The following is a 57,525-nucleotide window of genomic DNA, read 5'->3' on the forward strand; positions in this document are numbered from 1 at the left end:
TTAAGCTCGGTGCGCACAAAGTTTATCGCGGGGTGGAGCAGCCCGGTAGCTCGTCAGGCTCATAACCTGAAGGCCGCAGGTTCAAATCCTGCCCCCGCAACCAAGACTTTCAAACCCCGCAGAAAAACTGCGGGGTTTTTGCGTTTTAAAAGGGATTTTCTTACCCTGCACGGGCTTGAGTCAATACTATAAGCTTGGACGGTCAAACCTGACCCGAAACCCAAGCGCTATATCCGCGCGGAATTGATGAACGATCGATTATTCTGCCTGCCCGGTCCTTGCGTACGGCCATTTCCAATCGCGGATTTCCGGCATGTCTTCACCATGTTCGCGTACGTAGTTTTTGTGCAGCGCTAGTTTCTCCTCGAAACGGGCAATCAGGGGCACAGCAGCATCATTGCTGAGCGGCAGCCGTTTTATTGCACCGATTGCGAGATGAAAGCGGTCCAGCTCGTTCAAAACGGTCATATCAAATGGCGTTGTCGTCGTGCCTTGCTCAATGAAGCCATGTACGTGGAAATTGGGGTGGTTGGTACGCTTATAGACAAGCCGGTGAATGAGGTAGGGATAGCCGTGATAGGCGAAAATCACCGGGCGGTTGGTTGTGAAAATGCGGTCGAATTGGTCGTCGGCAATACCATGTGGGTGATGTTGCTGTGACTGGAGGACCATCAGGTCCACGACATTGACTACCCGGATACGCAGGTGCGGCAACGATTGACGCAGAAGATCGACCGCAGCAAGCGTTTCCATCGTCGGAACGTCGCCAGCGCAGGCCATGACGATGTCGGGTTCAAGACCGTCCTCGGTTCCGGCCCAGTCCCATATGCCGAGGCCGGCTTCGCAATGGTCCACGGCTTCGTCCATCGATAGCCACTGTGGTTCCGGCTGTTTTCCCGCAACAATAACGTTGATGCGGTTCCAGGTTTTCAGGCAATGATCACCGACCCAAAGCAATGTATTGGCATCAGGCGGGAAATAGACGCGGATGATATCGGCGCTCTTATTGGCGACAAGGTCGACAAAGCCGGGGTCCTGATGGGAAAAGCCGTTGTGATCCTGACGCCATACGTGAGAAGTCAGGAGATAGTTGAGAGATGAGATGGGCTTTCGCCATTTCAGCTCGCGCGCGACTTGCAGCCATTTTGCATGCTGGTTGAACATGGAATCTACGATATGAATGAATGCTTCATAGCAGGAGAAAAATCCATGTCTGCCGGTCAGCAGATAGCCCTCAAGCCAGCCCTGACACAGATTCTCGCTCAATACTTCCATAACTCGCCCGTCGGACGAAAGATGGTCGTCTATGTCGAGAGTTTCGGCCATCCATACCCGGTCACTGGCTTCGAAAACAGCGCTGAGACGGTTCGAGGCGGTTTCATCCGGGCCAAAAACGCGAAAGTTCTTCTCCAGCGCGTTCAGCTTGAGTATGTCACGCAGATACTCGCCAAGTATTTTGGTAGACTGTGCGTCAATCGCTCCCCGTTTAGTCACGTCAACGGCATATTGGCGGAAGTCGGGCGTGTGCAATTCCTTGCGCAGTAATCCTCCATTTGCGTGCGGATTGGCACCCATGCGCGCTGCGCCTTTCGGGGCAAGTGCGCGCAGTTCAGGCTTCAATGCACCTTTCTCGTCAAATAGATCTTCGGGGTCATAGCTTTTCATCCAGTCTTCGAGAATTTTGCGGTGCGCATCATTTTCGCGGCAATTGGCAACCGGCACCTGATGCGAGCGCCAGTAATTCTCGACGATGAGGCCGTCGACTTCCTTGGGGCCGGTCCAGCCTTTCGGGCTGCGAAGGATGATCATTGGCCAGCGGGGACGTTCCGACGATTTGACGTCGGCGTTTTTCTTGATCTTTTCGATCTGCGTGAAGATCATATCGAGTGTCGTCGCCATTTTCTGATGCATGGCTTCAGGTTCGCTGCCCTCGACGAAGAATGGTTCATAGCCGTAGCCTTTGAACAGGCTGGCCAGATCATCGTCGGAAAGACGGGCAAGGACAGTGGGATTTGCGATCTTATAGCCGTTCAGATGAAGGATCGGCAGCACGGCGCCGTCGCGCGCAGGATTGAGAAACTTGTTGGAATGCCACGAAGTCGCCAGCGTTCCCGTTTCCGCTTCGCCGTCGCCAACCACGCAAGCGACCACCAGGTCTGGATTGTCGAAAGCCGCACCATAGGCGTGGACCAGCGCATAGCCGAGCTCGCCGCCTTCATGGATAGAGCCCGGCGTTTCCGGTGCGACATGGCTTGGTATGCCGCCGGGGAAGGAAAACTGCCGAAACAGTTTGCACATGCCCGCTTCGTCCTCGCTGATGGGCGGGTAAATCTCCGAATAGGATCCTTCAAGATAGGTGTTCGCCACCATGCCGGGACCGCCGTGACCCGGCCCGCATATGTAGATCACGTTGGCGTTTCTTTCGTGAATGATGCGATTGAGATGCGCATAGATGAAGTTGAGGCCAGGCGTCGTGCCCCAATGGCCGAGCAATCTCGGCTTGATATGCTCTGGCCTCAGCGGTTTGCGCAGCAAGGGATTTTCCATCAGGTAAATCTGCCCGACGGAGAGATAGTTCGCCGCTCTCCAGTAACGGTCGATCAGCGCAAGTTGCCGTGGCGACAAAGGACCCTTAGCGTTTTCGTTGTTCATGCTCTGTCTCCTTCGCTGATTGTTACGCTGTCACGGCGCGCGTAGCTGACAGCAGCGTTTTGAATGGCTTCCAGTGTTTCGGAGGCGATGATCTGTTCTTCGTCCGTGGCCAGCACAAATGCTGCTGCCGGACAGGATCGGTTCGTGATCCGGAAAGCATTGTCTTCGTTGGCGGTTGCGTCGACTTCAAAGCCGAGCCAGCAGAGCCGCCCGCAGACCGCTTCACGGATTGTAGGTTGGTGTTCACCGATGCCTGCTGTGAAGATAAGCGCATCGAGGCCGCCGAGCGTTGCGGCAAGTCGGCAGATTTCGCCGGCTATGCGCGCGGTAAAGATGTCGAGGGCGTCCCGAGCCCTGTGGTCCTTGCTGCTGAGCAGATCACGCGTATCGCCGCTCAATCCGGACAGGCCGAGAAGGCCGGAACGATGATAAAGCAGATCGGAAAGCTCATCGGCTCGCATGTCTTCCTGTTGCAACAGGTGAAGAAGAACACCCGGATCAAGGGCTCCGCAACGGGTCGCCATAGGAATGCCGTCAAGCGTTGAAAAGCTCATGCTGGTGTCGACGCTTTTGCCACCGTCCATGGCGCACAGGCTGGCCCCACTTCCCAGATGAGCCGCAATGATCTTTCCGCGGGCAAGCTCGGGCTCCCGTCGGGAAAAATTTGCGACGATGGATTTGTAGGACAAGCCGTGAAAGCCATACCGCTTTATCCCGCGCTCGTGGAGATCGCGTGGAATTGCGAAGCGCCGGACATTATCCGGTATGGTTTGATGAAAGGCAGTGTCGAAGGAAGCTGTTTGGGCGAGGTGTGGAAAGAGTTTTCGGACCGCCTTTATCAACGCCACACTTTTAGGCTGGTGAAGCGGAGCGAAAATGGACAAGCGGTCGATGGCATCGATATGTTTGCCGTCTAATAATATTGGCCCGGCGAACTGATCGCCACCAAAGACAACGCGATGGCCGACGGCAAGAATGTTTGCGGGATTGATCTGTGCAGCCAATTTCGCGAACAGCTCATCCAGAATGCTAACAATATTGTCGGTGCCCTTGGATACCAAGGCAATGTCCAGCTTTTCGTTCTCGCCGCGCAACCGAAACGTCAGAGGCGATCCGTTCAGATCGATCTCACCCCGCGATAGTTTCCGGATGTCCTGCCCATCATAAGCGAACACGCCGATCTTCACAGTTGAGGAACCGGCATTGAACGTAACAAGCTGCTTCTCCACGCGACAGCTCCCCTTGGTCGTGGCTGATGCAGTACAAGATAGGGGAATATTTCGGGTTGACGATATGTCCTGTCGAGATGTTCGAACTTATCTTTGTAACCGTTTTTTTGGCTCCGAGTGCCCGGCAATGACGCGCCCAGTTTGGCAGAAACTCCTAATCTGCATCTTTATCGGGAACAAAATGGCTTTGGATTCATTTAGTTCGAGCGTTTGTCCGGGAATCACCGGATGATTTGCTGTGTCCAGGTTTCCGGTCGTCACAAATCGGGAGTTTGGGGGCATATCGGTTTTCAACGATTGGAGTTCATTATGGGGATTTTCGATAAGATTAAGAACGCCATTTGGGGAGAGGCACAAGCGGCAACTCCTGGGACGGAAACGGCTGCACAGCCTGCGCCGACACCGACCGCTTCATCTACTGCCGCCGCTCCGGCGCCATCTGCATCCGCACCCGCTTCTGCGGGCGCTGTCGATGTAGGCGCCATTCTGGACGCTGCTGTTGCCAAAAGCGGCCAGAAGCTCAACTGGAAGACTTCGATCGTCGATCTTATGAAAGCTCTCGGCCTCGACAGCAGCCTGGAACACCGCAAGGAGCTCGCCAAGGAGCTGGGTTATACCGGCGACACGGGCGATTCCGCGACCATGAATGTCTGGCTGCACAAGCAGGTGATCCAGAAACTCAAGGATAATGGCGGCAAAGTACCCGCCGGATTGTAATCAGGAGGGTTCCCGATGGGAAGCGCAGGAATAGGCTGGATTGCGGCAATCATCATCGGCGGTTTGGCCGGCTGGATTGCCTCCAATTTCATGAACAGCAATACCGGGATATTCATGAATGTCATCCTCGGTATTATCGGCGCAGCCGTAGCGAGTTTTATCTTCGGATTTCTCGGTGTTTCGTTCGGCGGCTGGCTGGGCTATCTGATCGCGGGCTTTATCGGCGCTTGCATATTGATATGGTTGGGCCGATTGGTAAGTTAGTAAAAAGGCGCCGCAAGGCGCCTTTTTCTTTTGCCGGATTGGAGCACATCCCAAAAAGTGGAAACCGGTTCCCACTTTCGGGAGACATGCTCTAATTCCGAGCCCGATGCTCTGCGAGGAAAATGCGGTCATCGCGGTTGGAGCAGATGACTGCGAAGATGATCGCCAGAACGGCACCCAGAAACGTATCGAGGATACGTTCGGAAATCATGCCGTCGTGCGGTACTCCCGGTGTTGCCAGATAGGTCATCAAAAGCGCCATCGGCGTCACCAGAATCTGTCCCAGCGCATAATTGCTGCCGATAATGACCTCGGTGGCGAATTGCAGTCCAGCCAGAATTGCAATGACGGACCAGAGGCTGGGGCCTTGCGCAAGTACCAGCCATGTAATCAAAGCGCCCAGAAGCGTGCCCGCCATGCGCTGCAAGGCCCGGTTCATGCTGATGTGCAGATGCGCGCCCTGCATCACGGCGACAGCGCCCATGGCCGCCCAGGCTGGATGTGTTGCGCCAAGAGCATAGGCAGCCAGCGCGGCAATCGCTGCGCCAAGCGAAATCCGGCTGGCGGCAATAAGCCTGTGAGCGGTCGGGCGTGACGGCTCGGACGGAAACGGCTTTTCCGCCGATGCCTGATGACGAAACTTCTCGGTCAGGGCGCAGATCAGGCAGGCGAGAGCCGAGACAATTGCTGTCGCGGCAGTACGCTCGAAGACATCATACAGCGACCCGACCGGCGCCATGGAGGCACCGGCTGCAAAGATGAATATGAGTGCGCCGGGCGGTCCGAATTTTCCGGTAACGGTTATGAAAGAGAATATGCCCGCAGACAGTGCCAACAGCAAAAGCTGGCCGGGCAAGGGCAGGCCAGCCCATGCGGCGAGCGACATGAAAAACACGGCGAGCGTCTGGCAGATCGCACACAGGAAAACGATCCATTCGCGTTTTGCCTGCGGAGCGAACCGGCCAAACAATGCGACAAGCGAGCCAAGCGAAGCAAAGCCGATCAGATGCGACCACGAGGACAGGCTGACCAGCGGAAGCGCGATAGCGACCGTGGCGGCGGCCTGAAGCCCGGCAAGCGACGAGTTTCTAAGCGAAGGCTGGCCAGCAAGGGCGACGCTTTCCCGAAACTGCTGCGGCGTCAAAAGGTTATAGGCGGCATGACGCCGCCCGGAAAGAAATCCGTCCGCTCTCATTGTTCCGGGTCCTGCTCGCGGTCGGATTTTATCTGCGACAGCCGGTGCTCAATGCTGTCGAAGCTTCGAAGCATGCTTGCAATGTCATCGTCCGACAGATCGGCGAGCATTTCCTTCTCGCCCTTCGCCAGCTCCTGACGAATTTCGGCGACCCGCTTTTCCCCTTGCGCCGTCAGATGCACCAGCCTCGCGCGGCTGTCCCTTTCATCGACGCGGCGTTCGGCCAGACCTTGACGGCATAGAATGTCGAGAAGGCGCACGAGGCTGGAGCCGTCTATGCCAACCAGAGCGGCCAGTTCCTTTTGCGTCACGCCGCCACCGGTCTGGTGAAGATGGACAAGGGGAACCCAGGTCGCATCGGTCAGTCCGGCTTCGGCAAGCCGGATGTCGAGTGCGCGCCGCCAGCGCCGCGCCAGCAGTGAAAAGCGAATACCGAATTGAGAACGGGGAGTGTCTGAAATCATGCGATGATTAGGACATAAAATAGTTTGAATTGCAAATCAAATTATAATTGATGGCATGCGAGGGGCCGCTGAACAGTGTTCGAGCGACGACCTGATTGAACCAGATCGACGCTCCAAATGCTTGTTTCGTCGCATTATCCTCACGCAAAACCGCTTCGCACTTTTGTTGGAAATGCTTTAATTGTTCCGCTTTTATTGATTGAGTATATTGGTAAATCAAAGCAAACCGATCCCGACACGGAGACCATATGGCGACTGAAGGACTTGGACAGACATTGGGGCCTGCTGTGGTTCTGCTCGCGGCTGGGGTTGTGGCGGTGCCGCTGTTTCGCAAGCTCGGTCTCGGTTCGGTGCTGGGATATTTCGCTGCCGGTGCTCTGGTCGGGCCGTCGGTTTTCGGCTTTTTCACCGACCCTGCAACGATCCTGCATTTTTCCGAACTTGGCGTGGTCATGTTCCTGTTCGTCATCGGACTTGAAATGCGCCCCGGCAAGCTCTGGACGATGCGGCAGCAGATATTCGGTCTGGGTCTTGCGCAGGTTCTAAGCTGCATCGCCCTTCTCACCGGCGCGGGCGTTCTTCTGGGCTTGTCGCCGATAACGGCTCTGATTGCCGGCTCCGGTTTTGTGTTATCTTCCACAGCCGTCATCATGTCGATGTTGCAGGAGCGGGGAGAAATAGCCACGTCAGACGGCCAGAAGGCTGTCTCCATCCTCCTGCTCGAAGATCTGATGATTGTGCCGCTGCTGGCACTCGTCGCCTTCCTTTCTCCCTCTCAGCATGAAACCGGTGGAATCCTGGGCATTGCGACAGCCATCGGCGCGATTTTGCTGCTGATTGTTGTCGGGCGCTGGCTGCTCGATCCCTTCTTCTCCTTGCTTGCCCGTGCGAGAGCGCGCGAAGTCCTGACGGCTGGCGCCCTGATTGTCGTGCTTGGCGCTGCCCTGCTGATGGAAGCGAGCGGCCTTTCGATGGCTATGGGCGCCTTCCTGGCCGGTGTCATGCTGTCCGGGTCCAGCTACCGGCATCAGATCGAGAGCGACATCGAGCCGTTCAAGGGGCTTTTGATGGGGCTGTTCTTTCTGGCTGTGGGCATGTCGCTCGATCTTGGCGTGGTCGCATCGGACTGGCCCTCGGTTCTCATCTTCCTCATTGCCTATGTGATTACAAAGGCAATCGGTATCTATGCTGTCGCCCGCATTTTCGGTTCCAGCCACCGATCGGCGCTCGAACGGACACTGCTTTTTGCGCAGGGCGGAGAATTCGCCTTCGTGCTCTATACATCGGCATTCGGGAACGGTTTGATTTCGGCGCGCGACAATGCGCTGTTTTCAACCGTCATCATTCTGTCGATGGCTGTTACGCCATTCGTTCTTATTCTGGGGTCCCGGCTTCTGCGCGAGGAAGCGCCGTCTCTCGAAGGCATTGAAGCCGCGCACAATCTCAAAGGCCGGGTGCTGATGATCGGCTTCGGGCGCTTCGGGCAGATCGCATCGCAATTACTGCTCGCACAAAGATCGGATGTTTCGATTATCGAAGCCGATCCCAACCGTATCCGTGAAGCCGGGCGGTTCGGTTTCAAGATATTTTACGGCGATGGATCGCGGCTCGACATCCTGCATCATTCGGGTGCCGACGAGGCGGAAATCATCATGGTGTGCGTGGACGACCGGAAGACGGCCAATCGTATCGTCGAGCTGGTCAAGTCGCATTTCCCGGCAGCAAAGCTGATGGTGCGTTCCTATGATCGCACGCACTCCATCGAGCTGTTGAAGGCGGGGGTGGATTTCGAATTGCGCGAAACATTCGAATCCGCACTGCTGTTCGGAAAGGAAGCGCTTTGCGAGCTTGGGCTGGACGAGGTGGTCGCAGAGGACACTCTACGCGATATTCGCATGCGCGATGCCGAGCGGCTGACCGCGCAGGTGCAGGGCGACATCTATTCCGGTGCCGATCAGTTGCTGACCGGCGTGCCCGTTCCTGAACCTTTGACACCGCCCGGCAAGATTACCAAACTCGCCGGGGAAGAGGGCTTAAACTGAGCAATACAAGGCCAAACAATCAGGTCGGGCTTCACTCACCATAGCATTGCAGAAGCGGCGTGCCCGGGTCGGACGCTAGCCGAACTCGCGGCTCTTGGCTGTCTTCTGGGTATGGGCAGTTTCACTTGTGCGCAGGATCAAGTTTGCCCCAACGAGAATCTTTACCGGCGGTTGCGGTTCGGCGGTGTTGATTAAATCGTCGAGCACGGTGACTGCCAGATTTCCGATTTTCCGCTTGGACACGTCAACCGTTGTGAGACCCGGTTCCATGGTGGCGCTTTGCGGCAGATTATCGAAGCCAATCACCGAAACATCGTCAGGAATACGAAGTCCCTTGCCCTTCAGTGCCCGGATGAAGCCATAGGCGATGATATCGTTCGTGCAGAAATAGCACTCGGCGAGATCGAGCCCCGAATGCAGCATTGCGCAAGTGTCGCGATGGGCGCCTTCATAAGTCGATTCAACCGAGAGAACGTCACGCTCCTGAACCTTCAGGTCCAGACGCTGCATGTTCTTGAAAAATGCATCGCGGCGAAGGCGGAAGTTCGTCGTCTCGGTATGGCTGGCGACAAAACCGATCCGCGAAAAGCCAAGCTGCTTGAAGCGCGACAGAACCTTGAAGACGGCGTCCTCATTGTTCATATCGACGAAATTGGCTTCAATGACCTCATAAAACGTATCGATAAAGACGGTGGGCAGGCCAAGGCCCTGTATCATATGGATATCTGCCGCCGAAAGCTCGGTTCCAAGCGCGATCACGCCGCGCACCGGCGCGCCGGCCAGCGATTCCGCCACCGCACTGATCGGCTGTCCGTCGAAACTCACCACTTCCAGCGTATAGTTCCTGCGTGTCGCTTCCGAGGACATGCCGTCAATATAGTCCGAGACAAAAACACTGTGATCGCGATTGACCGTCTCACCATGCTTGGCAATCTTCAGAAAGCGGATCGTTTCTCCGCTGCTTGGCGCAGTCTTTGATGCGCGCGGAACATAATTCAGTCTGGAAACAGCTTCGAGGACGCGCGCGCGCGTTTCGCCCGAAATTTCGCCCTTGCCGTTGAGCACAAGAGAAACCGTTGCCGGAGAAACGCCCGCAGTCTCTGCGATGTCTCTGATCGTAAAAGACTTTTTCTTTTTCATATGCTCCGCACGATTACAGGAATTCGGTTAAGGACGCAGGCTCCGGGAACGAGAACATCTGCCATTTGTATGGCATTTGCTCTCAGGAACTTCAAATCCGCAAATTGCACCAGATTCAATATGTTGCCGGTTTGCTTCTCAAATCAAGAACGAACAGGCTTCATCTTTTTCAACGGCAAAAGGCTCGATTTTACATCCTGATATGAATCATATGTTTAGTAAACAATATGAGCGACTTTTAAACCGATTAAGGTAAAAACGATCCACAGGCAACGGAAATTTGCCGATAATGCGCTTGACAGCGGCATTGCTTCTCGTCATTTATTTAGTGAATAATAGTTTTGTTTACTAAACATGGTAGGAGGAGACCATGCAGAAGCCAAGCAATCAGCTTGCTATGCTTGTTGTCATCAATCTCGGATTGCTCGCACTTGGCGCGTATATCTCGGGCGGGTCTTTCCTTTCCCTGTTCAACCTGCAGTCCATGGCAGGCCAGGTGCCTGAAATCGGACTTCTGGCAATCGGCGTGATGCTGGCCATGTGCGCTGGCAATGGCGGGATCGATCTTTCGGGTATCGCGCTGGCCAATCTGGCGGGTGTGCTCTCCGCCGTTATTGTTTCGATGTTCATCTCCAGCGCTGAAAACCAGCTTGGCTTCAGCCTTGCCTTCATCGGTCTGGCGCTGCTGATCGGCCTTGCGGGCGGCATCATAAACGGCGTGCTGATTGCGCGTTTCAACATCACCCCGATCCTCTGCACGCTTGGCACGCAGATGGCATTTACGGGACTTGCGGTTGTTGTTTCCGGCGGACGCGCGGTCATGGTCGGCAGCCCCGATCTTCTGTCGCGCATCGGCAACGACATGTTTCTGGCTGTTCCGATCAGCTTCCTCATCTTCATCGCGATGGCGGTGCTTATTGCTGCGGTCGTGCGCTTCACGCCCTACGGTTACTGGCTGATGCTGATGGGAACCAATCCGAAAGCCGCTGTTTTTGCCGGCTTCCCGCGCAATGGCGTTCTGGTTGCCACCTATGCAACCAGCGGCCTGCTGGCAGGATTGGCAGGGATCATCATCGCTGCACGCAACGTCAACGTGAAGTTCGACTATGGCAGCTCATATCTTCTGGTCGCCATTCTCATCGCCGTCATGGCGGGCGTTAAGCCGGAAGGCGGCTATGGCCGCGTGATCTGCGTGGTGCTGAGCGCTGTTGCGCTGCAACTCATGTCCAGCCTGCTCAACTTCGGCGGCCTTTCCAATTTTGTCCGCGACTTCGCCTGGGGCCTGCTGCTGCTCGCCTTCCTCGCAGTCGGAAAATACGACATCGCGGGATTCTTTACCCTTGGCAATCGCCAGAAGGGAAACATCGGTGCGCACCCCTCAGGCACCCGAGCATAGATACTGGGGGATTGTAAGTGTGGAGGAAATAATGAAAGCAAAAACGAAAAAACTGCTCGCTGGCACAATCATTGGCGCGGCTGTTGTCGCAGGCAGCGCGGGCACGCTCGTCGCACAGGAAAAGCCGGTTATTGCAACGGTCGTCAAGATCAGCGGTATTCCGTGGTTCGACCGCATGAACACCGGTGTGGAAGCCTATCAGAAGGCAAATCCTGATGTGGTTGCAACCCAGAGCGGCCCTGCGACGTCCGACGCCGCGCAGCAGCTCCAGATCGTTCAGGACCTCGTTGCCAAGGGCGTAAACGCTCTCGCCGTCGTTCCGATGGACCCGGCTGTTCTCGAAGGCACCTTCAAGCGCGCCATGGAACGCGGCATCGTTGTTGTGACCCACGAGGCCGACAACCAGGTCAACACCATGGCCGACGTCGAAGCCTTCGATAATGCGGATTACGGAACGGCGCTCAACGAACGTCTGGCGGAATGCATGGGCAAGAGCGGCAAGTGGACCACTTTCGTTGGCTCGCTCGGCAGCCGCACGCATATGCAGTGGGTTGGCGCAGCGGAAGAAAACGCCAAGAAGTATGCCGACATGCAGCTCGTCGATCCGAACAATGAATCCTTCGACGATGCCAACGGCACCTACGAAAAGGCCAAGGAAATCCTGCGCAAGCATCCTGACCTGAAGGGCTTCCAGACTTCTGCCGGTAATGACGTTCTCGGCGTTGGCCGTGCAATCGATGAAGCTGGCCTGAGCGGCAAGGTCTGCCTGGTTGGCACCGGTCTGCCAAATCCGTCGGCTGATCTTCTGGAATCCGGCGCAATCACCGCAATCGGCTTCTGGGATCCGCAGAAGGCCGGTATGGCCATGAACGCGCTTGCTCGCATGTTCCTTGAAAAGAAGGAAGTGAAGGACGGCACCGATCTTGGCGTTGAAGGCTACAACAGCGTTCGCGTGAAGAAGGGTGCAGGCGAAGGCCTCCTCGTCATCGGCAACGGCATGGTTCTCGCTGACAAGGCCACCTACAAGGAACACCTGTTCTAAGAGCACCACGACAGGCTGACTGACCATCGCATGCGGACATCGTTCAGCCGCATGCGAATGGTGTCAAAAGCCCGGATGCAGCCCCCGCTGCATCCGGGCGCCTGGACCGAATGAACCATCAAAAATCAAGACATTAGCGGGCGGCAGTTACAGCCAACCCGGTCCTACAGCCAGCGCGGTCGCCTTTGCGAACGGCGCGGCGACAAAGGAATTCAACGTGTCAACTAAGACGACGAATGGGACGAGCACCGACCGGTCTCCGGATCGCTATCTCGAACTGCGCAATATCCATAAGCGGTTTGGCGGCGTTCACGCGCTGCGCGGCATCAATCTGACAATCGATCTTGGCCAGGCCTATCACCTGTTGGGTGAAAATGGTTGCGGCAAGAGCACCATCATCAAGATCATGTCCGGCGCACATGCACCCAGCGAAGGCGAGATTATTCTGGATGGCAAAACCTATACCGCGCTGAACCCGATCCAGTCGCTGGCAGCCGGTATCGAGACCGTTTATCAGGATCTGTCGCTTATTCCCAATCTGACCGTTGCCGAAAACGTAGCGCTGAATGAGCAGCTCGTTGAAGGCAATGGCCGACTGTTTCGCAGCGTCAAGTTTTCGCAGCTTCGTGAGACCGCAGAACGAGCTTTGAGCACGGTTGGCCTGCCGACCGACAAAGCCTTTCTGAATACAATCGTTTCCGAGCTGCCGCTTGCCATGCGCCAGCTCGTCGCGATTTCGCGCGCCATTGCAACGCACGCCAAGCTCGTCATCATGGACGAGCCGACCACATCGCTGACCCGTCGCGAAGTGGACAATCTGATTGAAGTGGTCGAGCGTCTGCGCGCAGAGCGCGTCGCCGTGCTTTTCGTGACCCACAAGCTTGATGAATGCTATCGCATCGGCGGCAATGCGGTTGTCTTCCGCGATGGCCAGTGCGTGGCACAGGGGCCAATCGAAAATTATACCAAGAAGCAGCTTTCCGAGCTGATGATCGGCAGGGAAATCGACGCCGAGCGCTACCGCACGGGGCAACCGGGTGAAGCAGAACTGCTGAAACTCGATAAGTTGTCGGCGTCTGGTTTCAAGGGCATCGGCTTTAGCTTACGCAAAGGCGAAATCCTCGGCATTACCGGTCTTGCGGATTCGGGCCGTAACGAGCTTGCCATGGCAATCACCGGCGTTGTGCCTGCACATTCCGGCTCAATCCGCCTCGAAGGAACTGTAACCGAGGTCAAAAGCCCTGCGGAAGCCATTGAGCGCGGCATAGGCTATGTGCCGGAAGACCGGCTTGCAGAAGGCTTGTTCCTTGATAAATCGATCTTTGAAAACGAGATCGCGCTGATCTTCAAAAAGCTCTGCAACAGCCTTGGCATCGTTGATCAGAAAGAGGGCCGGACTATTGCCGCCTCGCTAATGAAAGAGATGCGGCTGAACACCACCAATCTCGACCTGCCGGTTGGTGCGCTTTCGGGCGGCAATCAGCAGCGCGTTTTGATCGGCCGCTGGTTGAGCATCGGCCCCAAGCTTCTGGTGCTGCACGGTCCGACTGTTGGCGTCGATGTGGGATCGAAAGACACGATTTATCGCGCAATTCAGGCGCTGGCCGAAGCTGGCATGGGTCTCATCATCGTCAGCGATGATCTGCCGGAGCTTCTGCAGAATGCAGACCGCATTCTTGTCATGAACGCAGGCAGCATTGTTGCCGAATTCGATGCGGCACAGGCCACCGAAGATGAGCTCTATCAAGCCATGATGTCGTCGCAGAAGGAAGTTGCCTAATGAGTGCGTCGCAGTATCAACAGGATTTAGGTCGGACCCAATCCTTCAAGCCGGGTGAGTTCATTCGCAGGCGCCCGGAATCGATCACTTTCTTCCTGCTTGTGGCAATCTGCATGATTGTTTCGGTCATCAACCCTGCATTCCTGCAAGCCTCGACACTGATCGATATCGGTCGCGCCAGTGTGGTGATGGGCTTGTTTGCGCTTGGCGTCTTCATCATCCTCGCCGCTGGCGGCATCGATGTTTCCTTTACGGCGATTGCTGCCACGACAGTCTATTCGCTGACGCTTCTGGTGCAGTCCTACATGCCGGAACTGCCGATCATCTTCATCATTTTGATGGCGATTGCAGGCGGTATTTTCCTTGGCGTTCTCAACGGTCTTCTGGTGCATTACCTCAATGTACCGTCGCTGATCGTCACCATCGGCACGCAATATCTCTTCCGCGGCTTCCTGCTGGCTTTTGTCGGCACGGTCTGGATCATGTCCCTGCCTCCGACAATGGGTGCTTTTGGTCGCCTTCCGCTGTTCCAGTTTGAATCGGCAACCGGCGCCACCATCACCATGCCATTCTATTTTCTGGTGCTGCCTGCGGCTGCAATCCTGACCTGGTGGATATTGAACCGCACCTTGATGGGCCGTGCGATTTTCGCAATGGGCGGCAACAGCCAGATTGCTGCCCGCCTTGGCTATAATCTGCGCACCATCCGTATCTTCCTGTTCGGCTATGCAGGTGGTCTGGCAGGGCTTGCCGGTATCATCCATGTCTGCGCCAACCGCCAGTCGAGCCCATTCGACTTCGTGGGAACCGAAATCAGCGTTATCGCGGCTGTGGTTCTCGGTGGCGCGCGCATCACCGGCGGCACCGGCACCGTCGTCGGCACTCTTCTCGGTGTGCTGCTCATCACCGTCATCAACAGTGTTCTGGTGCTCGTGGGCATCCCCAGCACGTGGCAGCGTCTCGTCGTGGGCTGCTTCATCCTGCTGGCTGCCGCCTTCTTCGTCACCCGCCAACGCAAGAAATAACCCGATACTCTCAAGAGGAAATCATGAAGAAATTCCTGAACGATCCCGTCAATTTCGTGGATGAGATGCTTGAAGGCATCTATCGGGCGCATCCCGAGCTTACCTTTGTCGACAACGACAAGCGTTGCATGGTCACAGCCAATACCAAATCCGGCAAGGTCGGCATCGCAACGGGCGGCGGCTCTGGCCATCTGCCACTGTTCCTTGGCTATATCGGCGAAGGCATGATCGACGGCGCGGCTGTCGGTGGCGTGTTCCAGTCGCCGAGCTCGGAACAGATGTATCAGGTCACCAAGGCAATCGATCAGGGCGCTGGTGTTCTCTACATTTACGGCAATTACAGCGGCGACATCATCAATTTCGATATGGCTGCAGAACTTGCCGATCTCGATGGCATCACCGTCAAGCAGGTCGTCGGCAATGATGATGTGGCGTCCTCCATTGTCGGTGAAGAACACAAGCGTCGCGGCGTCGCCGGTATCTTCTTTGTCTATAAGGCTGCCGGTGCCGCCGCCGCCAACGGCCTGTCGCTCGATGAAGTGACGCGCCTTGCCGATAAGGCACGCCTGCGCACCCGCACGATGGGCGTTGCTCTCTCGAGCTGCGTTGTACCGGAAATCGGTCACGCCACCTTCTCGATTGGCGAAGACGAAATGGAAATCGGCATGGGCATCCATGGCGAGCCGGGCATCAGCCGCAAGAAGCTTGCCAGTGCAGATGCGGTTATCGACGAGCTGATGGAACGCATTTTTGCCGAGCAGGCCTATGCCAAGGGCGATGAAGTTGCCGTACTGGTCAACGGTCTTGGCGGCACGCCGCTTGAAGAACTCTACATCATGTTCCGCCGGGTTTCGCAGCTCTTTGACGAGCGTGGCGTCAAGGTCAAGCATGTCTGGATCGGCGAGTTTGCCACGTCCATGGAAATGGCTGGTGCATCAGTCTCCGTGCTGCATCTGGATGAAGAACTGGAGCCACTGGTTGCCGCTTCCGCTAATACCCCATTCTTCAAGCATTTTGCGGGTTGAGGTCAGATTATGAACGTCATTACAGCATCTGATCTGATCAACCTCTTCGACAGATGGAAACAGCTTTTTGCAGAACAGCGCGAATTCCTTATCGCGCTGGACGGCAAAGTTGGCGATAGCGATCTCGGCATCACCATGAGCAAGGCCTTTACGGCAGCCGCTGAAGCTGCCCATACGGAAGGTGAGGCCGCAGGCATTGCCAAGCTCCTGCGCACGGCTGGCGCCACCATGGCGCGTGTTGCGCCATCGACCATGGGTACGCTGACCGCAACCGGCTTCCTGCGTGCAAGCAAGGCCTGCGACGGGATCGACGCGCTGGGCACGCCAGAGATAGCCGCTTTCTGGCGCGCTTATCGCGATGGCATTGCCGAGCGTGGCAAGGCCAAGGTCGGTGACAAGACGCTGCTCGATGTGCTGGACCCGATTGCAGTCACGCTTGAGGCACAAGCCGCAGCAGGTGCTTCATTGACAGATGCGCTTGCAGCCGCCGCCAAAGCTGCCGAAGATGCGCTTGAAGCGACCAAGACCATGGTTGCCCAGCATGGCAAGGCCGCAGCCTTTCAGGAAAAGACGATCGGTCTTCAGGATGCAGGCGCAACGGTGGGAATGCTGCTGATTACCAGCATGTCGGCTTTCGTTTCCGCAGGCTGATATAAGCAGGCCAATATTCACATGACAGATAGACGAAAGCCCCGAGCTACAGGCTCGGGGCTTTTGCAATTATGGGCTTAGGCTGGTCGAAATATGTCTTAGTGCGACTTGGCCGCTGGATCAGGGAGTTCCGACAGGAATCTGGTTCAACAATGCAAACAGAATGGCTGAGAGGATTGCTGCTGCCGGGACGGTGACTACCCAGGCGGCGGCAATCGTCAGTGCGTGCGAGCGACGGACCAGCTTGCGACGGCGACGCTCCTCAACCGGAATAGATTCCAGTGGCAGGGCCTGGCGGGCTTTCTTCAACCGACGCTCTGTGTCCCATTCCCGGAAGAACCCAACGCCAAAGATTGCACCAATGGCAATATGGGTCGAACTGACCGGCAGTCCCAGCCAGCTCGCCAGAATGACGGTGATCGCAGCGGAAAGTGACACGCAATAGGCTCGCATCGGGTTCAGTTTGGTGATCTGGTTTCCAACCATCCGAATGAGCTTGGGGCCAAACAGGCACAAGCCGAATGAAATGCCACACGCGCCGATCAGCATAACCCAGAGCGGAATCACAACACCGTCGTTTAGCGCGCCGGTCTGCGATGTCTGGACAATTGCCGCGAGCGGCCCGACAGCATTTGCCACATCATTTGCACCATGGGCAAAGCTGAGCAATGCCGCCGAAACAACGAGAGGAATGCTGAACAGGACCTTGAGTGACTTGTTACGATTTTCAAGGCCGTGTGACTGGCGGCGGATGACCGGGATCAAAATCAACCAACTTCCGACGCCGACAGCCACCCCACAGATCAGGGCTACCTCAATTGATACATCGATCAACTGTTTCAGCCCCTTCATGATCAGATATGTCGCAAAGGTTCCCGCCATAAAACCAACAAGGATTGGCACCCATACGCGAGCAGCGGCAATCTTGTCTGTACGATAGACAATACGGGCTTTGATCAACCAGAGAAAACCAGCCGCTATGATCGCACCCAGCACTGGGGAAATAACCCAGCTTGCCGCGATAGCCGTCATTTGAGACCAGTTCACCGCTCCGAAGCCAGCTGCGACGATGCCTGCGCCCACGACACCTCCGACAACCGCATGCGTGGTCGAAACAGGAGCGCCGATCCATGTTGCCAGGTTGACCCAAAGCGCAGAGGCAAGCAACGCTGCCATCATTGCCCAGATGAACATGATCGGTGTTGCAAGCGTGTCTGGCGCAATGATGCCGGTTGCGACCGTCGATACAACATCAGCACCGGCAATGAGCGCGCCAGCACTTTCAAACACTGCGGCAATCGCAATCGCGCCACCCATGCTCAGCGCATTGGCGCCGACAGCCGGTCCCATATTGTTGGCTACGTCGTTGGCGCCAATGTTCAAAGCCATGTAGGCGCCAAAAACGGCTGCGGCTACAACGATAAGCGTCTGACTGGTCTGGCCCAGCAGCATGGCAGCGCCAAGTCCGGCAAGTATGATGAAAACAAGGGCGATGCCCGGCGCCACAAGCGGACGCGAGACGTAGCTCGCCGCCGTTTCCAGCTTGACGAAGCGGCTCAAGTCTCGATCCAGAGTCTCCAGATGACGAGCTTCGAGATCTTCGTTTGCCATGATTTACTCTTGATTTCTAACGCAGCGCACCGGCTCAATACGGTCGCTTGGGAATGACCCATTTCAGGAATTTGACCGGTGTTTAAATGCTGCCATTTTGAAAAGTCAATGATTCGAGTCTGCTCAGATCAGTAAGAGCCGCGACGAAAGACACTATACAGTAGTTGGCTAATGATTGAGCCTATTTAATAGAATAATAAAATCAATATATTATGAGAATATTTTTGCTGCCGAGCTCTTCGTGTATCCCGGTCGGGAGTACCTCGGTTTCTAACGGGCAATCATTCGGCTGCCCGGCGGGGCAGATAAGGTACGCGTTGTGCAGGAAGAAGAATGCAGTTCCCAACTGGCTTACCTCACTTGCAGCGCGGAGGTATGACTTATTCCACTTTATGCCGACGGCCTGCATCCCCTTGCAGGATGGGGGCCATAAACATCGTCTAAGGCGCGCTTGTGTTTTGGAATGGTCTGAGTCACAAATACTTCACGAATGTTACTGCGCATTTTGGGAAGGAAATCCGCCTTTATTGTATGTCGTAACATTCTAATAATTATAATAAGGGGAACCTGGAAAATGAAAACTGGTTTTAAGACGCATTCTATCGCGAAGTGCTTGATTGTCTCGACCGCACTGCTGGGAGCGAGCTTGTCTGCCCAGGCTGAGAAGATAGGCAATTGCGAGGTCACCGGCACCAAGGGTTCAGACCCGATCAAGCCGGTTGTTCCGGGACAGCTCACGGTGCAGACCACATTGCCTGCACCAGCGTGGTGGAATGGCGATTCACCTGATGCCATGAAAGACGGCTACGAATACTGCATGGCTGTCGACATGGCTTACCGCGCGGGTCTCGACAAAGTGAAGGTGGTCAATGTGTCTTTCGATGCGCTGGTGGCTGCGCAGACCAAGGATTTCGATATCGCTCTGGCTGAAGTGTCCATCACCGACAAGCGCAAGAAGGTGGTTGATTTCTCTACGCCCTATTTCGATTCAGATATCGGCGTGGCAATCAAGAAGGGAACAAATTACACGCCTGAGACGGTCAAGGATCTGCGCATCGGCGTGATGCAGGGTACGACTGGCGCGTCCTTTGTCGATCAGAAGTTGAAGCCAAAGGAAGTCAAGGTCTTTGCCGATACGGGCGCGCTATCGACTGCCCTGATGGCTAACCAGATTGACGCCGGTCTTCACGATACGTCGATCATGCTGGGTGTCGCGTCGAACTCGCATGGCATGGTTGAAGTGCCGTATCAGTATACTACCGGTGAGTCCTACGGTGCCCTCTATCCGAAGGGGTCTCCCAATGAGCCCGTCTTCAACAAGATGATCGAGGACATGAAGAAGGACGGCACCTTCGCTGCATTGTCGAAAACATATCTGGCCGATGCCTGGGGCGCCGATCCGGCCAAGATTCCTTATCTGAAGCCATAATCGCGTTTTCGCATCGGATCGCTGCATGCAGCGGTCCGATGCAGCCGTTCCATTGATCGTTCGTCCTTGCCTGCAACAGAAGCGGCAAGATTGCGGCGTATAGAAAGGGAGGCTAGCGCGATGTCCGCCAACACCCCTCAGCCCGGAGCCAAGCCGACTCTTGGCCTTTACGACAGCGAACGCGGTTGGAGCGCCAGTGCGCCGCCGCGCGATACCATGAACTGGGCCGTCACAGCCCTTGTCGTTGCGCTGGTCGTTGTACTCGCCAGCTGGAAAACCCTGCGCGACATCAATACTGCCCTGACGGAACTTGGAATGGGCGGCATCATCACGGCAGGCCTGCTGCTCTTGTGCGGTTTGGCGACGCTATTGTTGCTGAAGCCTGCAATGCAATCCTGGCGATTGTCTACGGCGGCTCGGCAAGCGCTTGCGACAAATGATTTGATTTCTGCGCGTGCGGCGACAGCTACGGCACGCGATTCCGCATATTCGACGCTGGGATATGGCGCGGTAACGGTGCTCTTGCTGACGGGTATTCAGTTCCTGTTGGTGAACGATCTCGCCGTCAGCCGTACATTTCTGCAAATACCGCTGATCGCAAGCTCCTTCTGGCTGGTGCTGAAGGCATTCTGGGTGAATGTCTACATCTTCGTCATTGCAGAGATTCTGGTTCTGATCTGGGGCCTTATCGTTGCAATCGCGCGTTTGATGCCTGGCGAAGCCGGACGCCCCGTCCGCCTGATCGCAACGGTTTATACCGATATGTTTCGTGGCTTGCCTGCGATCATCAATATCTACCTCATCGGCTTCGGCATTCCCCTGACGGGTTTGCCTTATCTGAAAGATCTTTCACCGGAATCCTACGCGATCATCGCCCTGACGCTGACCTATGGCGCTTATGTTGCCGAAGTGTACAGGGCCGGGATCGAGAGTATCCATCGCAGTCAGGTTGCCGCCGCGCGTTCTCTTGGTTTGTCGTATTTCCAGACGCTGCGTTACGTCGTCGTGCCGCAGGCGGTTCGGCGTATCATACCGCCGCTTCTCAACGATTTTATCGGCCTTCAAAAGGATACGGCTCTCGTCAATGTCATCGGCTCGATCGATGCGTTTAATCAGGCGCGCATTATCGGTGCGAACAACTTCAATCTTTCGCCTGTAACGACCGTGGCTCTGCTGTTCATCCTGATAACGATCCCGCAGGCTCGCTTCGTCGACCGTCTGCTTGAGCGTGAACAGCGGCGTACGCAATCGTAGCCCTTCCGGAGAATATGAACGATGGCGATGATAGAAATCCGTGATGTAACGAAGTCCTACGGCCCGGTCAAAATTCTCGACGGGTTGAACCTCAGTGTGGACGAACATCAGGTGGTCTGCCTGATCGGTCCTTCCGGCTGCGGCAAATCCACCTTGCTGCGTTGTCTGAACGGGCTGGAACAAATTCAGGGCGGTGAAATCTGTATCCATGGTGACCGCATGTCGGGTCCCGGTGTCGACGTCAATGCGCTCCGGCGTGATGTCGGCATCGTGTTCCAGAGCTACAATCTTTTCCCGCATATGAGCGTGGTCGAGAATGTCATGCTGGCGCCGATGAAAGTGCTCGGGCAAAAGCGTGAGGATGCGGAAGCCCGTGCCTTGTCACTGCTGACGCGCATCGGTCTGGAACATAGGGCGACGGCCTATCCCGACCAGTTATCCGGAGGCCAGCAACAGCGCGTTGCAATCGTTCGCGCACTGGCGATGAGCCCTTCGGTTTTGCTTCTGGATGAAATCACGTCTGCGCTTGATCCTGAACTCGTGTCGGAAGTGCTGAATATCGTCCGCGATCTCGCGGCAGAAGGCATGACGATGCTGCTCGCCACCCACGAGATGGGCTTTGCGCGGGAAGTTGCGAGCAAGATATGCTTCCTTTACGCAGGCAAGGTCCATGAGGAGGGGCCGCCTGAGCAGATATTCGGAAATCCCCGAGAAGAACGTACCCGAAAATTCCTCGAACGTATTATTGAAGCAGGGAGGCTTTAAGGCGCGTTTCGATCTGATTGGATCATTTGAAATGCTCTATCTCATTGTTTTCAAGCATGTTTCCCGAAACCGGTTCCCACTTTTGGGAGACATGCTCTAGTTCTGGTCCAGCACTCGCGACAGGCTGAGAGCTGCCAGCGTGCAGATTGCTCCGGATATAAGATATCCGCCGATGAAAATTATTCCGAGGCTGCTGGCGAGGCCGAGTGCCACGAGCGGGGCGAAAGCTGCACCCACAAGCCAGGCGAGGTCTGACGTCAGAGCCGCGCCGGTATAGCGATAATATTGTGTGAAACGGGAAGACACCGCGCCGGACGATTGACCGAATGTCAGCCCCAGAACACCAAAGCCTATCAGAATATAGGCATCCTGCCCCGCGCTGCCCGCATCGAGAAGGAAAGGCGCGGAAAAGCTGAAGAGAGCGATAATTATTGCGCCGATCATCAATTCGTTACGTCGCCCGATGCGATCAGCAACAAATCCGGACAGGATGATACCGATCAGACCGACCGCAGCACCCGCCACCTGAACCCAGAGGAAGCGTTCAGCGGGCTGGGCGCCCGAGAGAACAACCCAGCTAAGCGGAAAGATCGTTACGAGGTGGAACATCGCAAAGCTTGCCAGCGGCACAAAGGCTCCCAGAACCACATCGATACTATGCTTGCTCAGCATTTCAAAAACGGGTCGCGGCTGAAGTTCCTGCGCATCCATTGCTGCGCCGAACTCGCTGCTCGCAACGATGCGGAGGCGCGCAAACAGCGCGACGACGTTAATCGCGAAGGCCACAAAGAATGGATAGCGCCAACCCCATGCAAGAAAATCCGCTTCGCTGAGATTATGTACGAAATAGGCAAAAAGAATGCTTGCCAGTGCGAAGCCGATGGGCGCCCCCAATTGCGGGATCATCGCATACCAGCCACGCTTGCCTACCGGCGCACTCAAGCTCAGGAGAGAAGCCAGACCATCCCATGCGCCGCCGAGCGCGAAGCCCTGGCCCAGTCTGAACAGGGCGAGCAAAAACACAGCCCAATATCCGATCGTCTCGAACCCCGGTAAAAAGGCGATAGAAGCTGTTGAGCCGCCCAGAATAACCAGAGCAAGCGTGAGTTTTGTTCCTCGCCCGTAATGGCGATCAATCCACATGAAGACGAACGAACCCACAGGTCGCGCAATGAATGCCAGCGAAAAAACCGCGAACGACATCAAGGTTGCCGTTACCGGATCAGGGGCGAACGGGAAAATCAGCTTGGGAAAAACCAGAATGGAACCAAGCCCATAGACGAAAAAATCGAAAAACTCGGATGTTCGCCCGATGACAACGCCGATGGCGACATTTCCCGGCGACAAAGGCTTTCCGTCGCTATGGATGCGTCGTGCGTCCTGTTCGAGACCTGATGATGTCGGTGTTGCGGACGAACTCATGAAACTCTCCGAGGGAAATGTATCATGTGCTTTATGATGTCGCACAACGACAAGTTATCAAGGAACAGGTCAAAAAAAAAGCAGATATAGTTGTTTCGTAACGTGCTGGACTGAACAATTTTCATAAACTGAAAAATGGGTCTTCCCGAAATGCGATTGTGCCTTATCATGATGAAGGAACAGAATGTAGGTCGGGTTAGACATGAACGCATTCTTCAGTTTCACGCGAAAAGCGATCCCAGCCGTGCTTCTTCTGCCGGGGCTGGCTGGCTGCAATATGGTCGTGATGTCGCCATCTGGTGACATTGCAGCGCAGCAGAGAGACCTCATCGTCGTATCGACGATCCTGATGCTGATCATTATCGTGCCGGTTATCTTCCTGACGCTTTTCTTCGCGTGGCGGTACAGGCAGTCGAACAACGCCGCCAGATATGATCCAGAATGGCATCATTCGACAGCGCTGGAAGTGGTCATATGGACCGCTCCTCTGATGATTATCATCGCATTGGGCGCGATCACCTGGGTGAACACGCATAAACTCGACCCTTACCGGGCATTGGATCGCATTGATGGCACGCGGCCGGTCGAGGCCGGAACCAAACCCCTGACGGTCGAAGTTGTAGCGCTCGACTGGAAATGGCTGTTCTTTTATCCGGATTACGGTATCGCCACTGTCAACGAGATGGCGGCGCCGGTTGATACGCCCATCGACTTCAAGATCACGGCCTCGTCGGTTATGAATTCCTTCTATATTCCGGCACTTGCAGGCATGATCTATGCCATGCCGGGAATGCAGACGCGGCTTCATGCGGTCATCAACAAGGCCGGTGAATATGAAGGATTTTCATCCAACTATAGCGGCGAAGGCTTTTCGCATATGCGCTTCCAGTTTCACGGGCTTGACGCCTCGGATTTCGACAACTGGATAAGCCAGGTGAAGCAAAATGGAACCGCCCTGAACAGGGATACTTATCTGAAGCTCGAAAAGCCGAGCATCAGGGAGCCGGTTCGTTACTTCGGTGCCGTTGAAAGCGGACTTTTCGAAGCCGTGCTCAATATGTGTGTTCGCCCCGGCCAGATGTGCATGAGTGAAATGATGCACATCGACAGGATGGGCGGCGCGGGCCTTGATAGTCGCGAAAACAAGGCCCGGCTGCAGCATGATAATCGTCATAGCGCCGATGCCGCGCAGTCCAGCGCAACTGATATTCAAGCTATACCCGACGTGCACAAGGAGCAGGGCCATGACATCCACAATGACATGCATAATATGCCCTGAAGCCCCTTTGTGCCGATGGCGTGGAGCAGGGTTAGCGGCAGTTCTGCGGCCAGGTTAAGCCGTAGGGCAAGACCAAAAGATTGAAGAATCTGCAATCGGATAACAGTAACTTCGGGAATGTTCTATCATGATTGGCGGTGACAGTTCCACGAGTATGATCTTCGGGCGCCTCTCCCTGGAAGCGATACCCTATCACGAACCAATCCTCCTGGTGACCTTCATAGTGGTTGCAATTGGGGGTATCGCGGTTGTGGGGTTGATTACCTATTTCAGGCTTTGGGGGTATCTGTGGAACGAATGGTTCACCAGTGTGGACCACAAGAAGATCGGCATCATGTATGTCATTCTCGCATTGATCATGCTTCTGCGTGGTTTTGCCGACGCCATCATGATGCGCATCCAGCAGGCAATAGCGTTCAACGGGTATGAAGGCTATCTGCCGCCGCACCATTACGACCAGATATTCACCGCGCATGGCGTTATCATGATTTTCTTCATGGCCATGCCTTTCGTGACGGGCTTGATGAACTATGTTGTCCCGCTGCAGATAGGTGCGCGGGACGTTTCGTTCCCGTTTCTCAATAATTTCTCGTTCTGGATGACAACCGGCGGCGCCATCATCATCATGATGTCGCTTTTTGTAGGAGAGTTCGCCCGCACTGGCTGGCTGGCCTATCCCCCCTTGTCTGGCATTGACTACAGTCCTGACGTTGGGGTCGATTATTATATATGGGGCCTGCAGGTCGCGGGGGTGGGCACGACGCTTTCTGGTATTAATTTGATAGCCACCATCGTCAAGATGCGAGCTCCGGGCATGTCCTTCATGAAAATGCCGGTCTTCACCTGGACCTCGCTTTGCACCAACGTGCTCATTGTGGCGACATTCCCCATCCTAACTGCAACGCTCGCCCTTCTGTCGCTGGATCGTTATGTGGGAACGAATTTCTTCACCAACGATCTTGGTGGCAATCCGATGATGTATATCAACCTCATCTGGATATGGGGGCATCCGGAAGTCTACATTCTTGTATTGCCAGCTTTCGGCATTTTTTCTGAAGTGGTCGCAACCTTCTGCGGCAAGCGCCTGTTTGGCTATGCGTCGATGGTCTACGCGACCTGCGTCATCATGATCCTGTCCTATATTGTGTGGCTCCACCACTTCTTCACAATGGGGTCTGGCGCCTCGGTCAATGCATTCTTCGGTATCACGACGATGATCATCTCCATCCCCACCGGGGCGAAGATGTTCAACTGGCTCTTCACAATGTATCGCGGACGTATCCGCTATGAAGTGCCCATGTTATGGACGATCGGCTTCATGGTGACATTCGTGATCGGCGGTATGACGGGTGTGATGCTTGCAATTCCACCGGCCGATTTCGTACTGCACAATTCGCTCTTTCTCATCGCCCATTTTCATAACGTGATTATCGGTGGTGTTGTCTTCGGCCTGATGGCAGGGCTCGTTTACTGGTGGCCGAAGGCATTCGGCTATAAGCTTGATCCTTTCTGGGGAAAGATGAGCTTCTGGTTCTGGCAGATCGGCTTCTTCTTCGCCTTCATGCCGCTGTATGTTCTTGGGCTGAAAGGGGTTACCCGGCGGCTGAGCCAGTTTGAAGATCCTTCCTTGCAGATATGGTTTGTCATTGCGGCATTCGGCGCTGTCTTGATTGCGCTCGGAATCGCCTCCTTTCTCGTCCAGCTCGTCGTGAGCTATTTGAAGCGGGAGCAATTGCGTGACCTTACCGGCGATCCATGGGGCGGCCGTACGCTTGAATGGTCGACGTCCTCGCCTCCGCCGGAATACAACTTCGCCTTTACGCCCGTGGTTCACGATCTCGACAGCTGGTATGATATGAAAAACCGCGGCCATGAACGACCGCTGACCGGCTTCCGCCCCATTCATATGCCGCGCAATACAGGCGCCGGTGTCATACTGGCCGCACTGAGCGTCGTCCTTGCCTTTGCCCTCATATGGTACATCTGGTGGCTGGCAATCCTGTCCTTTGCCGCTTTGCTGATCGCCGCAATAGGGCACACATTCAACTATCAACGTGACTTCTATATCCCCGCTGAAACAGTTGCGGCGACAGAAGACGCCCGTTCAAAACTTCTCGCTGGATAGGCCCGATGACAGAGATACATCTAGATCAAGCCGAGAAGCCGCAGTTTTATCTGGCGGAAGACCATCATCCGGAAAACAGCACGACGCTGGGCTTCTGGCTCTATCTGATGAGTGACTGCCTGATATTTGCTGTCCTGTTTGCCACCTATGGCGTGCTCGGTCGCAACTATGCGGCAGGACCTTCACCTGCAGATTTATTTGATCTCAATCTGGTTGCAATCAATACGGCAATGCTGCTTCTGTCGTCGATTACATATGGGTTCGCTATGCTGCAGATGCAGCGAGATGAGAAAACTGCAACATTGTTCTGGCTGGCCATTACCGGCATTTTCGGCGCAGCGTTTCTGGCAATCGAGATTTACGAATTCAGTCATCTCATTCGTGAAGGCGCAGGGCCTGGCCGTTCGGCATTCCTGTCCTCCTTCTTCACCCTCGTCGGCACGCACGGGCTGCACGTTACTTTTGGTATCGTCTGGTTGATTACGCTTATGTTGCAGGTCATGCGCCATGGGCTGATTGTCGAAAATCGCCGACGCCTGATGTGCCTTTCGATGTTTTGGCATTTTCTGGACGTTATCTGGATTGGCGTGTTCTCCTTCGTATACTTATTGGGAGTCCTCGGATGAGCGTAAATAGCCCACACCACGGAACCCAGCCCAGCCACCATCAAGACCCGCATGGATCAGGGGCAGGCGAAGTTCACGCGACTTTCAGCGGCTACATGACAGGCTTTGTCCTGTCGGTCATTCTCACGGCCATTCCGTTTTGGCTTGTCATGGGGGATGTGCTTGCCAGCAGGCAGCTAACCGCAATGCTTGTCATGGGCATAGGGGCTGTCCAGATCGTGGTGCATATGATCTATTTTCTACATATGAGCCCGACGTCGGAGGGGGGCTGGACGCTGATGGCGCTGATATTTACGCTCATCATTGTCGGCATCGCTCTGGCAGGCTCACTTTGGGTCATGCATCATCTCAACGAGAATATGATGCCCGTTACCCATGAAATGATGAAGAACATGCCCTGACGTCGGGCATCCATGTTCCCGGTCAAATTAAGGGTCACTCGTTCAATCACAATAGCGGCCCTTACCGCTATTGGAGCGTATCCCGAAAAGTGTGAAACGGCTTTCGGAGAAGATGCGCGTGAGAAAAATGATTAGAGCGTCGATCTGATCCAATCAGATCGAAACGCTCGCTAATCCCTTGGAAGCTGCCGTCTGGCCCATTCTCCTTCGGGAATGGCGCGTCCGATATTATAGCTGAAGGCATCGATCACCATCGTTTCGGCATTGGCTTTGCAGGTGAAGTCGATAGCATACCATTTGTGCTGGCTGCGAAAGGCGCCGTCGCTGACCGTCAGGCCAGTCGCCGAAACAGAGCCGCCTTCACGCGCGAGCATGTCCGGAAAGGCACCGGCTTTGTGGCGGCGCACCTGTTCCAGCGCCTCGATGCCGCAAATCTGAATGATCCGGTCCTTCGGGGCGAGCTTTCCCAGCGCCTGTTTCACACGAGGATCGGACATCGCGTCCTTCGAGTAAATCTCACGCGCTCGTGTGAGTTTTTTGGCTGGTGTCACCGGTTTGGGGGCGTCGGCCTTTTGTTTTGGTGCGGTTTGAGTTTTTTCTGTGCTGGACTGACCGGATTCGGACGGCTTTTCGGTCTGAAGGAGCTGCCCGGCGGGTTCTGTTTCCGCTGCAGAAGGCTTTTCGTTAGCCTGCTCAACATCGGTCGCCGCATCAGCCTCAGAGGGCTCATCCGGTTTCCGTGATTCTTCAGGCGTTGCGGGCGGCAGGTCCTGCTCCGGTGGCAACTTCACCTCCTGCTTTGCGGCCGCAGATTCGAATGCCTGCGGCTGGGGTGGAGGGGCAGCCTGCTCCGGTGTCTTTGGTGCCTGTGGCTGGGGTTTCTTTTCAGGGGGAGGTGGCTGAACCAGCTCCACATTGACGCTTTGTTCTGAAGCGGGCGAGGGAAGATTTGGAAGGCGAACCAGAAACAGCAATGCCAGCGCCAGATGCAGGGCCACGGAGGCTGGCAGCCCCCAACCGGCCTCTTGCAAAACTCTTCTGGTGAACTGCAGCATGGCTCCAACGATCAGGGACTCGAAAGCCCCAATCTAGAGCTTATCCAGAAAGTGTGAAACGGTTTTCAGATAAAATTCGCGTCAGAATAAGCAGTTAGAGGCCGACATTCGGTCTGTCGATGATTTCACGCAGGGCAAAACTGGAATTGATCTTCACCACGTGCGGCAGAGCCGAGAGCCAGTCGCGATGGATGCGCTCATAATCCTCAAGATCGCGCGCCGCAACGCGCAGAATATAGTCATATTCGCCCGACATAAGGTAGCAGACCAGCACGTTGGGGCAGCGTTTCACCGCCGCCTCGAATTCGGCCAGCGTCTTGGCGAATTGGCCCGAAAGTGAAATATGGACAATCGCAATCATCCGGTATTCGAGCGCCTTCTGGGAAAGGCGGGCATGATAGCCCGCAATCACACCGCTCTTTTCCAGAATATCGAGGCGGCGCGAACAGGCTGAAGGCGACAATCCAACCTTCTCTGCAAGTTCTGCATTGGTAATGCGTGCGTTGGCCTGCAATGTCCCGAGAATTGCAAGATCAATAGGATCAAGATTGCTCATTCGAAGAACCTTCGAAAAAGAGGGTAATCGGCGCAATAATTCACCAAAAAGACGGGGCGGGCAAATCTTCTTTGCAAGGACATTGCGAGCCGCAGGTGTTCTCATTTTGGGATCGACAACGACCCACGGCAAGTGGGCAAAAATGAGAGGAACGCTTATGCGTGTCGGTTGCCCGAAGGAAATCAAGAACCATGAATATCGTGTCGGACTGACCCCCGCCGCAGTTCGTGAATATGTGGCTCATGGCCATGAAGTCTGGATTGAAACAAAGGCAGGCGCCGGTATTGGTGCCGATGATGCCAGCTACATCGCCGCTGGCGCGAAAATAGCTGCTTCTGCAAAAGACATCTTCGAGAAGTGCGACATGATCGTGAAGGTCAAGGAGCCACAGCCCGCCGAATGGGTGCAGCTTCGTGAAGGGCAGCTTCTCTACACCTATCTCCATCTTGCGCCTGACCCCGAACAGACCAAGGGACTACTCGCGTCTGGCGTGACGGCAATTGCCTATGAAACGGTGACGGATGATCGCGGTGGGCTGCCATTGCTCGCTCCAATGTCGGAAGTGGCGGGCCGTCTGTCGATACAGGCTGGTGCAACGGCGCTGCAGAAAGCAAATGGCGGTCTCGGAATTTTGCTGGGCGGCGTTCCCGGTGTGCTTCCGGCAAAAGTCACGATCATCGGCGGTGGCGTTGTCGGGCTTCATGCCGCCAGAATGGCGGCGGGCCTCGGTGCCGATGTATCCATTCTGGATCGCTCACTGCCGCGTCTGCGCCAGCTCGACGATATATTCAGCGGTCGTGTTCATACCCGCTATTCCAGTATTCAGGCGCTTGAAGATGAAGTCTTCTCTGCCGATCTCGTCATCGGCGCCGTATTGATCCCCGGTGCTGCGGCGCCGAAGCTCGTCACTCACGAAATGCTGTCGGGCATGAAGCAAGGTGCGGTCATCGTGGACGTGGCCATCGATCAGGGCGGCTGTTTCGAGACATCCCATGCAACGACGCATTCCGATCCCACTTACGAAGTGGATGGGGTAGTCCATTACTGCGTGGCCAATATGCCGGGCGCCGTTCCGGTAACCTCGGCGCACGCCCTCAACAACGCGACCCTTCATTACGGTCTGGCGCTTGCCGACCGTGGTTTGAGGGCAATTGCCGAGGACAAGCACCTGCGCAATGGCCTGAACGTTCACAAAGGGCGCATCACTAACAAACCGGTTGCGGAAGCGCTTGGTTATGAAGCCTTTGCGCCTGAAAGCGTTCTGAACGTGGCTTGAAGCCTTATAGGAACAGCATTGAAAGGTATTGCGATGGCGCTTTGTGCCATCGCAGTAACAAGTCACCCTGCAATATTCAGGTGCTTCGACCTTGCGCGGGAAGGGAAAAAGCTAGAGCATGTCTCCTGAAAGTGGGAACCGGTTTCGGGATAAAGACATGCGTAAAAACAAACAGATAGAGCATTTCTAATGATTCAATCAAAACAGGAAATGCTCTAGATTAGGCTGTAATCCATATCCTGGCAGGAAAATCCCGTGCAGCTTAAATTTTCGCGATCGGCATTGTGTTTCACGCTGATGCTTCTTGTCCTGCTCGCGACAATGGGGGCAGGGTTGGGCTGGATCAGAAGCTTTGCCGGGGATGTGATTGCCGTCATCTTTGTTTATGCGGTGCTTAGAACTTTCATTGAAGGAAATCGCCTGCTGCTGGCTTTGATCGCGTTTCTGACCGGGGTCGCGGTGGAGTTCGGTCAATACCTCGCAAAACAATTCGATGTCGTGATCGGAAATCCGGCCCTGCGTATTATTCTCGGAGCGACGCCGGATTGGCTGGACGTTCTGGCCTATGCGATAGGTGCCGGAATTGTCGTTGTGTATCTGCTGGCGCGACGTCAGGTGGAGGCGTCAAACTAATTTATAGAAATTGTTGCACGACCTTGTTTTGAACAAGATGTGCACCTATATGGCTGTCATAGGCATTGCTTAAGAGCGCTGGAACGCGTCTGTCGCTCGCAATAGCCTTCATCGCTTGATGCTTTTGACCACGGATGTACTGGCACTGGTAGGAAAGCGATGATCAGGAAGGTCGGTGCGTTTTCGCCCCGGCCTTTTTTGTTGTCTGCAGTTTCCCGAGAATAATGACAAACGGCCTGCTGAAATCCTCAAGCAGGCCGTTTGGCTAGAGCATTTCCTGTTTTGATTGAATCATTGGAAATGCTCTATCTGTTTGTTTTTAAGCATGTCTTTATCCCGAAACCGGTTCCCACTTTCGGGAGACATGCTCTAGAAATTAAGCAGCGAGTGCTTCGTCTTCCGAGGTCGGGACTTCCGAGATCGTTTTCAGAACCTGCGAAGCGATCTGGTATGGGCAGCCCTGCGAATTCGGGCGGCGATCTTCCAGATAGCCGCGATATCCATCCCTGACGAATGCATGTGGAACGCGGATCGAAGCGCCACGGTCGGCAACGCCGTAGGAGAACTTGTTCCATGGGGCGGTTTCATGCTTGCCGGTCAGGCGCATGTGGTTGTCCGGGCCGTAAACGTCGATATGGTCCTGCAGGTTCTTGTCGAACTGCGCCATGAGCGCTTCGAAATAGTCCTTGCCGCCCACTTCACGCATATATTTGGTCGAGAAGTTGCAGTGCATGCCCGAGCCGTTCCAATCGGTGTCGCCGAGCGGCTTGCAATGGAATTCGATATCGATTTCATACTGTTCGCAGAGACGAAGCAGGAGATAGCGGGCCATCCAGATCTGGTCGGCGGCGTTTTTGGAGCCCTTGCCGAAAATCTGGAATTCCCACTGGCCCTTGGCCACTTCCGCGTTGATGCCTTCGTGATTGATACCGGCATCAAGGCAAAGATCGAGATGTTCCTCGACGATCTTGCGGGCGATGGAGCCAACATTCTTGTAGCCGACGCCGGTGTAATACGGACCCTGAGGAGCTGGGAAGCCCTGTTCCGGGAAGCCGAGCGGGCGGCCATCCTTGTAGAAAAAATATTCCTGCTCGAAACCGAACCATGCATCATCGTCTTCGAGGACGGTTGCGCGGCTGTTGGATGGATGCGGCGTGATGCCATCCGGCATCATGACCTCACACATCACGAGAACGCCGTTCTTGCGCGCGGGATCGGGATAGATCGCGACCGGTTTCAATACGCAATCCGAACTGCCGCCTTCGGCCTGCATCGTCGATGAGCCGTCGAAGCCCCAGAGCGGCAGTTGCTCAAGCGTGGGGAAAGCGTCGAATTCCTTGATCTGCGTCTTGCCGCGCAGGCCCGCAGCAGGGGTGCATCCATCGAGCCAAATGTATTCGAGCTTGTACTTGGTCATCGCTAGTCTCTCTGTCATCCTCGGTTGATCGATCACCACAAGTCATGCGGTGTCGCGCGGCTCGGTGTTCGATTTAATAGAAGCAAGGACCGTGCCAGTTTTAAATTTGCCGCCTTTTCAAGGCAAAAAGGGCACATACGATCAGGTGGGCATGATTTGTGCAGCAGGAAAAGGAATGTGCCTGCTCAAAAAACAGGCAACAGATTACAATTTCATCACGTGTGAAATACTGGGTGCCTCATTCCAGTCTTGTCGCTCGTCACTTGAGCCGAGAAACCCCTGAAATTCATAAGCATAAAGCAAAATCGAACAGGCGGACAGAATAAGTCGTTGGACGCTCCGGCCACCATTCTTCACCTTACCCTCAAACAAAAGGGGAGTGACTGATGGCACGTTCGATCAACAGAAAATCGGCTTTTCTGGCAAGTTTAGCGTTGAGTGTTTCGGCAATGACTGTTTACGCAGCCAACGCTGCGGAAATTACCGTGATGGGTTATCGCGGCGCATTCCAGGACAATTACGTCAAGGCCGTCATCGAACCGTTCCAGAAGGAACATCCCGACATCAAGGTCACTTATTACGGCGTGCAGAATGCAGCGACATCGCTCGGAAATATGCGCGCCCAGAAATCCTCGCCCCAGACGGATGCGGTCATCTATGACCTCTCGGTCGCCAAGATTGCCGATGAGGAAGGGCTGGTCGAGAAGCTTGATCCGGCATCGCTCAAAAATTATGCGGATGTCGCCGATCTTGGCAAGGAACTCGCTGGCGCTGCAATACCGATTACATATGACACGCTTTCGCTTCTTTATAATCACGATGCATTTGCGAAGGGTTCACCGGATAGCTGGGAAGCGCTCTGGGACAAGCAGCAAAGCGGCAAGGTCATCATCCCGGCGCAGGGCGGCGGCGATATCCAAGCCATCCTGCTGACGATCATCGCGAACCGTCTCGCTGGTGAAGACGACTATACGAAGACTGTGAAACCGGGCGTCGACAAGCTGGTGGAACTGGCTCCTGCCGTACAGACATGGGAACCGAAGCCCGATGCCTATACGCTGGTCGCAAACGGCATGGCGACCTTGTCGATCGGCTACAATGCCCGCGCCCAGTTCTACTTCGACCAGACCGGCGGAAAGCTTCAGTCAGCCGGCCCGAAGGAAGGCACGGCTGCGCAGGTGAACGTCATCAGTGCGATTGCCAATGGCAAGAACATGGATGCAACCAGGACATTCATCGACTACGCGATAAGCCCCGAGGCGCAGGCCCGGTTCGCCGAGATCATGTTCTATGCGCCATCGAACACGAAAGCGGACGTGAACGACGAAACGAAAAAGCGCATTCCGTACATGGACCCGGTCCAGCGCGAAAAGCTCATTCCGGTCAACTGGATGACAATCGGCGATATGCGCGACAAGCTGCTCAATCCCTGGCGCCGCCAGATCATTCCGGCTGGTCGTTAACCCCTGCCTCACCCTGAAATTCACGCTTCCGCCCCGTTTCGCCGGGGCGGCAACGACCCCTCACAGGTTTCGATATGGTAGCAGAAAACTCATTTCTACAGTTGAAGGCTCTCACCAAGCTTTACGGTAACAATTACCGGGCAGTGGACGACCTTCATCTCGATCTGCCGCGCGGAAAATTGCTCGGCCTCCTCGGCCCATCCGGTTGCGGAAAGACGACAACTTTGCGCATGATTGCCGGTCTCGCCTCGATTTCGGACGGCAACATTCTGATTGATGGCAACGATATTTCACACAGGCCGCCTCATCAGCGCGATATCGGTCTGGTTTTCCAGAACTACGCCTTGTTCCCGCATATGACCGTGGCCGAAAATGTCGCTTTCGGTCTCGATATGCGCAAGGTTGGCAAGGCTGAGGCGAAGAAGCGGGTCGAGGAAGCGCTCGAAATGGTGCGGCTTCCTGGCTATGGTTCGCGCAAGCCGAAAGAAATGTCTGGCGGTCAGCAGCAGCGCGTGGCTCTGGCGCGTGCACTGGTCATCCGCCCGCGCATTCTTCTGCTCGACGAGCCTCTATCCAATCTGGATGCGAAGCTGCGCGATGACATGCGGATCGAAATCCGCGAGATTCAGAAGCGCCTCGACATCACCACGGTTTTCGTTACGCATGACCAGGTCGAAGCGCTCACAATGTGCGATGTCGTCGGCGTGATGGATAGCGGCAAGCTGGCACAGCTCGGTTCGCCGGAAGAAATCTATGAGAAGCCATCCTCCCTGTTTGTGGCCAAGTTCGTCGGTCGCGCCAATGTCCACAATTGCGAGATCGTCGACGAAAATGTCTGCCGTCTGGGCAGCGGCACCTATCGCTGCAACACGCATGGAAAGTCGCGCGGCTCAGGGCAGATCGCCATTCGTCCGCATCGCATCAATCTCACGCCCAACCGCGATCGCAATCTTGTCAGCGTCGTAACCAACAGCGCGCATGGCGTGATCGAGCGCACGACCTATATCGGTGACATCGTTCAATACGACATCGAGATTGAGGGCGCCTGCCTGAAAGTCGAAGTACCGACCGCCAGTGCGGGACATGCGTTCCATACCGGTGACCGGCTGCTGTGCGAATGGAAACCGGAAGATATGCTGGTTTTCGGGAGCTGATGTCATGACAGCGATCACATCAACCGACATCATTCCGGCAAAGTCATCAAGGCGCAGACGCTACAGCCTCGTCGCCGTTGCGCTCCTTCTGCCGATGGCCTTGATCAATCTCATCGCCTTCGTCGCGCCGGTTGCGCATCTTGCGCAGATATCCTTCCTGCAGAGCGAGAGTGGCGGCGTCCTGACAGACCGCTATACATTCGAAAACTACATCAATTTCTTCACCGACAGCTTCAATTGGGGGCTTGTGTTCAACTCGCTCTGGCTGAGCGCGTTCATCACGCTGGCAACGCTGGTTTGTGCTTATCCAATCGCGCTTTTCCTGCATCGTGTTTCGCCGGTCTGGCGCAACTTCCTTTTTGTGGTGACGGTCTCGCCGCTGCTCGTCAGCAGCGTGGTGCGCACCTATGGCTGGATGGTGCTTCTCGGCGATCAGGGACTTGTCAATGGAGCCTTGATGAATCTCGGCATCATTTCCTCCCCCATCAGGCTTGTTAACAATACGCTCGGCGTATTCATCGGCATGGTGGAAATCCTGATCCCTTATATGGCTCTGTCGTTGATTGCCGGTTTTGGGCGCCTGAACGCCTCGCTTGAGGAGGCCGCGGCATCCCTTGGCGCCAATGCCTTCACGCGGTTTCGCCGGATCATCCTGCCGCTTACCTTGCCGGGTATCGCACTTGGCTGTCTGCTTTGCTTCGTGCTGGCGATCAGCTCCTTCATCACGCCGAAATTGCTTGGCGGCGGGCGCGTGTTCCTGCTGGCGACGGAAATCTACGATCAGGCCGTAATCCAGCTTGAATGGCCGCGGGCTGCGGCAACCTCCGTCATTGTCCTGATCATCTTCGGTCTCGCCTTGATGGTCTATTCCCGCATCGCACGTCGCATCGACTGACTGGCAAAGGAGAAACGAGATGATTGGTTCAACTTCATTGCCATTCCGCCTTCTGGTCGGCCTGCTCTATCTGTTCCTGCTGGCCCCCATTCTGGTCGTCGTGCCGCTATCGTTCAGCAACGACAACTATCTGACTTTTCCGCCGCAGAGCTGGGGTGTGCGGTGGTATGCGGAAATGCTGCATCATGAAACGCTCATTCAGGCGTTCTGGATCAGCCTCGGCATTGCATCGGTCGTCACCGTCCTGTCGCTGCTGGCGGGTATCCCGGCGGCCTATGCCATACGCCGTTATCAGTTCCGTGGACGCGAAGCGGTGCTGAACCTCTTCACCGCGCCGCTGCTTCTGCCGTCCATCGTGCTTGGCCTTGCCATTCTGCTGGTGTTCGTGAGGCTGGAACTGCTCGGCACATTTACGGGCCTTGTGATCGCCCATCTGATCGTGACGACCCCTTACGTCATCCGCATCATGATAACGGCATTCTCTACTTTGCCACCATCGGTCGAAGAGGCCGCCACGATGCTGGGTGCGTCACCGTTCACCGTGTTCCGTCGCATCACCCTGCCGTTGATGATGCCGGGTCTGGTGGCAAGTGCGGCTTTGTCCTTCCTTCTGTCCTTCGATGAGGTGGTGATCTCGCTCTTCATCACCGGGCCACGCATGACGACGCTGCCGGTTGAAATCTTCAACTATGTCGAAAGCCGCACCGACCCGATGACCGCTTCCATCTCGGTGGTGCTGATCACGGCGACGCTGCTCATCATCTTCGTCATCGAACGCACACTCGGATTGTCACGCACAATCGGCAAATAACCTCCCAACTGAAAGTGACTGCAAGCATGGAAAATATCGCCCTCTGGATGTCGCAACCGCATTTCAGCTATCTCGAAATTGCCCGGACCTGCGGCTTCTCATCCTTCGTTCTGGAACTTGAGCACGGAACTTTCGACCTGTCTACGCTGGACCAGTTTCTGGCTTTCACCAAGGCGCAGGGTCTCTCCACCCTGACCAAGGTGCTGGCACCGACGCCAGAAGCCATTCAGCAGGCGCTGGACTTCGGATCGGATGGCGTCATCGTTCCGCATATCCTCGGTGTAGAACATGCGCATCAGGTTACGAAGGCTGCAAAATATCCGCTGGTCGGCACGCGCTCTTATACGGGTGGTCGCATTTTCGGCTATGCCCGTCCGGCGACCGACGCCTTCGAAAAAGAGAACAAGCGCACCAAATGCTTCGCCATGATCGAGACGGCGGAAAGTCTAGCCGACGTCGAGAAGATCATAGCGCTTGATACGGTTGACGGCTTGTTTCCCGGCCCTTCGGATCTGGCGCTTGCGCGTGGTCGGGGAGCCTACGCTTTCAATGATGACGACAAGGCCGATCTGCACCGTTGTGCAGCCGCTGCACGCGCTGCCGGGAAGCCATGGATCATGCCCGCCTGGACTGAAGCCGAACGGCGCTTCGCACAGGAAGAGGGCGCCGCGATGCTGGTCGTCGCCACCCAGAACATGACGCTTCGCCAGGGCATGGTTTCGACTGTGAACATGCTGAAAAGCGAAGCCCTGGTTGCCTGATTGAACTGAACACCCACTCATTTGCTGGAGGAAAAAATGAAGATTAGTCTGATCCAAACGAGCCCGCAGACCGACAAGGCGGAAAACCTGCGCATTACGCGGGGATTGATGGAAGATGCCGTGCGCACGGATTCTCCGGACCTGATCGTGCTGCCCGAATATTTCGAATATTACGGTGGTACTCCGGATGAGAAACTTGCGGCAGCCGAGAGTGTTCCCGATGGCCCTGCCTACAAGATGGCGCAGGACTTTGCTCGCGAGCACAAGGTCTTCGTCCATGCCGGAACCTTGATGGAAAAGGTTCCAAACGAAAAGCGCATCTACAATTCCACCTTCGTCTTCAATCGCGAAGGCAAAGAGATCGCGCATTATCGCAAGATCCATATGTTCGACATCGTCGGGCCGGACGGGACGGCCTATAAGGAATCGGCAACCGTCAAGCCGGGCGAGAATGTCGTCGTCTATGATCTCGACGGGTTCAAGATCGGCTGCGCTATCTGCTACGATATCCGCTTTGCCGAGCTTTATCTGGAGCTGGAAAAGGCCGGTGCCGATGTCATCGTGCTTCCCGCCGCGTTCACGCTGCAAACCGGCAAGGATCACTGGGAGGTGCTGGCGCGTGCCCGCGCCATTGAAACCCAGACCTATTTTGCCGCCTGCGGCCAGACCGGCAGCACGGTTTCGAATGGCGAGCGTCGTCATACCTATGGTCACTCGCTCGTCTGCGATCCGTGGGGCCATGTCATGGCGCGCGCGTCCGATGGCGTCGGCTTCGTGACGGCGCGCATCGAGCGCGCGCAGATCGAGCGTGTGCGTTCGCTTATTCCGATGGTCAGCCATCGCCGCATCGGCAAGCAGTTGCAAGCCTGCGCATAGGAGGCGTCATATGTATACGATCAATCCCATGCCGGAGCAGGTTCCTGCCGGTGATCTCCAGCTTCTATCGGGGGTCGAGACAGCCACTGTCGGGCACTGGCGTTTCTTCGGTTTCATGCACCGTTCCATCCAGCCGCTCCTCCCGAAGCGCCGTGTGGTCGGCACTGCCGTCACCATCGCCATACCGGGGCCGGATTCCACCCTGCTTCACCACGTAACCGGAATGCTCCGTCCCGGCGATATTCTGGTGGTGGACCGGATGGGAGACGACCGCTATGCGTGCTGGGGCGGCGGTGTGACCATCGCTGCGAAGGCTTCTGGTGCGGTCGCCGGGATCGTTGATGGTCCTTGCACGGACCTGACGGAAATCGAGGATTCCGATTTTCCGATGTGGGCGAGGGGTATCTCGCCCATCACCACCCGGCTCTATGACCTGGGCGGGGGCATCAACATTCCGGTCTCCTGCGGCGGTGTCGTCGTCAATCCCGGTGATGCCATCCTGGCCGATGAGAGCGGAGTTCTGGTTCTGCCGCGTGACGAGGTGAATGCGGTCGCCTCGCGTGCGCTCGAAATACAGGACAAGGGCAAGGTACGCGAAGCTTCGGTGAAGACAGGTCTCAAGCTTGGTGACGTGTCTGGCGCCACCAAGAAAATTCTCGCTCACGCGGGAAGCTGATGCGATAGGGCCGGTTTCGGCCGGCCCTCGTCATTTGTGAGAGGGAACATGACAATTTGCTTATTTTCATCCCGCAAGTGTCTTAGAAGGAAAGCACGAATCTGGTTGCCCGAAGCGCAATAAGGGACTTCAAGAAACGCAGGCGCGCGGGTGATTGAAATGGGAAGGGACATGCCCGTCCATGAATATCCGTTTTCTGGAAACGGTGATCTGGTTGTCGGAACTGCGTAATTTCCGGGCGACGGCGGCTCGCCTCAACATGACGCCTGCGGCAATATCCAATCGTATCGGCGCGATGGAGCAGGAGCTGGGGTTCCGGCTTTTCGACCGCGATGCCCGCGACGTCAACCTGACGGCGGAAGGCGAAGCTTTTGTCGAGGGCGCGCGCGATGTCGTGCGCCGTTACCATGATCTGGTAGAAAGCCTGAGCCCGCAAAATGGGCTTGAAGGCACGCTGAAGATTGGCATCGTTCCGAGCCTCGCCATGACCATATTGCCGGGCATTCTCGATATTGTCCGCCAACGCTACCCGCAGATCCGCATCTCGATCACCACTTCATCTTCGAAGGGGATCGTTCAAAAGCTGGAGCAGCGGGAGCTCGACATCGTTTTCGCCATCCAACCCGAGCCTTCACCCAATCTGCGCATCGTCGACATATGCACTTTCGGCATGTTCTGGATATCGCGCAGCAATCAGTTTCCGGGCGGGGCAGAAGACATGCTGTCACGCGATGACCTGCTCGGCTGCAATCTTATTTCCTATGAGAGCGGTTCCTATAATTATCAGCAGATCATCAATTATTTCACGGAAGAGCGCCTGAAAGATGCGACCGTTCATTATTCCAATTCGCTCACCACGACGATCAACATGATTTCGGCTGGTGTCGGTATTTCCGTCATTCCGCCGGTGGTAATCCAGAAAGAGCTTCGGACAGGCGAGCTGCAGGTGCTGAATACCAATGCCGCTTTCCCGGCGACGAGCTATAGCGCTATTTATCTGGAGAGCGCGGCAACGCGGCTTATCACGCTTGTGGCCAATATCGCCCGTGAAGCCGGGCGCAATTTCAGCGGTAATTTCAGCGATAGTCTGGCCTATCAGGATTAGCGCGCAGTTTCCGCTCAGGCTGGTTTCAATTTGCCTTGAATTTCATCCCTGCAATAAATGCTGATGATCTCTTCAGCGACCAGGCGCTGCAATTCCCAGAGATTGCGGTCGCGGATGCCTTTTTCTTCCAGATGCTTGACGGTGAGATAGAGATACTCTGCGCAGGAACCCATATGCCCGCAGGCGCGCGCAAGCAGTTGCGCCACGGACGTCAGGGGCATGTTGTCCGACAGCCTGTCTCCGCGCGGTCCAGCCCAGAAAACGAGCGCACGCACAGGCCCGTCCTCCGTTTCGACCGTGATCCAGCGAATGGAATAGGCATCGTCAATTGAACTGATTTCGCGCCGGATCATTCTGCGCAATTGCCCAAGGCGGTCCTCGTCGGACAGGCGGAAAACGATACCCTTGCAACTGCCGCCGGATCGAAGCGCCAGCATGAGGCCCGGCTGGGCCATCGTTGCACGCCAGCGCGTCAGCCGAAGGCAGAATGACCGGTGCCAGCCGCTCGCCGTTCCGGCGCGCGAGTCCACCGCATTGAAGTCCGGCTTCCAGATCAGGGAGCCATAGGCGAAAACCCAGAGCGGGTCGTCTCCTGCTTCGAGGAAAAGCTGTTCCGCCAGTTCATCGACGTCATTGTCGGTGATCGGTGCACGGCTCGGATCGGGGCCGCGATCAACCTCAAGCCGAAGGCTCAGCGAAACGAGTTCCTCGGTCAAAGCCATCCGGGACAGATCGGTAGAAGGCACGGCGTATTCTGGCTGATCGTAGTTCTTGGTCATTCTTTCACGGCAAAGCATGTTCATGGGCGCGTCGCCTCAGATACTCGCATTTTTGCGCATATCATCAAGCTGCCGCAGCGAAGAAAACAACGATTCCCGGTCGCGCAGATGCTCTTCATAAAGAGACACGAAAATGGAATTCGTCGTTACATGCGGCTCCGGTGCGGATTGCGCGCGTTGCAAGCTGTTGTTGGCCTTGCGTTTGGCATCTTCGACTTTGGCCTGTAATTCCCGAAGCCTGCCAGAGTTGCCAAACGCACCAACGCCGGCTTCCGGTGCGCCCGAGGCGACTGTATTCGATGTCGAGTGGATCATGGTCTGCATCTCCAATGGCAAGATATAGAGCTGATCGTGGTGTCTGTTTATGATATAATGATGTTAGAAAATGTACTAAATTACATTCTTGTGATGTTGTGTTTTGGGCATTGTTTTTGAGAATAATTCTATTTCTTGCTGAGGAAATTTTTAACATTATCGCCGCGTTGGAAACGAGGCATGCAATGCCAAAACATCCAGCGAACGGGGAAAAATCACATGGCAGGACTGTGAACGGATAGAATCCGGATCGAGCGCGCAACTGGCCTCGGAAAGCGGGATATCAATCAGCGTCGTGATTCATGAATGGCAGCATATCGACCGTGTCGATTGCCGTAGGCTCGACAGGTTTGCCGTCTGGCTTGGCAAAAATCATCACTGCGAGGCAGTAGATCAGGAACACCGCTACGCCGATAGCTAGCAGGCTGGCAAATATGAGTGGCCAATCGAACATGTCCGGCACCTTGGCGCAGTTTGCGCGCCAACTCAACCGTCTCTTGCGACAGGCAAGCCTCAGCGCTAGCCTGTCGGAAAAGAACGACAAGTTTTTATTGGGGGACGCAATGTCCGAAATTAAAACACTGGGGTCCAGGCAGGTTTACGAAAATCGTTGGATGAAGGTTCGCGAGGATCGCATCGTTTACCCGGATGGCAGTGAAAGCATTTATGGCGTCGTTGAGAAGAACGATGCGGCAATGATTTTCGCGATGGACGACGAGGACGGCGTCTATCTGGTGGAGCAGTTCCGCTATCCGGTCGGGAACCGCTTCTGGGAGCTTCCGCAAGGAGCGTGGCAGGAGCAGGCGGACGTCGATCCACTGGTTCTGGCTCGCGGAGAGCTGCGAGAGGAAACCGGGCTGACCGCTGCGGACATGGTCTATCTCGGCGAGACTTACGAAGCCTATGGTTTTGCAGCGAACAAGTGCCACATCTTTCTCGCCACAGGACTACAGATGGGAAAGCCCAGTCTTGATGCCGAAGAGCAGGGGCTGATCTGCCGCCGCTTTCCTATCGGGGAAGCAATAGAGATGATCCTTCGCGGCGATATCAAAGATGCCTGTACAATCGCGGCCTTCGGGCTTTTGAGCCTGAAAGGGATTATCTGAAACAGCCACATGGATGTAGTTGCACCCACTGAGATCAATGAGGCAATCTCCAAAGCAGATACAAGCCCACAATTGTAGGCGCGATGACGCCCGACCAAAGCCATATCTGGTCCATCAGCAACAATCGCATCATTTCTTGTGTGTTTCGATCCAGGTTATGCCGAAGACGACTGCGCTGACGGCCAGGATCGCTGTTATCTCAATCCAAAAAATCAACTGCATGGCGATGTCCTCCAGCATGGTTAACAAACAACTAACGAAAAGGTTCATTCACGGACGGTCTTCGTTGACATAGTGACATCATGATGTCACTATGTCTGCATGAAAATCGCGGAAGATCATGCTCCCCTCTACGCCAAGGTGGAAACATCGCTGGCAGACGATATTTCAGCCGGTATTTTGCTGACTGGCAGTCAGCTTCCTCCAGAAGATCGTTTGATAGAGCGCTTCGGTGTCAGCCGGACGACCGTTCGTAAGGCCATCGAGAATCTGGTGGCACGCGGCCTCGTCGAAATTCGCCGTGGCAAGGGGACCTTCGTTGCTCAACCGAAGATCATGCAGGAATTGACTGAGCTGACCGGCTTTGTCGAAGACATGCAGGCGCTTGGTCGGGTCGCAACGGCGCAATTGCTCGATAAAGAAATCGTGCCTGCGGATGCAGAGGTCGCGCGGCAGCTTGCATTGCCGTCGGGAACTCTGGTGATGCGGATTCGGCGTGTTCGGCTTGCCGATGGTGTCGCCATGTCTTTGGATGAAACATATCTGCCGCGTGAAATCGGTGAGAAGATCGTCACGCACGATCTGGACGTCGAGCCGATCTTCACCTTGCTGGAAGACAAATATAATCTGCCCCTCATAGAGGCGGAATATCGGCTGGAGGCCGTGACCGCTGCGCCGGATATTGCGGCGGCGCTCGCTGTTGCGCCCGGCAGCGCCGTATTCATGATCGAACGGACATCCTACACGGAGGGGCATCAGGCGATAGACTACGAAAGACTTCACTATCGCGGTGATCTCATCAGTTTTGTCACGCGCCTTGCCCGGCGACCGCGCGATCGCAAATAGCCGGAGGGCGAAATGCTGGTTTTATGGCTGTTCATAGCGGCTTTCGGTGCAAGTGCGCTTGGCGGTGTGCTGGGCATGGCAAGCGGCATCTTCATCGTGCCGGCTCTGACGCTGTTTTTCGGTGTGGAAATTCATGTCGCTATCGGTGCGAGCATCGTTTCGGTCATCGCCTGTTCCTGCGGCAGCGCTGCTCCGCTTTTGAAGCGGCGGCTGACCAATGTTCGGCTCGCGGTTGTTCTTGAGACGGCAACCACGCTTGGTGCGCTGACCGGCGTGTTCCTGATCGGGATCGTTTCGACTTCAGTTCTGTATGGCCTGTTCGCGGCCATTCTGGTGCTTTCCGCAAAGCAGATGCTGGTACGGAGGCGGGAGGAAAGAGGCTCAAGCGCGTCTGGTGCGCAGAGCCTCGCCACAAGCCTTCGGCTGCATTCGAGCTTTCCCGACCACATAACGGGGCGGGAGGTGCATTATCGGGTCGGTCATGTTCCGCTTGGCATGGCGCTTATGTATGGGGCGGGATTGGTCTCTGCACTCCTGGGAATTGGCTCGGGCGTTCTCAAGATTCCGGCAATGGACACGGCCTTGAAGCTTCCGATCAAGGTCTCGTCCGCCACCTCCAACTTCATGATCGGTGTTACGGCGGCTGCGAGCGCCAGCACCTATTTTGTTCGTGGTGACATCGATATCGGGATCACGGGACCGATTGCGCTCGGTTCGGTTGTCGGGGCGCTGGTCGGCGCCCGCCTGCTCATGAGCCTTCCGGCGGAAAAACTGCGCATATTCTTCGTTGCAGTCCTGCTTGTGCTCGCGGTCCAGATGCTTCTGAGCGCTTTCGGTATCGAGATCATTGGAGGTTCAAAATGAAAACTGTTGCAGACGCCCAACGCCGGGACAGGGCCATTGGTGCACTTCTATGGTATGGGACATGGCTCGCCTCCGCCCTGATCGCAGCCGGTATCATCATGAGTGCCATTGCCCCAAAATCGCTTGTGCTGAACGGCTACGACATTGTGAAGGCCGGTGTCGGGGTATTTATTCTTTTGCCGATCACTCGGGTCGCACTGACGATGTATCTTTTCCTGCGTGAGCGTGACTATGTCTACACCGTCATTGCTGCAATGGTTCTGCTGATTATCGCAACCGGCATCGTCGTGGATTTTGGTTGATCAAGGCAATCTCTAAGGTAAGACATTGCGGACCTGGCCGTGCTTCGCTTGGTTCTATCTCCATTACAGGCAGAAATAACATGACATCACAAACAACTACACGCAAACCGCGCGGCCGCGATCTGGGCCTCCCCTTTACCGGCACGACCGGCCCGCATAATGCTATCACAGATGTCGACGGCGTGGGCGTCGGCTTCCAGACGATCATCGAGAATGAGCCACGCCCGGGCCGCAAGCGTCCTGCGCGCAGCGGTGTGACGGCCATTCTGCCCCATATTCAGTCTGAAACTCCGGTTCCGGTCTATGCCGGTGTTCATCGCTTCAACGGCAATGGAGAAATGACCGGCACGCACTGGATCGAAGACGGCGGCTATTTCCTCGGGCCAGTCGTCATCACCAATACACACGGCATCGGCATGGCGCATCATGCCACCGTGCGTTGGATGGTTGACCGCTATTCCTCGACATATCAGACCGATGACTATCTCTGGATTATGCCCGTGATCGCGGAGACCTATGACGGTGCGCTCAACGACATCAACGGTTTTCCGGTTACGGAAGCCGATGTGCGCAAGGCGCTCGACAATGTTGCGTCCGGCCCGGTGCAGGAAGGCAATTGCGGCGGCGGCACTGCAATGATTACCTATGGCTTCAAGGGAGGCACTGGTACTGCATCGCGCGTGGTCGAATTTGGCGGGCGCAGTTTTACAATTGGCGCGCTGGTGCAGGCCAATCACGGCCAGCGCGATTGGCTGACCATTGCCGGTGTGCCGGTGGGGCAGCATATGCGGGATGGTACGCCGCAGAGTCAGTTGCAGGAGCGGGGTTCGATTATCGTCGTGCTGGCGACCGATCTGCCATTGATGCCGCACCAACTGAAACGCCTTGCGCGGCGTGCAAGCATCGGTATCGGGCGCAACGGAACGCCGGGTGGCAATAATTCCGGCGATATTTTTATTGCTTTCTCTACCGCCAACCAGCGACCGATGCAGCATCGCTCCACGCCCTTCCTGGAAGTGGAGATGGTGAATGACGAGCCGCTTGATCCCGTCTATCTGGCGGCGGTCGATAGTGTGGAGGAGGCCGTAGTCAATGCCATGCTCGCCGCCGAGGATATGGGTGGAACACCCTATGACCGGCTGCTGGTCCAGGCCATAGATCACGAACGTCTTTGCGCTGTGCTGCGCCAGTATGGGCGCCTTGCCTGACGGGCCATAGGGTCAGGTATCAAGGTTCCAATCCTGCCGGATCACGATCCGGTTCATATCACACGGTTTCCGTCATGCTGATCGGAAACCGTGAACGCCTCCCACCATCTTGCCGTCTTGACAGTATTCTATCGACGGCACTACGCTACAGTAACACTGCAGATTTTTACTGAAGTTAGGGGAGGAATTCATGACTAAAAGTTCAATTATTACAGGACTGGGTCGGGTTTCAATTTCACGACGCCAGTTTATAACATCGAGCGCACTGGGCGCTGGTGCTCTGCTTCTACCGTCCTTGCCGTCTTTCGCAGCGGACAAGCCCAAAGTGGGTCTGGTCATGAAGTCGCTCGCCAACGAGTTCTTTAAGCAGATGCAGGCGGGTGCCGAGGACTATGCTGCCAAAAACACCGACAAGTTCTCCTTTGCTGCTGTCGGCATGAAGGACGAGCGTGATTTCGCCGCCCAGGTCGATGCGGTTGAGAACTTCATCACGCAGCAGTTCAACGTGATCGTGCTCGCTCCGGCGGATTCCAAGGCCATGGTAACGCCGGTTAAAAAGGCTCTGGAAGCCGGCATCAAGGTCATCAACATTGACGTGGCGCTCGATGAAGAGGCGAAAAAGCAGGCCGGTGTCGATCTTGCCTTCTTTGGTCCGGACAATCGCGAGGGTGCAAAGCTTGCCGGTATGGCGCTTGCCAAAGAACTCGGCAAGGGCGGCAAGGTGGTTATCCTTGAAGGCAATCCGGAAGCAGACAACGCCAAGGAGCGCAAGAAAGGTTTTGACGATGCCGTGGCTGAAGGCGGCCTGACACTGCTCGATTCCAAGACTGCACATTGGGAGACGGAAGAAGCCAACACGCTGATGACCAATTTCCTGACCCAGTATCAGGACATTCAAGGTGTGATGGCAGCCAATGACTCCATGGCGCTCGGCGTCGTCAAGGCGCTGGATGCTGCTGGAAAGTCGGGACAGATCAAGGTCGTGGGCTTCGACAACATTCCTGCCGTCCAGCCTTTGATCAAGGATGGCAAGATGCTTGCCACCGTCGATCAGTTCGGCGCGCAGATGGCGGCCATGGGCATTGATTACGGTCTCAAGGAACTGGCGGGCGAGAAATTTTCCGGCTGGGTCAAGACGGATATCAAACTGATCACCGCCCAAGATCTCTGAACCCGAAATTTCTGAAATATTGCCAATTTTCGGGCGGCGCCCGTAGCGCCGCTCCTCCTCACCCGGCAGGCAGGAACAGACATGCAGTCAGCCGACGCCATTTTAAGATTGGAAAATGTCGGCAAGACCTTTCCGGGTGTAGTTGCGTTGGATGGTATCACGCTGGAGCTGCAGCGTGGCGAGACGCATATCATCCTGGGCGAAAACGGCGCCGGCAAGTCGACCCTCATCAAACTTCTCGCTGGCATATATCAGCCCGACACGGGCGAGATTTTTCTGAACGGCCAGCCCTACAAGCCAAAGACCCCGCATGATGCGCAGGTTCAGGGTATTCGCATCGTTCATCAGGAACTCAACCTGCTGTCGCATCTTTCCATTGCCGAAAACCTGATGCTGGAAAGCCTTCCGAGGCGCTTCGGGATCATGGATCGGGCAACGCTGAACCGCCGCGCCGAAGAGCTTTTGGCTGAGGTCGGCCTGGCGGTCGATCCGCGTATGCCGGTTTCGGAGCTGGGCGTTGCGCAAATGCAGTTGGTCGAGATCGCCAAGGCGCTCGGTTATGACAGCAAACTGCTGGTTCTGGACGAGCCGACGGCGACATTGACGCCGCCGGAAATCGAGCGGTTGTTTGCGATCATCAAGCGTCTGAAGGCGAAAGGTGTCACGATCATCTACATCTCCCACCGTCTGCACGAGGTTTTCGAGATTGGCGACCGCGTGACGGTTTTGCGCAATGGCAGACTGGTCGAGACGCGCGATCTGCAGGGGTTGAGCGTGCCGGATCTGGTACGCATGATGATCGGCCGCGACATTGCGGATGAGTACAGCTTCAATGCGGATATCAGGCCCGGCGCTGTCGCCTTGGCGGTGAGGGATGTGAAGCGCAACAATGGCGCCCCGCCTGTTTCGTTCTCGGTGCGCCATGGAGAAATTCTTGGTGTCGCCGGTCTGGTCGGGTCAGGCCGTACCGAGGTGATGCGCGCAATCTTCGGCGCCGATCCAAGATCGGCAGGGGAAATCGATATAGATGGAAGGCCGGTAAATATCCGTGATCCGCGCGATGCGGTGCGCAACGGCCTTGGTTTCTTGACGGAAGACCGCAAGAGCCAGGGGTTGCTGCTTGACATGCCTGTCTATGTCAACGCCACGATCACCGACCTGAAAAAAATCTCGCACGGTGGTCTGCTGGACGGTAGCGTGGAGAAAAGTGCGGTGGCTGAACTGGTCGAGCGGTTGCGCGTCAAGACGGCATCCATCGATACGCCGGTACGTAACCTCTCCGGCGGTAATCAGCAAAAGGTGGTTCTGGCAAAATGGCTGTTTCGCGGTTCGTCCACACTGATACTCGATGAACCGACACGTGGGGTCGATGTTGGCGCCAGGCGAGAGATTTATCAACTTCTGTGGATGCTGGCCGCCAACCAGAAGGCAATTATCATGATTTCCTCGGATCTGCCCGAGCTGATCGGCATGTGTCACCGCATCATTGTTTTCTCCAACGGCAAACTGGTGGGGGAATTGGACCGGTCGCAATTCGACCAGGAGCGTATTCTTTCGCTCGCTTATCAGGAGCATGTTCACGCATGACGGACCCCACTTCTCCATCTGCCCAACACCCCGGTGCTGTCGATCGCCAGAAGCTGAAACGCTTCCTGTTGCGTGATGCCGGCGTATTTCTGGCGTTGATCCTGATAACGCTGGTATTTTCCATCACCGCGCCCTATTTCGCAACGTCGGGCAATGCGCTGAAGATTTTCGTTCAGATTGCGATCAATACGGTCCTTGCGGCAGGTATGACCTTTGTCATCCTAACTGGCGGCATAGACCTTTCCGTTGGCTCGGTGCTTGCCTTATGTACGGTTGTGGGCGCGCTTATTATGACCTCTGGTCTGGAGCCTGCCTTGTCCATCCCGCTGGCTGTTCTGGCATGTATTGCCGTTGGCGGGCTTTGCGGGTTCATCAACGGCAAGGTGTCGACCTACTGGAAAATCCCGTCGTTTATTGTCACGCTGGGCATGCTCAATATCGCAGCCGGTGCGGCACGTGTCGTCTCCAACAATTCCACTATCACCGGGCTTCCGCAGGGTTTTGTCGATTTCGGTAATCTGATTGTCGGCGGTTTCCTGCCGTCGATTTTCCTGATCGCGGTGGCTGTGATCGCCATTGGCTGGTTTGTGCTGCGCTTTACCGTTTTCGGGCGTATGATTTACGCGGTCGGTGCCAATGACGAGGCGGTGCGCCTGTCCGGTCACAATCCAGATGCCTACAAGATCGCTGCGTTTGTCATTTCCGGTGTCACTGCCGGTATTGCTGCGATTGTGTATCTCCTGCGCCTGAACATCGGCAGCCCGATTGCGGGCGTCGGCTATGAACTCAACGCGATCGCAGCCGTCATCATTGGCGGGACAAGTCTTTTCGGCGGCAAGGGATCAATCGTGGGCACGCTGGCCGGTGCCTGTATCCTGCAGGTGCTGGCGACCGGCCTGCAATTGCTCGGCATCGGTGATAACTACAAACCGATCATTATCGGTACGGTGATTATCCTCGCGGTGATTGTGGATACCTATCGCGAGAGGCTGTTGCGGCGTATTCGCTGACCGCGCTATCAAAGGGTTACGTTGAAGCGAGTGAAAGGCTTCAACCCGGCGCTTTATATTTCGCATCGCGCCGGGTTTGGAGTGGAGCTTATTTCTTCGTGCCGGTTGTCAGCGGGACCACGATCTCCTTCCAGAACTTGTCTTCATCGATGTAATTCTGAATGGCCGCCTTCTGAGTGCCAACTGGTCCCGGCTTAGCTTCAGCATTGCCACCAATGTCATTGTTGGTGAATGCAAGGCTTCGGCCATAGTCCAGACCCATCTCCGTATTCACGTCGACATAAACACCGGTGGCGGGTGCGGCTGTTCCATCCTTCGGGCGGGGAGCGTTGTTCCATGCGAGCACAATCGACGGGTCGATGACATAAGCGGCTGCAAAAAGGTCCCACACATTGTCGGGTCCGAATGTGGTTCCGCCTTCCGCCTTGATCCGTTCTTCCCGGGCAAGCCAGAGTTTCTGAATGCCCGGAAGGCTGCCGTCTACCATTTTCCGATAGAGGTCTTCCGGCATTCCGCCCGTATGTTCATTGGCTTCCAGGCCCGAGATCACCTGATTTCCATATGCCTTGAAAGTTTTGGAATTTGGATCGCCCCATTTTGACCGGACGCTGATCTTGGCGGCTTCAGGGTCGGCCCACCAGTTGAACTCCGCCGATGCTGACGAGTTTCCGGGGACATAGAATGCGCCGCCCATATAGACGATTTCGGCGACCTTCGACGGAAAGCTCGGGTCCTTGAGAATGGCGCGTGCGATATTTGTGAGCGGTCCGATTGCTACCAGTTTGACCTGGCCGGGATATTTGTTGACCGTGTCGACGAGGAAATCGACGGCGTCCTTGTTGCCATCCGGGTCCGGATTATCCAGACCATATACTCGTTTATAGGATGGCGCTTCGCCATATTTGTGCTTGTAAACATCGGACCATTTTGTCGAGGGATCGGCATCAATCTCGTTGCCCGCATCCGGTCGCAGATAGCCTCCCCAGCCGGTAATGGGGCTGATTTGCAATTCGGCTGCCAGCACTTCCGGAGTGGCTTTGTTTCCTCGCCAGTTGCGAATGCCGTATCGGCTGCCTTCATAGATGGGAACTTCGGAGCCCAACGCTTCCAGTTGTCGGACGCCTGCAGCTACCCCGGCTGGCATGGGTGTATTTCCTGACACGACGGTCACGCCGAGCAGGTCGATGTTGGGAGCGCGCTCGAGCAGAAGCATTGCGGTGCCATCGTCAAAGAGTTCGACCATGTCCGCGTCCAAAATGACTTTCGTGCGAGATTCCTGCGAAAATGCAACACCGGATACTGCCAGTGAGCAAGTCAAAGTCCAGGCAAAGATAGACGGCCTGATATCCATTCTGTCCTCCCTTTGTGGTGATCTGCGTTGGTAAAACGCAGCATTAGGATAGAATATCACGCAGTTTTTCTTGTCAATATCAGCGGATACTGTATGGCCGTATGTTAAAGGAAGACGGTTCTGATCTGTATTCAATGATAATAGATTGGTTTCGGAAATTCAGCGTATCAAATAAACCTGCACGCCTCATGAGTGGATTGTGGCTACCGTCAGTCCCGAACGGCTTTCTGCAGTAAACCACATTGCATATCGCGGCGCGCAATGTGTTCCCACAGGTCGTTTGTCGGTCGGCGCAACAGGCCGACCGACGAAGCTTGTACGCCAGCTTATTTCTGCCAGCTCTTGACCAGTTCGTCGTAATTGACGGTGACTGGCTTTTCTTTCTCAGTCTCTATCTTCAATTGAGGAGCGAGGTTGCCCTTGGAAACGGCATCCTTGTTCCAGTATTCGATGTCATGTTCCTCGGCGAGTTTCGGTCCGATGTCACCCTGGACCCCCGCACGTTCCAGACGCGAGAGGACTTTTTCCTGTTCGGCGCAAAGTGAATCCATCGCTTCCTGCGCCGTTTTCGCGCCGGAGGATGCATCGCCGATCGCCTGCCACCACAACTGGGCCAGCTTTGGATAGTCGGGTACGTTGGTGCCGGTTGGCGACCACTGGACGCGGGCTGGAGACCGATAGAACTCGACCAGACCGCCAAGTTTCGGTCCACGATCCGTGAAGCTTTGATGATGTATTGTTGAATCGCGGATGAACGTCAGTCCCACATGGCTCTTTTTCACATCGACCGTCTTGGACGTGACAAACTGCGCATAGAGCCAGGCGGCCTTGGCGCGATCGTCCGGGGTGGACTTCATCAAGGTCCAGGAACCCACATCCTGATAACCAAGCTTCATGCCGTCCTTCCAGTAAACACCGTGCGGGGAGGGGGCAACGCGCCATTTGGGCGTTCCGTCCTCATTCACGACCGGGAGGCCGGGCTTGGCCATATCGGCGGTGAAAGCCGTGTACCAGAAAATCTGCTGGGCGATGTTGCCCTGTGAGGGAACGGGACCGGATTCGGAGAAGGTCATGCCCTGGGCTTCCGCCGGAGCATAGGCTTTGATCCAGTCGAGATATTTCTGGATAGCATAGACCGAAGCCGGTCCGTTGGTGTCGCCACCGCGTGCTACGCACGAGCCGACCGGGCGCGACTGGTCATCGACCTTGATGCCCCATTCATCGACCGGCAGACCGTTCGGCAAGCCCTTGTCGCCATTACCAGCCATGGAAAGCCACGCATCGGTAAAGCGCCAGCCGAGTGACGGGTCCTTCTTGCCATAGTCCATATGGCCGTAGACCTTCTTGCCGTCGACTTCGCGACCTGTGAAGAACTCGGCAATATCCTCATATGCCGACCAGTTGACGGGAACGCCGAGGTCATAACCGTATTTGGCTTTGAAGTCGGCCTTGTTCTTTTCATCGTTGAACCAGTCGTAACGGAACCAGTAGAGGTTCGCGAACTGCTGGTCGGGAAGCTGATAGAGCTTCTTGTCCGGAGCGGTAGTGAATTTGCTACCGATGAAATCGTCCAGATCGAGGCCCGGATTGGTAACGTCCTTGCCTTCATTGGCCATGAAGTCTGTCAGATTGCGGACCTGTTGATACCGCCAGTGCGTGCCGATCAGATCGGAGTCGTTGACCCAACCGTCATAAAGATTCTGGCCTGTCTGCATCTGTGTCTGGATTTTTTCGACGACATCCCCTTCCTGAATGATGTCGTGCGTGACTTTGATGCCAGTGATGGCTGTAAATGCGGGTGCCAGCACTTTGGATTCATAGTCGTGGGTGGTCAGGGATTCGGAAACAACCTTGATGTCCATGCCCTGGAAGGGCTTGGCTGCATCAATGAACCACTGCATTTCCTTTTCCTGATCGGCGCGCGAAAGGGATGAAAGGTCGCCGATTTCCTTGTCGAGAAACTGCTTTGCCTCATCCATTCCCGCTGAAGCTGCGCCTGTCATTGCCAGCACGATGAGTGCCGTAGTCGTCATTAGATGCCGTCGCATGTTGATCCTCCCAAAGCTTGCGAGTGCATATCGACTTTTTGGGCGCGGTATGTCCCCCGAGCCCACTACTGCATGAAGCGGACGTATTTCGCTTCGGACTCCTTATACAAAGCGGAATACGCCAATGGCGTAGACCACTGAAAGGGCAACAGCCCACCACAGGTTCGGACCAACCAGCCCAAGCCATGCCAGATTGATGAATGCGCTGCCGAGCAGCGAGATGAACAAACGGTCGCCGCGTGTCGTCTCGAACCCCAGAATACCATTGCGGGGTGCTCCTCCAGGGGAAGCATATTCCCATATACCCATGCCAACGAGCAGGGCGGCGATACTGCAGAAAAAAGCTGCGGTCTGCCAGGTCCAGGCCATCCATGAGAAGTCAGGCATATGAATCATGTCATACCCTCCCCAGGGCGAAGCCCTTGGCGATGTAATTTCGGACAAACCAGATCACCAGCGCGCCGGGTATCAGCGTAAGAACACCGGCTGCAGCAAGGAGCCCCCAATCCATTCCGGCAGCCGATACGGTGCGTGTCATCGTAGCGGCGATGGGCTTCGCGTCCGTGGTTGTGAGGGTGCGTGCAATCAGCAGTTCCACCCAAGAGAACATGAAGCAGAAGAAGGCGGCCACGCCGATACCTGATGCGATCAGGGGCATGAAGATCTTCACGAAGAATCTTGGAAACGAATAGCCATCGATATAGGCTGTCTCGTCGATTTCTTTCGGTACGCCGGACATGAAGCCTTCGAGAATCCACACCGCCAGCGGCACGTTGAACAGGCAATGCGCCAGTGCGACCGCAATATGCGTATCGATGAGCCCAAATGCCGAATAGAGCTGGAAGAACGGCAGGGCGAACACCGCCGGAGGCGCCATCCGGTTGGTCAGGAGCCAGAAGAACAGGTGTTTGTCGCCCAGGAAATGGTACCGTGAGAAGGCATAGGCCGCTGGCAACGCCACTGAAACCGAAATCACCATGTTCATGACCACATAGATGATCGAGTTGATATAACCCGAATACCAGGCGGAGTCGGTGAAGATGGCGCGATAGTTCTGCAGTGTCGGCTCATGCGGAAACAGCGTCAGCGACGTCAGGATTTCCTGATTGGTCTTGAAGCTCATATTGATGAGCCAATAGATCGGGATCAGAAGCAGTATGATGTAGATTGTCGGTATCAGCCAGCCAAAGCGTGAGGTCTCGCGTCTGCTCGATTTCTGTCGGACGGCGTTTGAGACCGGCGTGATTGCAGGCGCACTACCTACAGAAGTTCCCTGTACGGCATTCATCTCACACCTCCTGATCGTGGCTGGTCATGACGGTGTAGAACACCCATGACAGTAGCAGGATGATGAGGAAGTAGATCAATGACATGGCCGCCGCCGGTCCAAGATCGAACTGCCCCAGCGCCATCTTGACCAGATCGATTGACAGAAATGTTGTCGAATTGCCCGGCCCGCCGCCTGTTACCACGAACGGTTCGGTATAGATCATGAAGCTATCCATGAAACGGAGCAGAACGGCGATCAGCAGAACGCGTTTCATCTTTGGCAGTTGGATATAGCGGAACACTGAAAATCGTGATGCTCCGTCGATTCTGGCCGCCTGATAATAGGCGTCGGGGATGGATACAAGGCTTGCGTAACACAACAACACCACGAGGCTGGTCCAGTGCCACACGTCCATGATGATGATTGTTACCCAGGCATCGAACGGATCGTTGACGTAATTGTAGTCCAGCCCCAGCCAGTTGGCGTAATAGCCGAGCAGGCCGATGTCGCTACGTCCGAAAACTTGCCAGATTGTGCCGACCACGTTCCACGGGATCAGCAAGGGCAATGCCATTGTGACCAGGCAGACGGGGACCCAGAAGCCCTTTTTCGGCATATTGAGCGCAATCAGGATGCCAAGCGGTATCTGGATCGCCAGAACGATGAACGAAAAAATGAGATTGCGCCCGAGCGCATCCCAGAAACGACCGGAATGAAGGATCTGCTCGAACCAGTCTGTCCCGGCCCAGAAGAACTGGTTGTTGCCGAACGTATCCTGTACGGAATAATTCACCACTGTCATCAGTGGAATGACGGCGGAAAAGGCGACTAGCACCAGCACGGGCAGAACCAGGAACCAGGCTTTGTTGTTCCAGCTTTTTTCCACGGTCAGTCCTCCATTCCCACGCGCCAGGAATCCGCGAATATGCCGATGGCCTTCGGATCGAAGGTCACGTGCGGTTCGGCGGGTATCTCGTCGTCTTCGCCGATCACGACGGCGAGTTTCTGCCCCTCGAAGCCTGCCCGCACGATGCGGTAGCGCCCGATATCCTCAATCTTGTCGACGCGGATGGGCAGGCCTTCGCGACCGAGCCTGACAAACTCCGGCCGGATGCCCAGTTCGATGCTTTTTGCGTCGCCAATCTGCGGGCCAATCTGCGGTATGCCGGGAAGCGGAATGGCCTGCGCACCCACTGTCGCAGTGCGGCCATCGATTCGTGCAGGCATGAGGTTCATGCCCGGTGAGCCGATGAAATAGCCGACGAATGTATGCTTCGGACGCTCGAACAGTTCAGCAGGCGTGCCGATCTGAACGATTTCCCCGTTATGCATCACCACGACCTTGTCGGCGAATGTCAGTGCCTCCGTCTGGTCATGCGTGACATAAACCATCGTGAAACCCGATTGACGGTGCAGGCGCTTCAGCTGCGAACGCAGCACCCATTTCATATGTGGGTCGATAACCGTCAGTGGTTCGTCAAACAGGATCGCGTTCACGTTTGCGCGTACCAGACCTCGACCCAGTGAAATCTTCTGCTTTTGATCCGCGGTCAGTCCGCGCGCCCGCCGCCCGGCAATGCCGCTGAGATCCGTCATTTCCAGAATGTCCTTGACGCGACGCTCTACTTCCGCTTCCGGCATGCGACGGTTACGCAGGGGAAAGGCGAGATTATCGAAGACAGTCATCGTGTCGTAAACGACGGGAAACTGGAAGACCTGCGCAATATTGCGGTCCTCGGTGGCAAGTCCGGTCACGTCCTGACCATCGAACAGGATACGTCCCTCGGTCGGCTGCAGAAGGCCGGAAATGATGTTGAGCAGAGTTGTCTTGCCGCAACCGGATGGGCCGAGCAGCGCATAGGCACTCCCATCCTCCCATTCATAATTGACCATATTGAGGGCATACTCGCCTGCGGCCTGTGCCTTCGCATTATAGGCGTGGCGGATATGATCGAGAGTGATACGTGCCATCGCCGTCCTCCTATGCCGCCAAACCAACTGCGCGGCCGACCGCGCGACCAGTCTCATCGAAAGCCATCAGGTGTCGCGTGTCGAGGTAGACCTCGATTTCGCGGTCAGGCTCGATGATCTGGATGCCGTGCGCCAGCATGACCCAGCGATCGCCTTCGTAATCGAGATGGATAAAGCTTTCCGATCCGGCGATTTCGGAAACCAGCGTGCGGGCCCGAATGGGAACCGTAGCGTTCTCCGCTGGGCGGATGAGCAGATGATGCGGCTGAAACGCGATGGTCAGCGGCCCGTCACTGATACTTGCCAATTGGCTCGGCACGGCGATGGCCGGACGATCTGCCCGCAGGAACTTGTCGCCTGATTTGACCATGCGCGCAGTGTTCAAGGGCGGGTCGGCAAAAGTGCGCGCCGTGACGAGATCGAGCGGGCGGCGATAGACGTCGATTGTCCGGCCAAACTGTGTGATGTGGCCTTCCGAAAGTGCAGCCGTATTGCCGCCGAGCAGCAGGGCCTCCGAAGGCTCGGTCGTTGCGTAGACGAAAATAGCACCGGATTCAGCAAAGATGCGCGGCAGCTCCTCGCGTAGTTCCTCACGCAGTTTATAGTCCAGATTGGCCAGCGGTTCGTCGAGTAGAACCAGATTGGCCTTTTTCACGATGGCACGGGCAATCGCCGTGCGCTGTTGCTGGCCGCCAGACAGGTTAAGCGGTGTTCGGTCAAGATAGGGCGTGAGTTTGAGGAGGTCTGCCGCCTTGCGAACCTCACTGTCGATTTCCGACTGTGGCTTGCCTGCAATGCGCATCGGTGACGCTATGTTTTCATATACCGTCAGAGCCGGGTAATTGATAAACTGTTGGTAGACCATCGCCACATTGCGCTTCTGCACGGGCATGCCGGTAACATCCTGCCCGTCGAACAGGATCGAGCCTTCACTTGGTTTATCCAAGCCTGCCATGAGGCGCATGAGGGAGGTCTTGCCGGACAAGGTTGGTCCGAGCAGGACATTCAGGCTCCCGCGTGGCAGGACCAGATTTGTCGGATGGATATGCGTGGCTCCACCAACCGTCTTCGAGATATTTCGCAATTCCAGCATATGTCCCGAGGCCTCCTCCAACCGTCGGAATTATTGCGCTTATTGGCAAATCCTCTCAATATGGACTTCAAGGGACTGCGCCTTACCCCTTATGAGCAATCTGTGTTCTACGGGCAGTCTCTGCATTCGTTCGGGAAATAAGCATATTCCAACGAGATGTTTCCCAAAAAGCT

General features: G+C 55.7%; 54 protein-coding genes and 1 tRNA gene. 35 read left to right on the forward strand and 20 right to left on the reverse strand.

Annotated elements, in window-relative coordinates; all coding sequences use genetic code 11:
- The first annotated feature begins 26 nt into the window (after nt 1–26).
- Nucleotides 27–103: transfer RNA gene (locus F9K91_RS21695), tRNA-Met, on the forward strand.
- A gap of 155 nt (nt 104–258) precedes the next feature.
- On the opposite strand, the gene F9K91_RS21700 is transcribed toward F9K91_RS21695, so the two are convergent.
- The gene (locus F9K91_RS21700; protein ID WP_151678709.1) at nt 259–2,652 is read right to left on the reverse strand and encodes a phosphoketolase family protein; all 2,394 of its coding nucleotides are present in this window, start codon (nt 2,650–2,652) and stop codon (nt 259–261) included.
- On the reverse strand, nt 2,649–3,881 hold the full coding sequence (locus tag F9K91_RS21705) for an acetate/propionate family kinase (RefSeq protein ID WP_151678710.1): 1,233 nt from the start codon (nt 3,879–3,881) through the stop codon (nt 2,649–2,651). The genes F9K91_RS21700 and F9K91_RS21705 overlap by 4 nt, the downstream gene beginning before the upstream one ends.
- Nucleotides 3,882–4,190: 309 nt before the next feature.
- On the opposite strand from F9K91_RS21705, the gene F9K91_RS21710 reads away from it, so the two are divergent.
- Together F9K91_RS21710 and F9K91_RS21715 are read left to right on the forward strand one after the other, a co-directional pair.
- Nucleotides 4,191–4,598 (forward strand): DUF3597 domain-containing protein, encoded by a 408-nt coding sequence (locus F9K91_RS21710; RefSeq protein ID WP_061345689.1) that lies wholly within the window; start codon nt 4,191–4,193, stop codon nt 4,596–4,598.
- 15 nt (nt 4,599–4,613) lie between these two features.
- The gene (locus tag F9K91_RS21715) at nt 4,614–4,862 is read left to right on the forward strand and encodes a GlsB/YeaQ/YmgE family stress response membrane protein (protein WP_010659353.1); all 249 of its coding nucleotides are present in this window, start codon (nt 4,614–4,616) and stop codon (nt 4,860–4,862) included.
- A 91-nt stretch (nt 4,863–4,953) separates the two neighbouring features.
- On the opposite strand, the gene F9K91_RS21720 is transcribed toward F9K91_RS21715, so the two are convergent.
- Both F9K91_RS21720 and F9K91_RS21725 read right to left on the reverse strand, forming a co-directional pair.
- Nucleotides 4,954–6,057 carry an FUSC family protein gene (locus tag F9K91_RS21720; RefSeq protein ID WP_151558148.1) on the reverse strand — a complete coding sequence of 368 codons (1,104 nt, stop codon included), beginning with the start codon at nt 6,055–6,057 and terminating at the stop codon, nt 4,954–4,956.
- Nucleotides 6,054–6,521 carry a MarR family winged helix-turn-helix transcriptional regulator gene (locus F9K91_RS21725; protein WP_151678711.1) on the reverse strand — a complete coding sequence of 156 codons (468 nt, stop codon included), beginning with the start codon at nt 6,519–6,521 and terminating at the stop codon, nt 6,054–6,056. Before F9K91_RS21725 ends, F9K91_RS21720 begins: the two co-directional genes overlap by 4 nt.
- 248 nt (nt 6,522–6,769) lie before the next feature.
- Here F9K91_RS21725 and F9K91_RS21730 point away from each other — a divergent pair, with 248 nt between their 5' ends.
- Nucleotides 6,770–8,563, forward strand: a complete 1,794-nt coding sequence (locus tag F9K91_RS21730; RefSeq protein WP_151558152.1) for a monovalent cation:proton antiporter-2 (CPA2) family protein — start codon at nt 6,770–6,772, stop codon at nt 8,561–8,563.
- A gap of 75 nt (nt 8,564–8,638) precedes the next feature.
- Here F9K91_RS21730 and F9K91_RS21735 read toward each other — a convergent pair whose 3' ends face one another.
- Nucleotides 8,639–9,703, reverse strand: a complete 1,065-nt coding sequence (locus tag F9K91_RS21735) for a LacI family DNA-binding transcriptional regulator (protein WP_151558154.1) — start codon at nt 9,701–9,703, stop codon at nt 8,639–8,641.
- A gap of 370 nt (nt 9,704–10,073) precedes the next feature.
- Between F9K91_RS21735 and F9K91_RS21740 the strand changes: the two genes are divergently transcribed.
- The 6 genes from F9K91_RS21740 to F9K91_RS21765 all read left to right on the forward strand — a co-directional run bounded on the left by F9K91_RS21740 (nt 10,074) and on the right by F9K91_RS21765 (nt 16,622).
- Nucleotides 10,074–11,099 carry an ABC transporter permease gene (locus tag F9K91_RS21740; RefSeq protein WP_151558156.1) on the forward strand — a complete coding sequence of 342 codons (1,026 nt, stop codon included), beginning with the start codon at nt 10,074–10,076 and terminating at the stop codon, nt 11,097–11,099.
- Between the two features lie 31 nt (nt 11,100–11,130).
- Nucleotides 11,131–12,141 carry a substrate-binding domain-containing protein gene (locus F9K91_RS21745; protein ID WP_151648939.1) on the forward strand — a complete coding sequence of 337 codons (1,011 nt, stop codon included), beginning with the start codon at nt 11,131–11,133 and terminating at the stop codon, nt 12,139–12,141.
- A 217-nt stretch (nt 12,142–12,358) separates the two neighbouring features.
- Complete coding sequence (locus F9K91_RS21750; RefSeq protein WP_151678712.1) at nt 12,359–13,921, forward strand: sugar ABC transporter ATP-binding protein; 1,563 nt, start codon at nt 12,359–12,361, stop codon at nt 13,919–13,921.
- Nucleotides 13,921–14,946, forward strand: a complete 1,026-nt coding sequence (locus F9K91_RS21755; RefSeq protein WP_151678713.1) for an ABC transporter permease — start codon at nt 13,921–13,923, stop codon at nt 14,944–14,946. Before F9K91_RS21750 ends, F9K91_RS21755 begins: the two co-directional genes overlap by 1 nt.
- Before the next feature lie 23 nt (nt 14,947–14,969).
- The gene (locus F9K91_RS21760; protein WP_061345698.1) at nt 14,970–15,971 is read left to right on the forward strand and encodes a dihydroxyacetone kinase subunit DhaK; all 1,002 of its coding nucleotides are present in this window, start codon (nt 14,970–14,972) and stop codon (nt 15,969–15,971) included.
- 9 nt (nt 15,972–15,980) lie between these two features.
- A complete protein-coding gene (locus F9K91_RS21765) occupies nt 15,981–16,622 on the forward strand; it encodes a dihydroxyacetone kinase family protein (RefSeq protein ID WP_151678714.1) in 642 nt (213 codons plus the stop codon).
- Nucleotides 16,623–16,742: 120 nt separating this feature from the next.
- Here F9K91_RS21765 and F9K91_RS21770 read toward each other — a convergent pair whose 3' ends face one another.
- Nucleotides 16,743–18,233: an inorganic phosphate transporter gene (locus F9K91_RS21770; RefSeq protein ID WP_151653238.1), complete on the reverse strand. Its 1,491-nt coding sequence runs from the start codon at nt 18,231–18,233 to the stop codon at nt 16,743–16,745.
- Between the two features lie 574 nt (nt 18,234–18,807).
- On the opposite strand from F9K91_RS21770, the gene F9K91_RS21775 reads away from it, so the two are divergent.
- The 3 genes from F9K91_RS21775 (at nt 18,808) to F9K91_RS21785 (ending at nt 21,681) form a co-directional block, all read left to right on the forward strand.
- Nucleotides 18,808–19,662, forward strand: a complete 855-nt coding sequence (locus F9K91_RS21775) for an ABC transporter substrate-binding protein (RefSeq protein WP_196758293.1) — start codon at nt 18,808–18,810, stop codon at nt 19,660–19,662.
- Between the two features lie 120 nt (nt 19,663–19,782).
- On the forward strand, nt 19,783–20,916 hold the full coding sequence (locus F9K91_RS21780; protein ID WP_235913350.1) for an amino acid ABC transporter permease: 1,134 nt from the start codon (nt 19,783–19,785) through the stop codon (nt 20,914–20,916).
- A gap of 21 nt (nt 20,917–20,937) precedes the next feature.
- Nucleotides 20,938–21,681 carry an amino acid ABC transporter ATP-binding protein gene (locus tag F9K91_RS21785; protein ID WP_061345702.1) on the forward strand — a complete coding sequence of 248 codons (744 nt, stop codon included), beginning with the start codon at nt 20,938–20,940 and terminating at the stop codon, nt 21,679–21,681.
- 96 nt (nt 21,682–21,777) lie between these two features.
- On the opposite strand, the gene F9K91_RS21790 is transcribed toward F9K91_RS21785, so the two are convergent.
- Nucleotides 21,778–23,103, reverse strand: coding sequence for an MFS transporter (locus tag F9K91_RS21790; protein WP_061345703.1), 1,326 nt, complete (start codon nt 23,101–23,103; stop codon nt 21,778–21,780).
- A gap of 202 nt (nt 23,104–23,305) precedes the next feature.
- Between F9K91_RS21790 and cyoA the strand changes: the two genes are divergently transcribed.
- The 4 genes from cyoA to cyoD all read left to right on the forward strand — a co-directional run bounded on the left by cyoA (nt 23,306) and on the right by cyoD (nt 27,534).
- On the forward strand, nt 23,306–24,382 hold the full coding sequence (cyoA, locus tag F9K91_RS21795; RefSeq protein WP_151678715.1) for a ubiquinol oxidase subunit II: 1,077 nt from the start codon (nt 23,306–23,308) through the stop codon (nt 24,380–24,382).
- Nucleotides 24,383–24,509: 127 nt separating this feature from the next.
- The gene (gene cyoB, locus F9K91_RS21800; protein WP_151648951.1) at nt 24,510–26,507 is read left to right on the forward strand and encodes a cytochrome o ubiquinol oxidase subunit I; all 1,998 of its coding nucleotides are present in this window, start codon (nt 24,510–24,512) and stop codon (nt 26,505–26,507) included.
- Nucleotides 26,508–26,512: 5 nt separating this feature from the next.
- Nucleotides 26,513–27,133, forward strand: coding sequence for a cytochrome o ubiquinol oxidase subunit III (cyoC, locus tag F9K91_RS21805; protein WP_151653232.1), 621 nt, complete (start codon nt 26,513–26,515; stop codon nt 27,131–27,133).
- Entirely contained in the window at nt 27,130–27,534 is a 405-nt protein-coding gene (gene cyoD / locus F9K91_RS21810) for a cytochrome o ubiquinol oxidase subunit IV (protein ID WP_151648956.1), read from the forward strand. The genes cyoC and cyoD overlap by 4 nt, the downstream gene beginning before the upstream one ends.
- Nucleotides 27,535–27,704: 170 nt before the next feature.
- On the opposite strand, the gene F9K91_RS21815 is transcribed toward cyoD, so the two are convergent.
- Both F9K91_RS21815 and F9K91_RS21820 read right to left on the reverse strand, forming a co-directional pair.
- Nucleotides 27,705–28,589, reverse strand: coding sequence for a DUF930 domain-containing protein (locus tag F9K91_RS21815; RefSeq protein WP_151678716.1), 885 nt, complete (start codon nt 28,587–28,589; stop codon nt 27,705–27,707).
- Between the two features lie 94 nt (nt 28,590–28,683).
- A complete protein-coding gene (locus F9K91_RS21820; protein WP_151558181.1) occupies nt 28,684–29,145 on the reverse strand; it encodes an Lrp/AsnC family transcriptional regulator in 462 nt (153 codons plus the stop codon).
- Nucleotides 29,146–29,302: 157 nt separating this feature from the next.
- On the opposite strand from F9K91_RS21820, the gene ald reads away from it, so the two are divergent.
- Entirely contained in the window at nt 29,303–30,421 is a 1,119-nt protein-coding gene (ald, locus tag F9K91_RS21825; RefSeq protein ID WP_151558203.1) for an alanine dehydrogenase, read from the forward strand.
- A gap of 255 nt (nt 30,422–30,676) precedes the next feature.
- Nucleotides 30,677–31,054, forward strand: coding sequence for a ribosomal maturation YjgA family protein (locus F9K91_RS21830; RefSeq protein WP_151678717.1), 378 nt, complete (start codon nt 30,677–30,679; stop codon nt 31,052–31,054).
- Between the two features lie 376 nt (nt 31,055–31,430).
- Here F9K91_RS21830 and F9K91_RS21835 read toward each other — a convergent pair whose 3' ends face one another.
- Nucleotides 31,431–32,471, reverse strand: a complete 1,041-nt coding sequence (locus F9K91_RS21835) for a glutamine synthetase beta-grasp domain-containing protein (RefSeq protein WP_151678718.1) — start codon at nt 32,469–32,471, stop codon at nt 31,431–31,433.
- 386 nt (nt 32,472–32,857) lie between these two features.
- Here F9K91_RS21835 and F9K91_RS21840 point away from each other — a divergent pair, with 386 nt between their 5' ends.
- From F9K91_RS21840 to F9K91_RS21875, 8 genes are all read left to right on the forward strand, one after another.
- On the forward strand, nt 32,858–33,934 hold the full coding sequence (locus F9K91_RS21840; RefSeq protein ID WP_151678719.1) for an extracellular solute-binding protein: 1,077 nt from the start codon (nt 32,858–32,860) through the stop codon (nt 33,932–33,934).
- A gap of 74 nt (nt 33,935–34,008) precedes the next feature.
- Complete coding sequence (locus tag F9K91_RS21845; RefSeq protein ID WP_151678720.1) at nt 34,009–35,088, forward strand: ABC transporter ATP-binding protein; 1,080 nt, start codon at nt 34,009–34,011, stop codon at nt 35,086–35,088.
- A gap of 4 nt (nt 35,089–35,092) precedes the next feature.
- Entirely contained in the window at nt 35,093–35,983 is an 891-nt protein-coding gene (locus F9K91_RS21850) for an ABC transporter permease (RefSeq protein WP_151558191.1), read from the forward strand.
- Nucleotides 35,984–36,002: 19 nt separating this feature from the next.
- Entirely contained in the window at nt 36,003–36,794 is a 792-nt protein-coding gene (locus tag F9K91_RS21855) for an ABC transporter permease (RefSeq protein WP_151558193.1), read from the forward strand.
- 26 nt (nt 36,795–36,820) lie between these two features.
- Nucleotides 36,821–37,555, forward strand: a complete 735-nt coding sequence (locus F9K91_RS21860) for an HpcH/HpaI aldolase family protein (RefSeq protein WP_151558195.1) — start codon at nt 36,821–36,823, stop codon at nt 37,553–37,555.
- 36 nt (nt 37,556–37,591) lie between these two features.
- Nucleotides 37,592–38,431, forward strand: a complete 840-nt coding sequence (locus F9K91_RS21865) for a carbon-nitrogen hydrolase family protein (RefSeq protein ID WP_151678721.1) — start codon at nt 37,592–37,594, stop codon at nt 38,429–38,431.
- 10 nt (nt 38,432–38,441) lie between these two features.
- Nucleotides 38,442–39,107: an RraA family protein gene (locus tag F9K91_RS21870; protein ID WP_061345718.1), complete on the forward strand. Its 666-nt coding sequence runs from the start codon at nt 38,442–38,444 to the stop codon at nt 39,105–39,107.
- Between the two features lie 181 nt (nt 39,108–39,288).
- On the forward strand, nt 39,289–40,212 hold the full coding sequence (locus F9K91_RS21875) for a LysR family transcriptional regulator (protein ID WP_151678722.1): 924 nt from the start codon (nt 39,289–39,291) through the stop codon (nt 40,210–40,212).
- 14 nt (nt 40,213–40,226) lie between these two features.
- Here F9K91_RS21875 and F9K91_RS21880 read toward each other — a convergent pair whose 3' ends face one another.
- The 3 genes from F9K91_RS21880 to F9K91_RS26070 form a co-directional block, all read right to left on the reverse strand.
- The gene (locus F9K91_RS21880; protein WP_235913355.1) at nt 40,227–40,991 is read right to left on the reverse strand and encodes a gamma-glutamylcyclotransferase; all 765 of its coding nucleotides are present in this window, start codon (nt 40,989–40,991) and stop codon (nt 40,227–40,229) included.
- A gap of 36 nt (nt 40,992–41,027) precedes the next feature.
- Nucleotides 41,028–41,306, reverse strand: coding sequence for a hypothetical protein (locus F9K91_RS21885; protein ID WP_151558606.1), 279 nt, complete (start codon nt 41,304–41,306; stop codon nt 41,028–41,030).
- A gap of 283 nt (nt 41,307–41,589) precedes the next feature.
- Complete coding sequence (locus tag F9K91_RS26070) at nt 41,590–41,760, reverse strand: hypothetical protein (protein ID WP_155723803.1); 171 nt, start codon at nt 41,758–41,760, stop codon at nt 41,590–41,592.
- 109 nt (nt 41,761–41,869) lie between these two features.
- Here F9K91_RS26070 and F9K91_RS21890 point away from each other — a divergent pair, with 109 nt between their 5' ends.
- From F9K91_RS21890 to F9K91_RS21925, 8 genes are all read left to right on the forward strand, one after another.
- Nucleotides 41,870–42,412, forward strand: a complete 543-nt coding sequence (locus tag F9K91_RS21890; protein WP_151558608.1) for an NUDIX domain-containing protein — start codon at nt 41,870–41,872, stop codon at nt 42,410–42,412.
- 321 nt (nt 42,413–42,733) lie between these two features.
- A complete protein-coding gene (locus F9K91_RS21895) occupies nt 42,734–43,477 on the forward strand; it encodes a GntR family transcriptional regulator (RefSeq protein ID WP_151678723.1) in 744 nt (247 codons plus the stop codon).
- A 12-nt stretch (nt 43,478–43,489) separates the two neighbouring features.
- The gene (locus F9K91_RS21900) at nt 43,490–44,341 is read left to right on the forward strand and encodes a sulfite exporter TauE/SafE family protein (protein ID WP_151653221.1); all 852 of its coding nucleotides are present in this window, start codon (nt 43,490–43,492) and stop codon (nt 44,339–44,341) included.
- A complete protein-coding gene (locus F9K91_RS21905) occupies nt 44,338–44,643 on the forward strand; it encodes a DUF1634 domain-containing protein (RefSeq protein ID WP_151653219.1) in 306 nt (101 codons plus the stop codon). Before F9K91_RS21900 ends, F9K91_RS21905 begins: the two co-directional genes overlap by 4 nt.
- 80 nt (nt 44,644–44,723) lie before the next feature.
- Nucleotides 44,724–45,851 (forward strand): DmpA family aminopeptidase, encoded by a 1,128-nt coding sequence (locus F9K91_RS21910; protein WP_151678724.1) that lies wholly within the window; start codon nt 44,724–44,726, stop codon nt 45,849–45,851.
- A gap of 190 nt (nt 45,852–46,041) precedes the next feature.
- A complete protein-coding gene (locus F9K91_RS21915) occupies nt 46,042–47,022 on the forward strand; it encodes a sugar ABC transporter substrate-binding protein (protein WP_010660486.1) in 981 nt (326 codons plus the stop codon).
- An 81-nt stretch (nt 47,023–47,103) separates the two neighbouring features.
- Nucleotides 47,104–48,609, forward strand: a complete 1,506-nt coding sequence (locus F9K91_RS21920; protein ID WP_151653215.1) for a sugar ABC transporter ATP-binding protein — start codon at nt 47,104–47,106, stop codon at nt 48,607–48,609.
- Entirely contained in the window at nt 48,606–49,619 is a 1,014-nt protein-coding gene (locus tag F9K91_RS21925; protein WP_151558620.1) for an ABC transporter permease, read from the forward strand. The genes F9K91_RS21920 and F9K91_RS21925 overlap by 4 nt, the downstream gene beginning before the upstream one ends.
- Nucleotides 49,620–49,707: 88 nt before the next feature.
- Here F9K91_RS21925 and F9K91_RS21930 read toward each other — a convergent pair whose 3' ends face one another.
- The 7 genes from F9K91_RS21930 to F9K91_RS21960 all read right to left on the reverse strand — a co-directional run bounded on the left by F9K91_RS21930 (nt 49,708) and on the right by F9K91_RS21960 (nt 57,352).
- Entirely contained in the window at nt 49,708–50,970 is a 1,263-nt protein-coding gene (locus F9K91_RS21930; protein ID WP_151678725.1) for a nucleoside hydrolase, read from the reverse strand.
- 326 nt (nt 50,971–51,296) lie between these two features.
- The gene (locus F9K91_RS21935; RefSeq protein WP_151558625.1) at nt 51,297–53,018 is read right to left on the reverse strand and encodes an ABC transporter substrate-binding protein; all 1,722 of its coding nucleotides are present in this window, start codon (nt 53,016–53,018) and stop codon (nt 51,297–51,299) included.
- Between the two features lie 102 nt (nt 53,019–53,120).
- Nucleotides 53,121–53,414, reverse strand: a complete 294-nt coding sequence (locus F9K91_RS21940; protein ID WP_151653211.1) for a DUF2160 domain-containing protein — start codon at nt 53,412–53,414, stop codon at nt 53,121–53,123.
- A gap of 1 nt (nt 53,415) precedes the next feature.
- On the reverse strand, nt 53,416–54,306 hold the full coding sequence (locus tag F9K91_RS21945) for a carbohydrate ABC transporter permease (RefSeq protein ID WP_151558629.1): 891 nt from the start codon (nt 54,304–54,306) through the stop codon (nt 53,416–53,418).
- A gap of 1 nt (nt 54,307) precedes the next feature.
- On the reverse strand, nt 54,308–55,174 hold the full coding sequence (locus F9K91_RS21950; protein WP_061345731.1) for a carbohydrate ABC transporter permease: 867 nt from the start codon (nt 55,172–55,174) through the stop codon (nt 54,308–54,310).
- Nucleotides 55,175–55,176: 2 nt separating this feature from the next.
- Nucleotides 55,177–56,259: an ABC transporter ATP-binding protein gene (locus tag F9K91_RS21955; RefSeq protein ID WP_151558633.1), complete on the reverse strand. Its 1,083-nt coding sequence runs from the start codon at nt 56,257–56,259 to the stop codon at nt 55,177–55,179.
- Nucleotides 56,260–56,269: 10 nt separating this feature from the next.
- Entirely contained in the window at nt 56,270–57,352 is a 1,083-nt protein-coding gene (locus F9K91_RS21960) for an ABC transporter ATP-binding protein (protein ID WP_151653209.1), read from the reverse strand.
- Nucleotides 57,353–57,525: the final 173 nt, after the last annotated feature.

The organism is Brucella tritici (assembly GCF_008932295.1).
Classification (GTDB): domain Bacteria; phylum Pseudomonadota; class Alphaproteobacteria; order Rhizobiales; family Rhizobiaceae; genus Brucella; species Brucella tritici.

Coding starts and splice junctions, on each gene's coding strand:
- F9K91_RS21720 (WP_151558148.1), bottom strand. CDS start 6,057: ATGAGAGCGGACGGATTTCTTTCCGGGCGGCGTCATGCCGCCTATAAC.
- F9K91_RS21760 (WP_061345698.1), top strand. CDS start 14,970: ATGAAGAAATTCCTGAACGATCCCGTCAATTTCGTGGATGAGATGCTT.
- F9K91_RS21925 (WP_151558620.1), top strand. CDS start 48,606: ATGACGGACCCCACTTCTCCATCTGCCCAACACCCCGGTGCTGTCGAT.
- F9K91_RS21875 (WP_151678722.1), top strand. CDS start 39,289: ATGAATATCCGTTTTCTGGAAACGGTGATCTGGTTGTCGGAACTGCGT.
- F9K91_RS21940 (WP_151653211.1), bottom strand. CDS start 53,414: ATGATTCATATGCCTGACTTCTCATGGATGGCCTGGACCTGGCAGACC.
- cyoC (WP_151653232.1), top strand. CDS start 26,513: ATGACAGAGATACATCTAGATCAAGCCGAGAAGCCGCAGTTTTATCTG.
- F9K91_RS21700 (WP_151678709.1), bottom strand. CDS start 2,652: ATGAACAACGAAAACGCTAAGGGTCCTTTGTCGCCACGGCAACTTGCG.
- F9K91_RS21895 (WP_151678723.1), top strand. CDS start 42,734: ATGAAAATCGCGGAAGATCATGCTCCCCTCTACGCCAAGGTGGAAACA.
- F9K91_RS26070 (WP_155723803.1), bottom strand. CDS start 41,760: ATGTTCGATTGGCCACTCATATTTGCCAGCCTGCTAGCTATCGGCGTA.
- ald (WP_151558203.1), top strand. CDS start 29,303: ATGCGTGTCGGTTGCCCGAAGGAAATCAAGAACCATGAATATCGTGTC.
- F9K91_RS21845 (WP_151678720.1), top strand. CDS start 34,009: ATGGTAGCAGAAAACTCATTTCTACAGTTGAAGGCTCTCACCAAGCTT.
- F9K91_RS21730 (WP_151558152.1), top strand. CDS start 6,770: ATGGCGACTGAAGGACTTGGACAGACATTGGGGCCTGCTGTGGTTCTG.
- F9K91_RS21865 (WP_151678721.1), top strand. CDS start 37,592: ATGAAGATTAGTCTGATCCAAACGAGCCCGCAGACCGACAAGGCGGAA.
- F9K91_RS21765 (WP_151678714.1), top strand. CDS start 15,981: ATGAACGTCATTACAGCATCTGATCTGATCAACCTCTTCGACAGATGG.
- F9K91_RS21860 (WP_151558195.1), top strand. CDS start 36,821: ATGGAAAATATCGCCCTCTGGATGTCGCAACCGCATTTCAGCTATCTC.
- F9K91_RS21855 (WP_151558193.1), top strand. CDS start 36,003: ATGATTGGTTCAACTTCATTGCCATTCCGCCTTCTGGTCGGCCTGCTC.
- F9K91_RS21740 (WP_151558156.1), top strand. CDS start 10,074: ATGCAGAAGCCAAGCAATCAGCTTGCTATGCTTGTTGTCATCAATCTC.
- F9K91_RS21790 (WP_061345703.1), bottom strand. CDS start 23,103: ATGAGTTCGTCCGCAACACCGACATCATCAGGTCTCGAACAGGACGCA.
- F9K91_RS21775 (WP_196758293.1), top strand. CDS start 18,808: ATGAAAACTGGTTTTAAGACGCATTCTATCGCGAAGTGCTTGATTGTC.
- F9K91_RS21870 (WP_061345718.1), top strand. CDS start 38,442: ATGTATACGATCAATCCCATGCCGGAGCAGGTTCCTGCCGGTGATCTC.
- F9K91_RS21920 (WP_151653215.1), top strand. CDS start 47,104: ATGCAGTCAGCCGACGCCATTTTAAGATTGGAAAATGTCGGCAAGACC.
- F9K91_RS21905 (WP_151653219.1), top strand. CDS start 44,338: ATGAAAACTGTTGCAGACGCCCAACGCCGGGACAGGGCCATTGGTGCA.
- F9K91_RS21960 (WP_151653209.1), bottom strand. CDS start 57,352: ATGCTGGAATTGCGAAATATCTCGAAGACGGTTGGTGGAGCCACGCAT.
- F9K91_RS21815 (WP_151678716.1), bottom strand. CDS start 28,589: ATGCTGCAGTTCACCAGAAGAGTTTTGCAAGAGGCCGGTTGGGGGCTG.
- F9K91_RS21755 (WP_151678713.1), top strand. CDS start 13,921: ATGAGTGCGTCGCAGTATCAACAGGATTTAGGTCGGACCCAATCCTTC.
- F9K91_RS21900 (WP_151653221.1), top strand. CDS start 43,490: ATGCTGGTTTTATGGCTGTTCATAGCGGCTTTCGGTGCAAGTGCGCTT.
- F9K91_RS21850 (WP_151558191.1), top strand. CDS start 35,093: ATGACAGCGATCACATCAACCGACATCATTCCGGCAAAGTCATCAAGG.
- F9K91_RS21715 (WP_010659353.1), top strand. CDS start 4,614: ATGGGAAGCGCAGGAATAGGCTGGATTGCGGCAATCATCATCGGCGGT.
- cyoB (WP_151648951.1), top strand. CDS start 24,510: ATGATTGGCGGTGACAGTTCCACGAGTATGATCTTCGGGCGCCTCTCC.
- F9K91_RS21780 (WP_235913350.1), top strand. CDS start 19,783: ATGTCCGCCAACACCCCTCAGCCCGGAGCCAAGCCGACTCTTGGCCTT.
- F9K91_RS21955 (WP_151558633.1), bottom strand. CDS start 56,259: ATGGCACGTATCACTCTCGATCATATCCGCCACGCCTATAATGCGAAG.
- F9K91_RS21885 (WP_151558606.1), bottom strand. CDS start 41,306: ATGATCCACTCGACATCGAATACAGTCGCCTCGGGCGCACCGGAAGCC.
- F9K91_RS21915 (WP_010660486.1), top strand. CDS start 46,042: ATGACTAAAAGTTCAATTATTACAGGACTGGGTCGGGTTTCAATTTCA.
- F9K91_RS21930 (WP_151678725.1), bottom strand. CDS start 50,970: ATGGATATCAGGCCGTCTATCTTTGCCTGGACTTTGACTTGCTCACTG.
- F9K91_RS21710 (WP_061345689.1), top strand. CDS start 4,191: ATGGGGATTTTCGATAAGATTAAGAACGCCATTTGGGGAGAGGCACAA.
- F9K91_RS21890 (WP_151558608.1), top strand. CDS start 41,870: ATGTCCGAAATTAAAACACTGGGGTCCAGGCAGGTTTACGAAAATCGT.
- cyoD (WP_151648956.1), top strand. CDS start 27,130: ATGAGCGTAAATAGCCCACACCACGGAACCCAGCCCAGCCACCATCAA.
- F9K91_RS21820 (WP_151558181.1), bottom strand. CDS start 29,145: ATGAGCAATCTTGATCCTATTGATCTTGCAATTCTCGGGACATTGCAG.
- F9K91_RS21840 (WP_151678719.1), top strand. CDS start 32,858: ATGGCACGTTCGATCAACAGAAAATCGGCTTTTCTGGCAAGTTTAGCG.
- F9K91_RS21785 (WP_061345702.1), top strand. CDS start 20,938: ATGGCGATGATAGAAATCCGTGATGTAACGAAGTCCTACGGCCCGGTC.
- F9K91_RS21880 (WP_235913355.1), bottom strand. CDS start 40,991: ATGACCAAGAACTACGATCAGCCAGAATACGCCGTGCCTTCTACCGAT.
- F9K91_RS21935 (WP_151558625.1), bottom strand. CDS start 53,018: ATGCGACGGCATCTAATGACGACTACGGCACTCATCGTGCTGGCAATG.
- F9K91_RS21770 (WP_151653238.1), bottom strand. CDS start 18,233: ATGGCAAACGAAGATCTCGAAGCTCGTCATCTGGAGACTCTGGATCGA.
- F9K91_RS21725 (WP_151678711.1), bottom strand. CDS start 6,521: ATGATTTCAGACACTCCCCGTTCTCAATTCGGTATTCGCTTTTCACTG.
- F9K91_RS21735 (WP_151558154.1), bottom strand. CDS start 9,703: ATGAAAAAGAAAAAGTCTTTTACGATCAGAGACATCGCAGAGACTGCG.
- F9K91_RS21945 (WP_151558629.1), bottom strand. CDS start 54,306: ATGAATGCCGTACAGGGAACTTCTGTAGGTAGTGCGCCTGCAATCACG.
- F9K91_RS21835 (WP_151678718.1), bottom strand. CDS start 32,471: ATGACCAAGTACAAGCTCGAATACATTTGGCTCGATGGATGCACCCCT.
- F9K91_RS21745 (WP_151648939.1), top strand. CDS start 11,131: ATGAAAGCAAAAACGAAAAAACTGCTCGCTGGCACAATCATTGGCGCG.
- cyoA (WP_151678715.1), top strand. CDS start 23,306: ATGAACGCATTCTTCAGTTTCACGCGAAAAGCGATCCCAGCCGTGCTT.
- F9K91_RS21910 (WP_151678724.1), top strand. CDS start 44,724: ATGACATCACAAACAACTACACGCAAACCGCGCGGCCGCGATCTGGGC.